The sequence below is a fragment of the Sphingopyxis sp. genome, assembly GCF_050725615.1.
Taxonomy (GTDB): Bacteria; Pseudomonadota; Alphaproteobacteria; order Sphingomonadales; family Sphingomonadaceae; genus Sphingopyxis.
In genome coordinates this window covers 1-49683 of the sequence record NZ_JBOHHU010000021.1, presented here as the reverse complement: position 1 = coordinate 49683, position 49683 = coordinate 1, and the positions used below count along the sequence as shown (strand labels likewise).

Sequence of the window (49683 nt, the reverse complement as noted above, 5' to 3'; positions counted from 1 at the left end):
CTTCAGCAAACTCAAACACTTCCGCGCCGTCGCCACGCGATACGATAAACGCGCCGACAATTTCCTAGCCTCAGTCCAACTCGCCTCAATCAGGATTTGGCTGCGACATAACGAGTCGATGACCTAGGCTGTAGGCACGCAGGAGGCTCCCGAACCGGGAACTGTATGCGCTGCTCGACGGCAGACCGTCGCATTCGTCGATGATGATGCCGGACAGCAGGCCCTTGCTGGCGTAGAGACCCCGAAGCGCTTCCAGCATTTCCTCGTCGGACAGGCGGAACGAGCGCGCCGTGATGATCGAATGGGCCGCCTCGAACAGGTCCCGTTCGACGATCCCCTCGAATGCGCCCTGTGACCGGATCCACATGTCCGGGGCATTGCGGACCCGCTTCTTCTTCAGCTTGAACGAGCGGCGGTTCCAGACATTGTCGCCGACATACTTCTCGTTGATCAGGAGCTGGTGGACGGTGCCGCGCGTCCATGGGCGTTCAAGATCGGTGAGAATGCCGCGGGCGTTGAGAGCCTCGGCGATCTCGCGCTCGGTCTGCCCATCATGGACGAAGGCTCGGTAGACCTCCTGCAAGACGGCAATTTCCTCGTCCGGCCCGGGTGTGAGGATCACGCGGTCGGTCTGCAGGCTCTTTTGCTCTCCGCGGCCGAGCACCGCCTTGGTCGCGCCGTGTTCATCGATCAGCGTCCGGCGCAGGCCGAAGCCAGCGGGGCCGCCCTGGCGGTAGCCTTTCTCGATGAGCCGCCCTTGGCCGGCAAAAACCTTGACCGAGAGCTCTCGGCTGTATTCGCCAGCCATGGCCCGCTTGAAGCCCTTGAACATGGTGCTCATCGGTGAGCCGTCGTTCTCGAACTGCTCGGCGCAATAGGCGATCTGGATCCCGGCCCGGCGGCAGATGTATTCGTAATAGGCGCTTTCGTCCGCGTCCTGGAAGCGGCCCCACCGGCTGACATCGTAGACCAGGATCATCTCGAAATCGGCAGCGCCGGATTCGACGTCGGCAATCAGGCGCTGCAGTGAAGCACGTCCGTCGATCGACAGGCCGCTTTTGCCGTCGTCAGCATAGGTGCTGACGATCTCGATGCCCCGCGAGGACGCATAATGGCGGATCGCATCGGCCTGGTTCTCGGTCGAGTATTTCTGGTGATCGGTGGACATGCGGACGTATTCGGCGGCCCGCACGACGCGGGCTGTCGGGTCATGGTGGGGTTGGTCCTTTTCGTTCTGCCAATCCTTCAAGCGTCGCCCTTTCCGGTTCAGCCGCTGCAGCAGTCCAGGGCATCCACCAACTGCAGCCCGAAGAGCACCTCTGCCTACCGTTCCGCTCGCACGTGAATGTAGCGGCGGAAGGAGCGGAGGATGTTGCCGAAAAAGGGCAGAATGTTGCACCCATGGAACGGGCTGGCGAAGTCGGCCAAGGACTATGCGGAACTGATCGCGGACGCTTTGCGCCGCGAGCATGATGAGACCCACCGAACGGTCAAGACCGTCATGCGCTGGACTGGCGCCAGCGAGCGGAGCGTGAAGAACTGGGTGGGCGGGGTTTCCGGTCCAAGCGGTTATTTTCTAATGAGACTTTGTATGAAGTCTCCCGCTGTTCGCGAGCTGGTTCGGCAGATCCTGGCCGATATGGATCCGTCAACGGCACCGGCAGAAGCACTTCCGAATGGCACTGCTGCGTCTTTCGCGCATGGACCGGCCGGGTCAGGATCGGGAGCGCAATTGGGCCTCTTCAACGGCGTTAATGGTGACACGAATGGTGACATTAATGGTGACATCCATGTCACCATTAATTTGCCGCTGAACGAGCGCCAGGAGTGGCTACTGGCGCGAGTCGCGCAGGGCGACCGATGTACGTTTGAAGACATTGTTGTGCACTGGCAGGTCAGCAGCCGTACCGCTAAGCGCGACATTGCCAGCCTGAAGGACAGAGGGCTGATACGATATCTAGGCCGCCATCGGCGCGGATTCTATGTGGCAAGCCGGCCAACTTAGACGTGCGCGACCGCCGGCAGGCTGGCGGAATCGGCCCTCTTGAAAAACACCACAGTGGTGTTATCAAGGGCAATGACCGAGAAGCGAAAGCCGACCTATGACATTGAAGCGGTCAAAGCCGTTTTCTCAACGGTCGAGAAGCTCAATGTCACAGGTTCCGCTCTGAGAGGAGCGGCTTCGCTTGGTTTTGGCCGAAACGAGATCGTTGCAACCATCCAGACGATCGAGCGACGCCATTTTTATAAGTCCATGACATCCTTTGCTGATCATCGGGTCTGGCAGGATGTCTACCACGTTCCCTCCGAGCAGGGAGCTTTGTACGTCAAATTCACGGCCGATGCCGTGACCGAGTTTTTGCTTCTGTCGTTCAAGGAGAAGGGCAATGACTAACCCCACCTGCCCGGAAACGGGCCAGCCGATGTTCCGCGACGTTCGGCCGATGACCATCACCTACAAGGGGCACGAAGCCACCTTCGACATGCCCGGCTGGTATTGTGATGCAAGCGACGAGAGCATTCACACCGGTGACGACATGAAGGTTTCGGATCGCGCTCTGAACCGGCTCAAGGCCCAGGTGGAGGGCTTGCTCGATCCCGAGGCGGTGCGCCGCATCAGGAAGCGCCTCCATCTCACCCAGAAGGATGCCGGCCGCCTGATCGGAGGTGGGCCCAACGCATTCCAGAAGTACGAGAGCGGCGACGTGGTAGTCAGCCATGCGGTGATGAGTGCCCTGCTACTACTCGACAGGGATCCGTCCGGGCTTTCGGTTCTGAAGCAGCGGGTGCACCGGAAGGAAGCGGCATAGGCCTCTTGCGATTGCCTTTCCGCAATTGCCGACCGCAACTTTTCGCAGGCTTACTGCCTGCTTAGATGACCTTCGACGAGAGAGTTCGTCCGCAAGCTCTCTCCCACCGCCATATCTTTCGGCACTCCCCGTCCATGCCAGCACAAAATCCCTGCGCGACACGCGGCCCTTGTCGCAAGCGCCTTGTTTTCCTTTAATTTTACACTAACCAATTTTGCCAGCGCGTCGGCGAGCCTTTCGCCGCGTCGACGGAGTGGCATAGCACAGGGTGGGATATCTCATGGATTATAAGGTGGATTCGGCAAGGCAGTTGCTCGGCACGGCGGGGCCGAAGGATGCGGTTCTCAGTCCCGACGGCAAGACGCTCTACATCGCCAAGGGCAACAAGATCGAAGTCTATTCGGTCGAAGAACGCACCTTGCTCACCACCTATACTGCCGGCAAGGTCCTCGGCGGCCTCTCGATTTCGGACGACGGCAAATATCTCGTCGCGGCCGACCTCGCGACCGTATCGACCTCCGGCTCGTCGCACCTTCTGACTGACGTCCACCGCTTCAACACCAAGACCGGCTCGGCCGAAACTTTCCGGTTCGACGCCACCAATGCGTTTCTTGACAGCGCGTTCTACGACACCGCCACGCTCGGCAATGGCATGATACTCCTCACCCAGCAATTCGCCGGTTCGGGCTGGATCACCATGAAATTGCTCGACCCGGCAACGGGCAGCTTCACCGCCGTACCGGGCTCTTACCGACAGGATAGCGTGTTATCGGTCGCCGGCGACGGCAAGACGGTACTGATTGCGGAATCGAATATTTCGAATGCGCCGCTGACGCTCCTGCGCATCGGCGACGACGGCGCGGTCACCAAAATTGCCGGATCGACCGCCTCGGGCTTCAACCGCGGCATCCAGGCGCTGAGCGACGATGGCGGCATGATCGCCAACTTTGTCGGCGGCTCCGGCCTCTACATCTACAACGGCAATCTGCAGCAGGTGAAATATATCGACGTCGCCTACCATTATATCACGGGCCTCGCCTTCGACGCCGATCGCAGCCATCTTTTCCTCCTCGACACATCGCAAAAGGCCGTCATCAAATTGTCGACAACGACCTGGCTCGAGGTCGATCGCATCGCGCTCGCTCCGGGCGCCGGCGACGACTGGTCGAACAGCGCCGGCCGGTTCGGCAATAATCTGCAGCTCTCGGAGGACGGCAGCTACCTCATCGTCATCCACTCCAACGGCGTCGAACGCCTCGACGCCTATGGCCGCGACGGGGATGCCAACGCCAATCTGCTCACGGGGAACAACAACAAGAACAATCTCTACGGCCTTGCCGGGAACGACACGTTGATCGGCCTCGGCGGCAACGACCTGCTCAACGGCGGCGTCGGCGCCGATCGGATGGAGGGCGGGACGGGCGACGATTATTACATCGTCGATAATGCGGGCGACGTCGTCGTCGAAACGGGCGATGCGGGGCACGACGCAGTGCGCACACGCATCAACAGCTACACCCTCACCGACCATGTCGAGGATCTGTTCTACGACGGCAACGACGGCGCGACGCTCAACGGCAACAGCGGCGTCAACCTGATCCAGGGTGGCGCGCGCAAGGACATCATCGACGGCCGCGGCGGCGCCGACACCCTGAACGGCGGGCGCGGCGACGACCGCATCATCGTCGGGACCGGCGCCGACGGCACCATCGTCGATGGCGGCGCCGAGGTCGATACGCTCGTCGTCACCGGGACGGTTCGTATCGGCAAGATCAGCAATATTGAGAAAGTCGAGTTGCAGGGCGGCGCCAATCTGATGCTGAGCGGCGCGCAATGGACGAGCAGCTTCGGATCTGGCGGCGCGACCTTTGCCGGTAACGGCGTGGTGACGATCTCGCTCGCTCCCGGCGAGACCTTTGCCGATACCGTGACCCCGATCCAGGTCGGCGCCGGCGTGTCGTTCCGTATCAACGGCACCGCAGGCGCCGACACGATCAACGGCGTGCTCAACGCCGCAAACAATATCCATGGCGGGGCCGGCGCCGACGTGATCCGCGGCGGCGATCTGGCCGACACGATCAACGGCGCCTCCGGGGACGACGCCATCCTTGGCGGCGGCGGGGACGACATCATTCTCGGCGGTCTTGGCGACGACAAGATCTACGCCGGAGCGGGCGCCGATATCCTGTCCGGCGGCGCGGGCGCGGATGTCTTCCGCTATATGGCGGCGACCGAAAGCGGCGTCGGCGCTCTTGCCGATCATATCACCGACTTTGCGGTCGGCGTCGACAAGTTCCAATTCAGATCCATCGACACCGATTCGGCAACCCCCGGCAAGCAGGGTTTCGATTTCATCGCCGACAATCTTTTTCACGCCACCGGGCGCGCCGAAATCCGCTATCAGTCGATCGGCGCGGACCTGCGCGTCGAGGTCGATCTCGATGGCGACGGCGCGGCCGACATGCACATCGTCCTCGACGGCCTCGGCGGTCAATCGCTCGGCGTTGGCGACTTCATCCTGTAGCGGGCGATCGGGTCAGGGGGTGGCCGCATCCCCGCCCAGCACGCGATAAAGCGTGATCCGGTTGCGGATCGCCGCCAGTTCGACCGCGATCTGCGCGCGGCGGGCGCTGTACAGGCTGCGCTGCGCGTCGAGGCTCGACAGGAAGCTGTCGACGCCGCCGCGATAGCGGGCGTCGGTCAGCCGCGCCGTATCGGCCGCCGCCTCGGTGTTGGCGCGCGCGGCGCGCTGCCGTTCGCCGAGCGTCCCCTGATCGGCGAGCGCGTCGGCGACTTCGCGAAAGGCGGTCTGGATCGCGCGTTCATAGCTCGCGAGCGCCGCATCGCGCTGCGCCTCGCTGACCGCAACCCCCGCGCGGCGTCCGCCCGCATCGAATATCGAAAGGCTGGCGTCGGCGCCCGCCGTCAGCCGGAAGGCGTCGCCGGTGAACAAGGAGCCGAGCGCATCGCTGGCGAAGCCGAGCAGACCGGTCAGCGAAATCGTCGGGAACAACCGCGCGCGCGCGACGCCGATATCGGCATTGGCGGCGCGGAGGAGATATTCGGCCTCGACCACGTCGGGGCGGCGGAGCAGGATGCCGGAACTGGTGCCGGCGGGCAGCGTCGCGATCGACGCACTGACTTCCGCCAGCCCGGCGGGCAGCAGCGCTTTGTCATAATCGGCGCCGACGAGCAGGCGGATCAGATTCTCGTCCTGCGCCACCGCCGCCGTCTGCAACGCGAGGTCGCCCTCGGCGGTCGCCAGCACCTGTTCGGCCTGGCGCAGGTCGGTGCGCGGCGCGACGCCGCCCTCCAACCGGGCGCGGGTCAGCGTGACGCTGCGCCGCGCGCTCTCGGCCGTGTCGCGCGCGATGGCGAGCAGCTCGCGATCAGCGGCATGATTGGCCCAGGCTTCGGCAAGGTCGGCGACCAGCGCGACGCGGACGGTGCGCGCGGTCGCCTCGGTCGCAAAAGCGCGGTCGCGGTCGGCGGCGGTCGCATTGGCGAGCCGCCCGAACAGGTCGAGCTCGAACGCCGATACGCCCGCCTGCAAGGCATAGCTCTCGCGCCCGCCGCTCGAAACGCCGCCCGACACGCCGCCGTCGGTATAATCGCCCGATCCGCCGATCCCGATCGCCGGGAATTGCGCCGAACGCGTCACCCGCACCTGCGCCCGCGCCGCAGCCACATTGGCGGCGGCGACGCGCAGGTCGCGGTTGTTGGCGAGCGCCTGCGCGATCAGCGACTGCAACCGGGGATCGCGGAACAGCTCGGCCAGCGTCACGCGCGGCAAAGCCGCCTCGCTCTGGACCAGATAGGCGTCGCCGACCGGCCAGGAGGTTGGCACCGGCGGCGCGGGTTGCACATATTTGGGCGCCAGCGAACAGGCGCCGAGCGCCAGCGTCGCCGCACCCAGGGCCAGAAGGCGCGTCATGCCGCCACCTCGACACCGTCGTCACGGCGTCCCAGCCGCTTGCGGATCGCCTGCAACCCGTCACGCACCCCGCGGCGGACGAGGACGAAGAAGAGCGGGATGAAGAAGATGGCGAGAAAGGCTGCCGTCAGCATGCCGCCGATCACCGCAGTGCCGATCGCGACGCGGCTGTTCGCCCCTGCCCCGGTCGCGATCGCCAGCGGCAGCACCCCGAAGATGAAGGCGAAGCTGGTCATCAGGATCGGGCGCAAGCGGATGCGCGCGGCTTCGACCGCCGCTTCGATGACGCGCTTCCCTTTGCGTTCTTCCTGTTCGGCAAATTCGATCATCAGGATCGCATTCTTCGCCGCCAGCCCCATCGTCGTCAGCAGGCCGATCTGCAGATAGACATCGTTCTGCAGCCCGCGCAGCGTCACCGCGAGCACGGCGCCGATCAGTCCCAGCGGAATGACGAGCAGCACCGCAAAGGGAATCGACCAGCTTTCATAGAGCGCCGCGAGGCAGAGAAAGACGACAAGGATCGAAATGCCATAGAGCAGCGGCGCCTGCCCCGATGACAAGCGTTCCTGATAGGAGGAGCCGGCCCAGGCGACGCTGGTTCCCGGGATTTCACCCGCCATCCGCTCCATTTCGTCCATCGCCTCGCCCGAACTCGTGCCGGGCGCTGGCTGGCCCGAAATCTCGAACGCCGGGACCCCCTGGAACCGCGAGGTGCTGCTCGGCGTCGTCGACCAGCCGATCCTGGAAAAGGCCGAAAAGGGCGACATTTCGCCGTCCGCCGATCGGACATACCATTGGCTCAGATCCTCGGGCCTGGCGCGATATGGCGCGTCGCCCTGGACATAGACGCGCTTGACGCGGCCCTTGTCGATGAAGTCGTTGACGTAACGTCCGCCCCATGCGGTGGCGAGCGAGCTGTTTACATCGCTGTTGTTGAGGCCATAGGCGGTCAGTCGCTGCGTATCGATATCGATCTTCAGCGTCGCCACATCGGGGAGGTCGGACAGCCGCACCGATGTCAGTTTCGGATTGGCATTGGCCATGGCCAGCAGGCGCTCGCGCGCGGCGACAAATTCTTCGCGGCTCATGCCGCTGCGGTTTTGCAATTCCATCGTGAAACCCGACGCATCGCCAAGGCCGCGCACCGCACCGGGAACGAGCGCGAACACCTGCGCATCGCGCAGCCCCGTCAACGCCTTGCGTGTCCGGTCGGCAATCGCCTCGGCGGTGTCATTCTCGCCGGGGCGCTGGTCCCAATGAACGAGGTTGACGAAACCCTGCGCGGTATTCTGACCCGACGCACCGCCACCCCCGCCGCCCGCGATGAGGAACAGCGCGCCGACATTGGCCTTTTCCTGGGTCAGCAGATATTTTTCGACCTGATCGCGCACTTCGAGCGTCCGGGCCTGGGTCGCGCCGGCGGGCAAACGGAACTGGATCTGGACGCGTCCCTGATCTTCGTTGGGCAGGAAGCCGCTCGGCAGGCGAAGAAACAGCAATGCGAGCGCCGCCAGGATCACGGCATAGATACCGAGAAACAGCCATTTGCGATCGACGACCGCCGTGACGGTGCCGACATAACGCTGGACGATGTTGTCGAAACGCGTGTTGAACCCGTCCTGCGCGCGCTTCAACATCGCCTCGGTGCGCGGGAAGCGGGGCGTCCGCTGCGTCTCGCCATGATCCTTGGGCTTGAGCAGGCTGGAGGTCAGCGCCGGGCTGAGGATCAGCGCGACCAGCACCGACAGCATCATCGCCGAAATGATCGTGACCGAAAACTGGCGATAGATGACGCCCGTCGAACCGCCGAAAAAGGCCATGGGCAGGAAGACCGCCGACAGCACCAGCGCGATCGCGATCAGCGCGACCTGCAACTCCTGCATCGACAGGATCGTCGCTTCGCGCGCCGACATTCCGGGATTTTCTTCGAGCAATCGCTCGACATTCTCGACCACGACGATCGCGTCGTCGACGAGCAGACCGATCGCCAGGGTCAGGCCGAACAGCGTCAACGTGTTGATGGTGAACCCGAAGATATAGAAAATCGCGAAGGTGCCGAGCAGCACGACGGGCACCGCGATCGCGGGGATCAGCACCGCACGCCAGCTTTGCAGAAAGACGAACATTACCAGAATGACGAGCAGGATCGCCTCGAACAGCGATTTCTGCACCTCGCTCACCGACAGCTTGATGAACGCGGTCGCGTCATTGGCATAGCTGTAGGTCAGGCCGTCGGGGAAATTGGCCGACAGTTCCTCCATCCGCGCCTTCACCCGGTCGGCGGTTTCGAGCGCATCGGACCCCGGCGACAACGAGATCGACATGCCCGCGCCTGGGTGGCCGTTGATGCGGACGATCGTGCTGTAATTCTCGGCCCCGACCTCGACCCGCGCGACATCCTTGATCCGCACCGTCGATCCGTCGGATTCGGTCTTCAGCACGATATTTTCGAACTGCTCGGCGGTTTGCAGCCGCGACTGCGCGGTGACCGTCGCGTTCAGCATCTGGCCTTGCGGCGCCGGCGTGCCGCCGACCTCGCCCGCTGCGACTTCGCTGTTCTGTGCGGTGATCGCCGAAACGACGTCGCCGGGCATCAGCGACACCGCCGCCAGCCGCTGCGGATTCAGCCAGATGCGCATCGCGTGCGGCGACCCGAAGACATTGACGTCGCCGACGCCTTCGACGCGCGACAGCGGGTCCTGGATGTTCGACGACAGATAGTCGGCCACATCGGGAAACGAACGCGTGTCGGTGGTGTCATAGACGCCCACCAGCAACAATGTGTCCGAATTGGCCTTGGTGACGCGAATGCCCTGGCTCTGCACCTGTGCCGGCAGGCGCGAGATCGCCGCCTGGATCTTGTTCTGAACCTGCACCTGCGCGATGTCGGGATCGGTGCCCTTGGCAAAGATGGCGGTGATGTTTGCCTGTCCGCGCGAACTCGACTGCGAACTGAAATAGAGCAGCCCGTCGACCCCGGTCAGCTGCTGCTCGAGCACCTGGGTGACGCTGTTTTCGATCGCCTCGGCGGAAGCGCCGGGATAGCTGGCGCGAATATTGACCTGCGCCGGCGCGATATCGGGATATTGCTCGATCGGCAGCGAAAACAGCGCGCCGATCCCGCCGAGCATGACGATGATCGCCAGCACCCAGGCAAAAATCGGCCGATCGATGAACAAACGCGACATAAGCGGTCAGTTGCCCTTTGTCGCTGATTTACCCGAACCGCCGTCCTTGGGCGCGCCCAGGCGTTGCGGACTGCTCGCGGCAACCGGACGGATCGGCTGGCCCGCGCGCAAATTGCCGAGTCCCTGGCTGATCACGCGGTCGCCCGCCTTCAATCCCTCGGTGACGATCCAGTCAGCCCCCAGCGTCCGCTCGGCGGTCACCTTCCGGCGCTCGGCCTTATTGTCCTTGCCGACCAGATAGACGAACGCCGAACCGTCGAAATCGCGCTGGATCGCGGCTTGCGGCACCCGGAACGCATTTTGCTCGATCGCCTGATCGAACACCGCCTTCACGAACATGCCGGGCAGCAAGCTTCCCTGGGCGTTGGGAAAACGCGCGCGCAACGTCACCGTGCCGGTCGCTTCGCTGACCAGCGCTTCGGAGAATTCGATCGTCCCGGTATAGCCATAGGTGCTGCCATCCTCGAGCAACAACCGCACGGTCGCGCTGCCCGGCGACACGCCGCCCGTCGCGATCGCCTGGCGCAGCGTGGTGAGCTCGGCGCTCGATTGCTGCATGTCGACATAGATCGGGTCGCTGCGCTGGATGACCGCGAGCGGGTCGGCCTGGTTCGCGTTGACGAGCGCGCCGACGGTGAACAGGCTGCGTCCGATCCGACCGCTGATCGGCGCGGTGATCGTCGTATAGCGCAGGTTGATCCGCGCGGTCTCCAGCGCGGCGCTATTCTGCGCGACGGCGGCGTTGGCGACGCGGGCCTGCGCCAGCGCGTCGGTGTAATCCTGCTTGGCGATGGCTTCCATCTCGGCGAGCGGGCGGAAACGGTCGGCTTTGACCTTGGCCGCCTCGGCGCTCGCACGTGCGCTCGCCAGATTGGCCGATGCCTGATCGACCGATGCCCGGTACAGGCTGGAATCGATCTGGAACAAAGGCTGACCGGCGCGGACATAGCCGCCCTGTTCGAACAGGCGTCGGCGGATCAGGCCATTGATCTGGGGGCGGACCTCGCTGGTTTCATACGCCACGGTGCGTCCGCCGAGCTGGATCGGCACCGGAACGCTGCCCGGCTGGACGACGACATAGCCGACTTGCGGCGCCTGCCGGTTGCCATCGCCCTTTTCGTCGCTGGCCGAGCAGCCGGCGATCAGCGCCATCGCGAGACAGATCGCGCCGAGCCGAAGCATCGGCCGCCCATTCACATGCATTCGAAGAACCTTTTCGGGCTGGGGAATAGCCGTAAGTCCTTATCGTTGAGCAAATTGGGCGGTCCGGCGCAATGCTTGTGGTTGCGATTGCGACAAGTTGCGACAATTTTCTTGCGCGCCCGAATTATTTCCAAGGCTGCGCCAGACCCTCTCCGTCTTGAATTTGTCGCGGGACCCTTCCCGCCCAGATTTCAAGAGGACCTTCATGCGCAAGACCCTACTCGCGTCCACCTGTCTCGTAACGATCATCAGCATTCCCGCTCATGCCGAAACCGTGATCAGCACCGCGCTGACCACCCCCGTCCGCACCTCGACGGTCAACGGCGGGACGACGCCCGACGACACGAAGATCGCGGCAGCCGGATCGGTCAAGCCGACCTCGGGCACGGCGGTCACGATCGACAGCAACCACAAGGTGACCAGCGAGGGCACGATCCAGATCACCAATGCCAACGGTTCGACCGGCATTCTCGCCAGCGCCGGGGTGACGAGCACGATCACCAACAGCGCGACGGGCAAGATCATCATCGACGAGACCTATGCACCGACCGACATCGACAATGACGGCGATATCGACGGCCCCTTTGCCGTCGGATCGAACCGGGTCGGCATCGCGACCGCCGGAGCCTTTACCGGCAATATCGTCAATTCGGGCGAAATCACGGTCGAAGGTAATGACTCGGCGGGCATCCGGCTCGGCGGCCCGCTGACCGGCAATTTCACCAGCGACGGCAAGATTTCGGTCCTCGGCGACCGCGCGCTCGGCGTCGGCTTGCAGAATGTGACCGGCAACGTCCGCCTCGCGGGCACGATCACCGCGACCGGCCTCGACGCCACTGCGGCACGGCTGTCGGGCAACATCACCGGCGCGCTCGTCGTGCAGGGCACGCTGACCTCGACCGGCTATCGTTACACGGCGTTGCCGACCGACCCGACGAAGCTCGACGCCGACGACCTGCTCACCGGCGGCCCGGCGCTGTCGATCGAGGGTGACGTCACGGGCGGCATCGTCCTCGCGGTCCCGCCGAAAGACACCAGCACCACCGACACCGACGAAGACAAGGACGGTATTCCCGACGCCACCGAAGGCTCGGCGATCGTCCGCTCCTTCGGCTCGGCTCCGGCGATGCGCATCGGCGCTGCAGGCCGCGACGTCACCATCGGCCCCGTCGCGGGCACCGGCACCGGCTTCGGGGTCATCATCGACGGCGCCGTCCTCGGCAACGGCCTCTATGCCGGCAAAACCGCGACCGGCATGCAGATCGGCGGCCTCGGCGGCAATGTGACCATCGCCGGCGGTCTCGCCATCGGCAGCAGCGGCAGCGTGACCGCGCTGTCCAATGGCGCGTCGGCAACCGCGCTCCAGATCGGCGCGGGCGCCACGCTCCCTGAAGTCCGCAACGCGGGCAAGATCGAGGCGTCGGGCGGCAATGCCGCCACCGCGATCACCACCGGCATCCTCGTCGAGGCCGGCAGCAATGTCGGCATGATCCGCAACAGCGGTTCGATCATCGCCAAGGCAGGCGGAGACAACGGCACCGCGCGCGGTATCGTCGACCTGTCGGGCAATGTCGACCTGGTCGAAAACAGCGGCACGATCACCGCCAGCGGTGCGCTCGCGACCTCGGATCGCAATGTCGCGATCGACCTGTCGGCCAATGCCGGCGGCGCGACGGTGCGGCAGACCGCCGTCGCGACGGGCGTCACCGCGCCCAAGATCGTCGGCGACGTCCGCTTCGGCGCTGGCGACGATATATTCGATATCGCCGACGGTTCGGTCGCGGGCAACAGCGTCTTTGGCGCCGGCAACAACAGCCTCGCGCTCTCGGGCGACGCGACCTACGACGGCACCGCGACCTTCGGCGGCGGCAACGACAGCATCACGCTGGCCGGCACCTCGAAGTTCGGCGGGCTCGCCGACTTCGGCGGCGGCAGCGACACGCTGACCATCGGCGGCACATCGATCTTCAGCGCTCGCCTCGCCAATGCGCAGGGCCTCGCCGTCGCGGTCAAGGGCGGCACCTTCGATGTCGTCGGCGCCGCCACGATTTCGTCGCTCGCGGTCACCGACAAGGGCATTCTTGGCGTCACCCTCGACGGCGGCGCCACCGGCACGGCGATCCAGGTCACCGGCAACGCCAGCTTCGGCGCCGAATCCAAACTCGCGCTTCGGCTGACCAGCCTCGACAATGCCGAGGGCCAGCATGTCGTGCTCACGGCGGGCACGCTGACCGGCGCCAGCAACCTGACGACCACCGCGACGCTGCTGCCCTTCCTCTACAAGGGCACGCTGACCTCGAACGCCACCCAGCTGATCGTCGATGTGGCGCGCAAGAGCACGACCGAACTCGGCCTCAACCGGTCGGAAGGCGGCGCCTTCAACGCCGTGATCGATGCCCTGGCGGCCGACGAGGACATCGAACAGGTCTTCCTCGACATCACCGACGGCGCCCGGTTCAAAAGCCAGCTCAGCCAGATGCTGCCCGAGCATGAAGGCGGCGTCTTCGAAACCGTCACCGGCGGGTCGCGCGCGCTCGGCCGCTACCTGATGGACCCCAACGCCCCGTTCCAGGACGAAGGCAAATGGGGTTACTGGATCAACCAGGCGGTGTGGGGCACGTCGAAGAGCATCGGCGACACCGCCGGCTATGACGTCTCCGGCTGGGGCGTGTCGCTTGGCGCCGAGTTCAAGACCGACATGGGTAATTTCGGCGGCTCGATCGCTTTTCTCAGCGGCAAGGACGGCAACGCCAGCAACGCCAATGAGGTCAGCTCGAGCCAGTTCGAGGGCGCACTGCACTGGCGCCTGCGTTCGGACGGCTGGATGGCCAATGCCCGCGTCTCGGGCGCACCGATCAGCTTCAAGGGCACGCGCCTGTTCCAGGCCGACACCGGCGCCGAGGACATCAACGAAACGATGCGCGGCAAATGGGACGGCACCCTGTGGTCGGCCTCGGGCTCGATCGCGCACGATAGCCGCCTCGGCGGGCTCTCGGTGCGGCCCATCGTCGCGGTCGATTATTACAAGCTGACCGAAAAGGGCTACACCGAAACCGGCGGCGGCGACGCGCTCGACCTCACCGTTCTCGGCCGCGACAGCGACGAACTCGCGGTATCGGGCACCGTCGCGGTCGGCCTCGATTTCGGCGGTACCGACGAATATGACGGCTGGACGCGCTTCGAGATCGAAGGCGGCCGGCGCCAGATCGTCGGCGGTTCGCTCGGCACGACGACGGCGTCGTTCAAGAACGGCACGCCCTTCACCCTCACCCCCGACGACCGCACGAGCGGCTGGGTCGGCCGCATCCGCGGCATGGCCGGCAACTCGGGCTTCCAGGTCGGCGGCGAACTGTCTGCGGAAGAACAGCAAAGCCACATCGGCTGGGCTTTCCGCGCGAGCCTCAAGGTCGGTCTATAGCCCCCAGACCGGCCTTGTCCGCAAGGGGGAAGCCCATACCTCACCCTCCGCTTCCCCCTTGCCTTGCCTTTGCCGAACGATCGAGGACCATGATTGCCGCCACCGCCCCTTCTTTCCCCCGGCTGGACCATCGCCCCGGTGCGGGCGGAGTCACGCTGCGGTTGCGCGCGCCGCAGGGGGCGCTATATGACGGCACCGCCAGGGGGATGTGGGGCGCCGGCCAAACAGGTGTCGTTCAACAACAGATGGCGTTGCAAAACAATCGATCCATGACCGAGGCGACCGACGCATCCAGCCCCGCGCAGGGCATCGAGGGCGTCTTGCTCGCCAACCGCGACCGCATCGTGCGTTTCCTGGAAATGCGCGGCGCGGGCGACGGCGCCGAAGACCTGTTCCAGGACCTGTGGATGCGCCTCACCGAACGGCGCAGCGGCCCGATCGCCGATCCCCTCTCCTATGTCATGCGCGCCGCCAACAATCTGATGCTCGACCGCTATCGCTCGGCGCGCCAGCGGATGCTGCGCGACCATGCCTGGGGCGAAACCGCGGCGGTCGAAAAACCGTCGGCCGAAACGACGCTGATCTCGCGCGAGCAGCTGGCCGAGGTCGAGGCCGCCGTTGCCGCGACCGGCGAGCGCCCCGCGCGCATCTTCCGCCGCTTCCGCGTCGATGGCATCGCTCAACGCGATATCGCCGCCGAACTGGGGGTCAGCCTCAGCACGGTCGAGGCCGATCTTCGCAAGGTCTATGCGGCGCTCGCCGCGGTCAGGAGGCACTTCGATGCATACTGACACCACGACCATCGAAGCGCGCGCCATCGACTGGGTCATTCGCCAGCGCGATCCTGCGTTCGCCGACTGGGACGGTTTCGCCGACTGGCTTGCCGAGGACGCCGCCCATGCCGACGCCTATGACGCGATCGCCAGCCTCGACGCCGATCTCGACGCCCTGCCCCGTACGACCCCGGCGTCGGTGGTCATCTACGACGAAGCGCCGCGTCGGCGCCCCTCGCGCCGCGCCTGGTTCGGCGGCGCGATCGCCGCCGCGCTGGTGGCCGCGATCACCCTGCCCAATCTTGGCCTGTTCGCCGACCCGAACCGCATCGAGACCGAAGCGGGCGAGCATCGCACGCTGACCCTCGCCGACGGGTCGAAGATCGAGGTCAACGGCGCTTCTGTCGTCACCCTCGACGAGGAACGGCCGCGCTTTGCCCGGCTCGAAAGCGGTGAGGCGATGTTCCATGTCGTGCACCGCGAAGGCGATCCTTTCGTCGTCGAGGCGGGCGGCAACCGGATCGTCGACCTCGGCACCGCCTTCAACGTCGTGCGCCGCAACCGCGCGACGTCGGTCGCGGTGTCCGAAGGCATCGTCGTCTACAACCCGCAGCAGGACAATGTCCGCATGGTTGCGGGTCAGGGCATCGAAGCCCGCGACGGCGACGCGACCGCGCCTAAGATACGCCCCGTCGATACCGCGTCGATCGGCGGCTGGCGCAGCGGCCTGCTCGTCTATGCCGACACCCCGCTGTCGGTGGTTGCCGAGGATCTGCAACGCACCGCCGGAATGTCGGTCACCGTCGCTCCCGAAGCGGCGCAACTGCCCTTTCGCGGGGCGTTGGTCATCAGCGATGACCGGAACCGTACGATCTCCGATCTCGCGGCTTTGTCCGGCACCCGCGCCGAAAAGCGTGGCGACGGCTGGGTGCTGACCCGCTGACATGAACCGCAGCCTGTCCCTCCTGATCGCGGTCGCGGCCATCGGTGTCCCAACCGTCGCATCGGCGGCGGAGGAACGGGTGTTCGACGTGCCGAGGGGCAGCCTCGCCAGTTCGCTGCCGCTGATCAGCCGCCAGGGTGGGGTCAGCATCAGCGTCGCCGATCCCAAATTGTGGAACGGCCGGGTCAAGTCCGTGCGAGGCCGGATGAGCGTCGACGAGGCGATCGCGCGCATGCTGGTCGGAACCGAAGCGCGCGCGATACGGGTCAGCGCGACGAGCTGGCGGATCGAACGTCGTCCGCCGCCTCCCCCCAAGGTCGCGCGCCGGGCAACCTCCCCGCCGCAGCCGCCACCCAAGGCAAGGGCGCCCGACAATCTGGTCGCGGGTCCCGGCGACGAGATCATCGTCACCGCCTCGAAAACCGACATCCCCCACGCAAATTTTGCGGGCGTCGCCACCGTTCTCGGTGGCGGCGATTTGGCGTTCGGCGGCGAGCGCGGCATGGAATCGATCCTGTCGCGGATGGCGACGGTTTCCTCGACCCACCTCGGGTCGGGGCGCAACAAGCTGTTCATTCGCGGCATCGCCGATTCCAGCTTCACCGGCCCGACCCAATCGACCGTCGGCCAATATCTCGGCGACATCCGGCTGAGCTACAATGCTCCTGATCCGGACCTGCGTCTCTATGATATCCAGAGCGTCGAGATTCTCGAAGGACCGCAGGGCACCCTTTATGGCGCGGGCTCGCTGGGCGGCATTATCCGCGTCGTGCCGCAGGCGCCCGACCCCGACGCGCAATATGTCCAGGCGAGCGCCGGCGCGTCGCTGACCCAGCATGGCGACCCCGGCGGCGACATCGGCGCCACGCTCAACCTTCCCGTCGCCGATGGCCGCCACGCGCTGCGCCTTGTCGGTTATATGGTCAGCGACGGCGGCTATATCGACAATCCGCTGCGCGGGCAGCGGGACACCAACCGCGTCAATGTGCGCGGCGGTCGCGGCGCCTTCCGCTTCGACGCCGGCGACGACTGGACCGTCGATCTTGGCGGCGTCTATCAATCGATCAAGTCCGACGACGCGCAATATACGGACCGCGATGCCCCGCCGCTGGTCCGCAATTCGATGGTCGAACAAAACGCCAGCGCCCGATACGCCATGGGCACGCTGGTGATTATGAAGGACTGGGACGGGCTGCATTTCCAGTCCTCGAATGCGGCGGTCAGGCACCGCGTTTTCGAGCGCTTCGACGCCAGCAAAGAGGGCGAAGCGCCGCGCATTCTCGACCAGCGCAATGTGACGCGCCTGTTCGTCAGCGAAACGCGCCTGTCGCGCCCCTATCGCGACGGGCTGGGCTGGGTGATCGGCGCGAGCATCCTCGACAACCGCACGCGCCAGAATCGCGAATTCGGCGACGTCTTCATGCAGGCGCCGCTGACCGGCGTCACCAACAGCATCACCGAATTCACCGGCTACGGCGAAGCCACCGTCGAAGTGATGCCGCATATCATCGCGGCGGGCGGCATCCGTTTCTCGCACGCCCGGCTCGACGGCAGCGGCGAGGATGTGCCCCTTGCCTTCGCCGCGGCGAACCGGGCCATTGCCATCTCTGCCCATCGGACCGAGAACGACCTGCTGCCGTCGGCATCGCTCCTCGCCTCGCCGCTCCACAATGTGACACTCTATGTCCGCTATCAGGAGGGTTTCCGTCCCGGCGGCCTCGCGGTGGACAGCAACTTCGTGCGCCGCTTCCGCAACGACCGGGTCCAGACGATCGAGGGCGGCGTCCGTTTCGGGGAAAAGGGCCGCACGCCGTTCGACGCCAATATTTCGCTCTCGCACAGCCGCTGGCGCGACATTCAGGCCGATTTCATCGACGCAAACGGTTTCCCGAGTACCGCCAATATCGGCGACGGCCGCATCACCAGCATCTCGGGCGCCTTTGCGGTGCGTCCGATGGCGGGACTGTCGTTCGATCTGGGGGCGGTATATAATCACAGCCGCGTCGACCGCCTGTTCGCCGAGGCGCTGCGCACCATCGTCGTCCAGAATTATGCGGGGGTTCCCGGGATGCCCGGCGCGCCGGTCAGCGCCGACGGATCGGTGGCGGATTCGGCGCTGCTCGCCCGGCTGGGCCAGATTCCCAACGTCGCGCGCTATGCCGTGCGCGGGGCGGTCAATTATGAAACGCCTGTGGGTGACGAGGATTTCCGCCTCAACGGCTGGGCCAATTATGTCGGCCCGTCACGGCTCGGCATCGGACCCGTGCTCGGCGAGGGCCAGGGCGATTATGTCGACACCGGCCTCGCGATGCGCCTCGGCAATCCGATGCGCGGCTTGTCTCTGACGCTGACCAATTTGTTCGACGCGCGCGGCAACCGCTTCTCGCTCGGCACGCCCTTCATCGAAGGCAGCGCGGGCTTCCTGACCCCGCTCCGGCCAAGGACGGTGCGGATCGCCATCGACGTCGCCTATTGAAGCGACGCCGACGGCCTATCCGGTCAATCGGCGAGCGCGACCTGCTCATACCGTTCCATGTGATAATCGGCGCTGCCGAACTGGCCCTCGATCATCGTCGAACGCTTGAAATAATGGCCGATCGCCAGTTCCTGCGTGATGCCGATGCCGCCATGCGTCTGGATCGCATTCTGCCCGACGAAGTTCGCGCCGCGCGCGACCTTGTTCTTCGCCGCCGACACCGCCGCCTTGCGTTCGTCGGCGGGCAGGTCGAGCTTCAGCGTGCCCATGATTGTCATCGATCGCGCCTGTTCGACCTCCATGAACATGTCGACCATGCGGTGCTGCAGCACCTGGAACTTGGCGATCGGAATGCCGAACTGCTTGCGCTGCTGGGTATATTCCAGCGTGCCTTCGTGCAGCTTCTGCATCACGCCGGTGGCTTCGGCGCAGACCGCGATCGTCGCTTCGTCGACGACCTGTTCGATCAGCGCCAGCCCCGCCCCTTCGCCGCCCAGCAGCGCGTCGGCGGGGATCGCGACATTCTCGAAATAAATCTCCGACGCGCGGCTGCCGTCGACGGTCGGATAGTCGCGGCGGACGATGCCCGGCTGGGTCGCGTCGATCAGGAACAGCGACACGCCGTCCTTATCGCGCTGGCCGCCCGACGTGCGCGCGGTGACGAGCAGATGCGTCGCCCAGGGCGCGGCATAGACCACGCCCTTGTGCCCGTTCAGCACATAGCCTTCGCCGTCCTTCTTGGCGGTGGTGCGCAGGTTCGCGAGGTCATAGCGGCCCTGCGGCTCGGCATAGGCGAAGGCGACGATGACATTGCCCGCGATGATCTCGGGAATATATTTGTCCGCCTGCGCCCCGCCGACGGCCTTGAGTGCGCCGCCCGCAATGACCACGGTCGGCAGATAAGGCTCGATGCCGAGCACCTTGCCCAATTCTTCCATGATGATCGCATTTTCTAGCGCGCCGCCGCCGAGGCCGCCATGCTCTTCGGCGAACGAAGCACCCAGCATGCCGAGCTCCTGCGCCAGCGCGGTCCAGATCGCGGGGTCGCGGCCTTCCTCGCTCGCGATGAACTTCTGGCGCGTCTCGAAATCATAGGTGTCGCTCAGGAAACGGGCGAGCGTATCGCGGATCATGTCCTGCGTTTCGGTGTAGGTGAAATCCATTGTCTGTCCTCTCATAAATAGGGACAGTCCCTATTTATCGAATATCGTCGTTGCGGCTGGCCCCGCGCCCGCGGATAAATAGGGACTGTCCCTATTTATGGGCGCCGGTGCGTCACAATCCCAAAACCATCTTCGCGATGATGTTGCGCTGGATCTCGTTCGACCCGCCATAGATCGTCGTCTTGCGGACGTTGAAATAGGTCGGCGCGGCGCGGTGCGCATAGTCGGGACCGATCGGATGCTCGTTGTCGCCCTCGCCGAAGCCCCGGAAATAAGGCGCGCCATAATGGCCCACCGCTTCCAGCGTCAGCTCGGTCAGCCGTTGCTGGATTTCCGACCCCTTGATCTTGAGCAGGCTCGATTCCGGCCCAGGTCCGCGACCGGCGTTCGGACCGGCAAGGCTGCGCAACTCGGTGAATTCGAGCGCGGTCAGGTCGATCTCGAGCTCGGCAATCTTGCGCTTGAAGAAGGCGTTCTGGAGCAAAGGCTTGTCGCCGTCGATTTCGGTGCGCGCAATCGCCTTGACCTTCTCGACCCCGCGCTTCGACGCTGCGACGCCCGCGATGCCGGTGCGTTCGTGCGCCAGCAGGAACTTGGCGCAGGTCCAGCCCTTATTCTCTTCATAGACGCGCTGCGACTGCGGCACGCGGACGTCCTCCAGCCACACCTCGTTGACCTCATGCTCGCCGCCGAGCGTGATGATCGGGCGCACGGTGATGCCGGGCGACTTCATGTCGATCAGCAGGAAGGAAATGCCTTCCTGCTGCTTGGCCTCCTTGTCGGTGCGGACGAGGAAAAAGCCCCAGTCGGCATGCTGCGCCATCGTCGTCCAGGTCTTTTGCCCGTTGACGATATAGTCGTCGCCATCGGGGACCGCCGCGGTGCGCAGGCTGGCAAGGTCGGACCCGGCGCCGGGTTCCGAATAGCCCTGGCACCACCAATCCTCGCCCGACAGGATGCGGGGCAGGAAATAGGCTTTCTGCTCGGGGGTGCCGAAGGTGTAGATCACCGGACCGACCATCGCGAGGCCGAAAGGCATCAGGCGGATGCAGTCGGCGCGCGCGGTTTCTTCGGAGAAGATGAAACGTTGCGTCGGTGTCCAGCCGGTGCCGCCATATTCGACCGGCCAGGCCGGCGCGACCCAGCCCTTGTTATAGAGGACCTTGTGCCAGGCGAGGAAATCTTCCTTGGCGAGTTCGTCGCCCTCATCCTGCTTGCCGCGCAGGTCGGCGGGGTAATTTTCGGCGATGAAGCTGCGCACTTCCTGTTGGAAAGCGAGGTCTTCGGGGCTGAACTCCATGTCCATTATGATTCTCCCAAGGGCTATGCCGGCCTTATATGACCGGTTCACGCTTACGTAAAGGTAAGTTGTCTTTCGCAACGCGATGCGCGGCAACTTCGCCAACTTCCGCGAACTTGTCCAGCGCCGACACGCCCGCTTCGAGCGGGCGGCGGCGCCTATCGCGGACGCGGCGTCGCCAGCACCACCGCGCCGTCGCTGAAATAGGCGTTCCGCCGCTCGGCGATCGACAGCGTCACCGGCATCATCGCCCCGTCCCGGACGACCAGATCGGATTCGATGCGCGCCGGTTTCCCGCTCCGCAGCACGCTTTCGAGCGCCTCGGCGAACGAACTGCGACGCGACACGGCGAGCAAGGCGGAAAATCTCACCCTCCGGATGGCGTCTGCGCTGACACCCAGCATCCCGGTCAGCGTGTCATTGGCATATTCGACCGCTTCGCGCAGCGAGATACACGCATGTCCGATGCTCCCGTCGGCATCGAGCGCGCGCAGCGCCGCCGTCCGCGCGTCGCTCGCTTCGAGCGCGGCGATCGCCTCGCTCACATCGCGCAGGATGATCGCGCCACCGACCGGCAACGGCACCAGGTCGGCGTGCAGCCATTGTCCGGGCCGCAACAGGGACGGAAGGTCGCCCGAAAAGCGCTCGCGATGGTCGATCATGCGCAGGATATGATGAAAAATCAGGCTGGTCTCGATAGCGGGCAGCGCCGCGGCCAGCGGCCGACCGATCAGCGATGCCGCCGGGACCTCCAGCATGTCGGTCGCCGCAGGATTGATCGCCACGATCCGGCGCTCGCGGTCGACAAGGATCAGGCTGTCGCGCACGGACTCGAGCAACAAAACCTGCGAGTCCTGCAACGGTGACGCCCCGTTCTTACCGCCCTCGGCGCCGCCCATCCGGCGATAGTCGTCGAGCGAGATCAGCACATGCGCATCCTTGCCATGGTGCGTGACCACCACCGGCCTCCGTTCCGAATGCAGACGCCAGCTGGCGAAACCGCGAATGAAGTCTGCCGCCGATACGCGATCATGGGCGTGGCTCGTTTCCATATCGTCCTCCGAAGCATTGCTGCTCCTTCCGTTAACGGCGGAGGCCGGCCGCTATCGCTCCGTTCCGGATCAACCCACGAGCTTCGCCTGGCCGCAGCGCAGCGCGTTGACGCGCGCGTCGGCCTGCCCGACATGGACGCCGAGCACCCCGGTCACCTGCTGCAACACGCCGTCGAGCAGCGGTGCGGCCGTGCCTACGGTCGTGGCGACGAGCGACTTCAGGGCGTTGAGATTCAGCCCAATTCCGAGGACCGACCCGCTCAGATCCATCCGGTCCGCAAGCGACTTTGCCGCGCCCGCCACCAGCCCCGTGCTCGATACCGTCTTCACCGTTCCCGCCGCGATATTGTCGCGGGAAAAGGCGACGGATTTTTCCGCCAGATCGGACATAACCAGCTCGGCCTCGGCGTCGACGCTGGCGAGCGGAAGTTTCAGCACGCGCGCCTTCCCGGGATCAAGCGGGCGATGCATGTCGCGAAACTGGCTGTCGGTGACCGTACCGATCGCCAGCGACGCGGGCGACGTGATGACCGCCAGCGTCACCGCCTTGCTCGAATTCCTGCTGCAATCGATGGCGGAAATCCGCGCCGAGGCCGATCCAAGCTCGGCGAGGATCGGCAGTTCGATCGCGGCCACCGGCGTGGTGAGCTTCGCATCGAGCCGCAGCCTGACCTGCGCGGTACGCACCACCACCTGATTGTCGTCGGTCACGGCGATTAGCGGCGAATGCGCGGGAGGTTCGCCGATGATCAGCGCGAGTTTCACTTGTGACCCACCCGGCAATGCGCCGGCAAGGTCGAGATCGACCTGACGATCCGCCGAGCCCAGGATCAACATCGTACGGAGCATATTGAGCAGATTGACGCGCACCGGATTGGCGGGATCGACCCGCACGCTCGACGAACGCGGGCCGAGGTCGATCGCCGACGCTGGCACCAGCTGGGTCGCACTGGCTCGCGCCGCCATATGCTCGACCAGCGGCGCAACCGAGGGATCGGCCGCTGCCGCCAGCGCCGACAGCACTTGCGGCATCGTCACCTGGCTGTCGAGCGTCTGGCCAAAGGTCAGCGCCTCGACGCCGATCTCGCTGCGCAGCGCGTCGGAAAATTTCAGCAGGTCGATATCGGCGCTGGCGAGTGCATTATAGTCCATCAGCGACAGGTTGAGCTCGCTCCCCGTCAAGGATGACAGGATCGCATTGGGAATGCCTCCGCTGACCGCCGCGACGCGCGACCCAAGCGAAAAGGCGGCATAGCCCCGCCGCGCGCCGGTCGCCGAGGCGCTGATCGTCTTGCTGTCGGCGTCGGTCAGGATGCGACCGAAGAACAAGGGATGGTCGCGCTTCAGCACGATACGCACCGCATTGGGCGACGCCCCGCCCGCCGTGAAGCGGCGCTCGGCGGCAACGCCGACATCAGCGACATAGCTGCCGCGTGTCAGCGAGGCGATGACGATGCTGCAATTGCAATTCGCCGCGATGATGCGCTCGGCCGCCGCCCGTTCTTCCCCGGGTTTGGCCGCCGCCGCCATCGCCGCAGCATCGGCGATCCCTTGCAGTTTGCGACGATCGAGATGAAGCGAGCCGACATCGACCGCCAGCGCCGCCGCACCGATCAGCATCACCAGGCCGAAAGCAGCGACGATGCTGATACCGGCGCGATTGTCGCCCGCGAGGCGGCGGAAAGGACAAAGCGCGCGCATCATTCGACCGGCAATTCGAAAGTTGCGCTGGCGCTGATGATATCGCCGGGAGCCGGTACCAGGGCCGAATGCAGCAGGCTGGTTTCCGGAACATGATAGGCGAGTTTGACGGTGACCGCATCGGTGGTTTCGGACACCAGCACGCTACGCAATTCGCCGCGGTACCCGCCGACGCCGCGCATGCTGCGGTCGATCGCGCGGATCGCAACGGCGCGCCGGTCGGCAGCATCGAGTCCGGTGATCGCGGCGCGCGCGCCGTCGTTCGCCGCCTGCTGGACGCTGTGCGCGAGCAGGAAATATTGGCCATAGATCAGGATGCCCAGCAACAGCGTCAGGAACAACGGCAGCAGCAGCGCCGTTTCGATCATCGCGGTACCGCGCGGGTCGTCGGCCAGTCGGGTCAGGAACTTTGTCATGGCACGCATTATGCGGCGCAGGCGTAAGCGGGCGCGCCAACGACGTGCGGCGGTCAATTGCCGAATTTACGCAATTTCACCAGGGCTGCAGCGGCGCGCGACTCCGGCGGATTCCCGCCGGGAAGCAGTCGATCGGCACGTCGGTCCTAACCAGTTCCTATCGTGGAACAGGCCGATGAAGTCGGCATTTGCGCATATTCCCGGGTTGCCGACCCACGGCACAGAAAAGGCCGCGTCTGTTCGGACGCGGCCTTTCAGCGAACTCGGTTCCGATCAGTTACGCGACGGAAAAATCCCCTCGACAGCGATGCACCAGTTCATCGTCAAATAGGGTGGCCGGTTCGAAATCGGCTGCGAACCGCCGGTCGGCGCGATCTGGATCATGGTGCGGTCCATCATGTTGCCCGTCGGATCTACGCCGGTGATGAAGCTGTTGTTCGACGAAATGCCGATCGCATTGCCGTTTGCCGTCGTGCTGTTGGCGACCGCATTGGCGGTCTGGATGCCGCCGCGATGGTCGTGGCGCGGGAGGTTGGTGGAGAGCAGCGTCGTTGTTTCACTGCCGCCGACCTGACCGAGCACATAGGGCGAGAGCCCCGGGCCATTGCCTTGGTTGACCGCCGTCCGACCGCGCAGGTCGGGTAGCGCGAACGTGGTCTGGCCGTTGCCGCCATAGGTCGTGCCGAGAATCGAAAAAAGCGCCGTATTCTGCGCGATGGAGAGCAGCTGGCCGTTGGTCGCAGCCCATCCGCGCGGACAGAAGTTGAAGCCGGTCTGCATCATCTGCCCGATCAAGGGTTCGATCTGCGCCGACGCCGGTACCGTCGTCGCAAGCGCCGAGGTGCCGAGCAGCGCCACCGCCGAAAATTTCCCGATTGCCCCCATGCGTGTCATATCCCGCCTCCCATAATATCCAACGTCATCCGCGCAACGATCAAAGCTCAGTTGCGTGACGGGAAAATCCCTTGCAATGCAATGCAGTAGCGATTGACGAGAAACGGCGACATGTTGGGGACCGGATCGGACCCGCCCGTCTTTTGCACCGTCAGCGTATTCGCGTGCAGCGCGCCGTCGAACTGGATCACATTCGAATATTGGAAATCGGATGTGACGGCGAAGGCGTTGCGGAATGCCGTCGCCGTGCCGGCATTCTGATTGACGGTCAGGAACACCGCTTCGTGCGTATGCGACGCCAGTTGGTTGATCGTCAGCGTCTGGCTTTCGACGCCCGCGACCTGGCCCATGGCAAAGGGTGGAAGCCCCGGCCCCTGCCCCTGATGGATCACCATTCGTCCGCGGACGTCGGGAAGCGCGAAAGTTGTCTGGCCATTGCCGCCATAGGTGGTGCCGAGCAGCGAGAAGAGCGCGGTATTCTGCGCAATCGACAATAGCTGGCCATTGGCGTCGGCCCAGCCGCGCGGGCAAAAATTGTAGCCCACCTCCATCATCTGGCCGAGATAATAATCCTGCGCCGCTGCGGGTGCCGCGATCGCCAGCGTGCCGAAACCGACCCCCGCCATCATCACTGCTTTCAAATGCCGCATGGTATAAACTCCCCTCAAAGTCCCATTTGCCGCTGCTGCGACGCCCGTGTCAGTTCTGCGACGGGAAGATCCCTGCGCTGAGGACGCAGTAGCGGATCGCCAGATAGGGCGGCAGATGAGTGAAGGCCGCATTATCGCCGGTCTTGCGGATGATCACCGTCTCGCGGTTCATCAACTGCGCGTTCGGCGCGGTGCCGGACGCATATTTGTTCGCCGGCGTCGTGGGGAAGATCGCGCGGAACGATTGCCCCGTATTGCCCGCGGCGCTGGTCGTGCGCACCAGCCCGGTATGTTCGTGGCGCGGCATCTGATTTTCGGTCAGCGTGGTCGTTTCGGTGCCGCCGGTCTGGCCCTGCACATAACTCGACAGGCCCGGCCCCTGCCCCTGATGCATCGAATAGCGCCCCGCCATGTTCGGAACCGCGAAGGTCGTCTGGCCATCGCCGCCATAGGTCGTGCCATATAGCGCAAAAAGGGCCGTATTCTGCGAAATCGACAACAACTGCCCATTGGCTTCCAACGAACCGCGAGGGCAGAAATTGCCCGCGAACTTCATGATCTCGCCAAGATAGGGGGTCTGCGCTTGCGCGCTGCCCGGCATGCCTAGTCCGCCGACAAATATCGCCGCTGCGCCCAGATAGAAATGCGATTTTCGTGCGATAGCCATCGCTCATCCCCCATCCCAATAACCCGGGACAAAGGCTAATCGAAAATTAACCGGAGTCAATGATGGCGAGCGCAACGGTTTGCTGGCGATATCGCCTCCCTTGCCCCGATCACCGTCGAATCAGTTACGCGCCGGGAAAATCCCTTGCGTCGCGATGCACCATTGCACCGTCAGATAGGGCGGGCGGATCGGGATCGGGATGCCGTTGCCGGTCGGCTGGAACTGGACCGAGCCCGCATCCATCAAATTGCCCACCGGATCGCCGCCGCCGCTGAGGAAGCTGTTGTTCGACGAAATGCCGAACGCATTGCCGCTCGATGTCGTCGAATTGGCGATGGCATTGGCGGTCTGGATCGCCGAGCGATGTGTGTGGCTGGGGATTTCGCTGGTCAACAGCGAATGCGTTTCCTGCCCGGTTACCTCGCCCAGGACATAGGGCGACAGTCCCGGCCCCTGCCCCTGCCCGACCGCCATTCGCCCGCGCAGGTCGGGAAGCGCGAAGGTCGTGGTCCCGTTACCGCCATAAGTGGTGCCGAGCAGCGAGAAGAGCGCCGTGTTCGACTGGATCGCCAGGATCTGCCCCGACGCGCTGGTCCAGCCCCGCGGGCAGAAATTGAAACCGACCTGCATGAACTGGCCAAGCAGCCCGTCGGACTGCGCCGATGCCGGCGCCGAATAGGCGAGCGAGCTGCCGGTCATCGCCAGCATCAGCGCGACTTTGCGAAAATTCCCTGTGCGTGTCATGTCCGCCTCCCCAAAATTCCCAATGCGCCGTCAGGCAAATCAGTTGCGCGACGGGAAAATCCCCGCTGTCGCGATGCAATAACGTGTGACCAGAAACGGCGACATCGTCGGCGCGAGGGACGTCGCGGCCCCGCCCGCCTTTTGCACCGTGATGGTTTCGCTTTGCATCGTCAGGTCGAGGTTGGTGCCGGTCGTATATTGATTGTCGGCGGTGACGGCAAAGGCGTTGCGGAACGATTTATTGTCGTTGCCTGCGGCGGTCGCCGTTTCGATGGAGCCAGAATGGATGTGCGGCGGCAGGTTGGCGATCCCGATCGTCGTCGATTCCGCGCCGCTGACCTGGCCAAGAGCGTAGTTCGACAGTCCCGGCCCCTGGCCGACGCTGATCGCCATTCGCCCGCGCAGGTCGGGCAAGGCAAAAGTCGTGGTGCCATTGCCGCCATAGGTGGTGCCGAGCAGCGAGAAAAGCGCGGTGTTCTGAGCGATCGACAGAATCTGCCCACTGGTTTCGGCGAAGGTGCGCGGGCAAAAGCCGTTGCCGACCTCGATCATCTGGCCAAGATAATATTGCTGCGCCGTCGCCGGTGCCGTCATCGCGAGCGCCAATGTCGCTGTCGCGCCGGTTGCGAAAATCCTTGTATGCCGCATTGTCATACTCCCCTGAAATTCTTCTGCTCGCGATACGCGCCCTGGCGCGCCGGACCGCCGGTCAGTTCTGCGACGGGAAAATGCCGAACAACTGCACGCAATAGCGGATCGTCAGCGACGGCGGGAGGATCGAATAGGGCTGGTTGCCGCCGGTATTGCCCACGACAATCGTCCCGCGCTCCATCAGCTGCGCCGCCGGAACCGTCCCGTTGATATATTTGTTCGCGGGCGTGACGCCGAACGCATGGCCAACCGGGCTGGTCGTGTTGCCGACCGAACTCGATCCCTTCATAAAGGCGAAATGTTCGTGCAGCGGCATGTTCGCCAAGGTCATCGTATTGCTCTCGGTGCCGCCGGTCTGGCCCAGGGTCCGCGTACTCAGGCCGCCACCCGTGCCAGCATGCATCGAATAGCGGCCGCGCATGTCGGGCAAGCCGAATGTCGTCACGCCGTCGCCGCCGAAGGTCGTGCCATAGAGGGCGTAGAGCGCCGAATTGTCAGCGATCGAGATCAATTGACCATTCGCCTCGGCGGTGTCGCGCGGGCAGAAGTTATAGGGGAATTTGTTGATCTCGCCGATATAGCGGTCTTGCGCGGAGGCGGGTGCGACTGCACTTGCCGCAACTGCCAGCGTGGCGCCCGCCACATACCAGCGCGATTTACGAACGAAAGCCATTGCTCCATCCCCCCAATGCCCGAAGTAATCGCGGCGGAAGCTATGCCTTTTTTTCGAATGTCAAACGGTGATCATTCTTTCGCTACCTGCCCCGAAAAAATAAAAGCCGCGCCCGGCGGGCGCGGCTTTCACATACTCGTCACATATCCCTTCGCCGCGACATACGTTGACTGGAAAATAATCAGTTGCGCGCCGGGTAAATCCCCGAGGTCGCGATGCACCAGCGCATCACCAGATAGGGCGGCTGGTTGGAAACCGGAATCGAACCGCCCGTCGGCAGCACCTGAAGCGTCCCACTGTCCATCAGATTGCCCGACGGATCGGGCGGCGGCGCAGCAAAGCTGTTGTTCGACGAAATGCCGATCGCATTGCCGTTTGCGGTCGTGCTGTTGGCGATTGCATTGGCGGTTTGCGCACCGGCGCGGTGATTGTGCGGCGCCATGTTGGCCGCAGTCAGTGTTGTCGTCTCGGTGCCGGTCTGCTGGCCCAGATCATAGGGTGACAGTCCCGGTCCCTGCCCCGTGTGCACCGCCGCCCGGCCGCGCAGGTCGGGCAAGGCGAAGGTCGTCTGGCCGTTGCCGCCATAGGTGGTGCCGAGCAGCGAGAAGAGCGCGGTGTTCGACTGGATCGCCAGGATCTGCCCTGCGGCCTGTGTATATCCGCGCGGACAGAAATTGGCCCCTGTTTGCATCAATTGGCCCAGCAAGGGCTGAACGCCGTCCGCCGATGCCGGCGCCGTATATCCCAAGGTGCTGCCACCTACCGCGAGGGCCAGGGTGAGTTTCCGAATATTACCAGTGCGTGTCATGTCCGCCTCCGATGTCTGAATTTCAAAATATCGTCGTCAGGCCGCGCGTCAGTTGCGCGACGGGAACACACCGAACTGCGCCATGCAATATCGGGTGACGATGAAGGGGGCCATGTTGGGCACCGTCACATTGTCGGTCCCGGCCTTTTGCACGGCGATCGTATCGGCCTGCAGGCTGCCATCGAGCGACCCCGCCGAAGGACCGGTATATTGATTGCCGGCGGTCACCGCGAAACTGTTGCGGAACGACCGCACCTCGCCGGCGTTGCCAGTCACGGTCTGGACGACGCCCGGATGGACATGTGCCGGCAAATTGTTGATGCTGTGCGCGACATTCTCCTGCCCGCCGACCTGACCCAGCGTATAGTTCGACAACCCCGGGCCCTGCCCGTCGCCGATGAGCATCCGCCCTTTCAGGTTCGGCAATTGGAAGGTCGTCACACCATTGCCGCCATAGGTCGTGCCGAGCAGCGAGAAGAGCGCCTGGTTGCTGTTGATCGCCAGGACCTGTCCATCCGCCGCCAGGAAGTTTCGCGGGCAATAGCTGCCCCCGGTTTCAATCAATTGGGCAATATAATAATCTTGCGCCGACGCGGGCATTGCGCCCGCGAAGGCCAGCGTGCTGGCAGCTGCCAGCAGATAGGAATTTTTGTACCGCATTGTCATAACCCCTTGAATGACTGCGCGCCGTTTTCCGGTGCGATGAAGCTCAATTCTGCGACGGAAAAATGCCCTCGGTCGCGATGCAGTAGCGAATGGTGAGCGTCGGCGGCAGATGTTCATAAGGTACGCCGCTGCCCGCGTTGCCGATCAGGAAGCTCTCGCGGTTCATCAACTGTGCGGCGGGCGCCGTGCCGCTGACATATTTGTTCGCGGGCGTGGTGCCGAGTTTCCCGCCGACCGGCGATGTCGTATTGGCCGCCGCACTCGTCGTTCGGACCAGTGCGAAATGCTCGTGCCGCGGCATCGTCGCCAGCGTCTGGGTGTTGGTTTCGGTCCCACCGACCTCACCCATCGTGCGCGTCGTCAGGCCACCACCGCTGCCGGTATGGATCGAAATGCGGCTCTGCATGTTCGGCAACGCAAAGGTTGTGGCGCCGTCACCGCCATAGGTGGTGCCATAGAGCGCGTAGAGCGCCGAATTGTCGGCGATCGCAAGCAATTGGCCATTGGCGGCCAGGGTGCTGATCGGGCAGAAATTATAGGGGAGCTTCAGGATTTCCCCGACATAATTATCCTGCGCCGATGCCGCCGAAGCGAGCCCCAGCGCCCCCGCGACGGCCGCCGCCGTCGCCAATAGATGTGATTTGCGCAACATCATCATTTCGCCTCCCTGTGAAAAGCCAGACATACCGGTTGCCCCCGAACGGATGGCAATCGGCCGACCCATGTTCGTCTTGTGGCCCTATGTGCGGGCCGAATGTTCATTAACCGTCGGCGCTTCCCGCTGTGCGGGGCGGCAACGACCTTCCTCCCCCGCGGGCCATGGTCCCACAAGGCCGATCGTCATCGTCGATCGCGATCCGAATCGCGCGCCGTCCAACATGGTGATGCCCCCACCCCGATGCCCTAAGATGGAAGAGCCTAACCCAATCTCTGCCGTTGTCAAAGCGTGCGCGGCAATTATTTCAGCAACTTGCCCGGCTATTCAGCTTTCGCCCCCCGGTTCCAGTTTGTCCTGGGTACGCAGATCGAAATCGCTGGCATCGTGCCGTTCGCGAAGCTGGCTCGCGGGGTCGCCCGTCACGCGGTTGACCATCCGCCCGCGTTTGACCGCTGGCCGCGTCGCGATCTGGTCCGTCCAGCGCTGGACGTTCTTGTAATCCTGCACCTGCAGGAACTCGCCGGCTTCATAGACCAGCCCTTTGACCAGCGCGCCATACCAGGGCCAGACCGCCATGTCGGCGATGCTGTAGTCGGCGCCGCCCAGATATTCGCTCTCGGCGAGCCGCCGGTCGAGCACGTCGAGCTGGCGCTTCACTTCCATCGCATAGCGGTTGATCGGATATTCCATCTTGGTGGGCGCATAGGCGTAGAAATGCCCGAAGCCGCCGCCAAGGAAGGGGGTGCTGCCCATTTGCCACATCAGCCATGACAAGGTTTCGGCGCGCGCTGCGGTTTCGGTGGGCAGGAAGGCGCCGAATTTCTCGGCAAGGTGAATCAGGATCGCGCCCGATTCAAAGATGCGGATCGGTGCCGCGCCGCTGCGATCGACCATCACCGGGATCTTGCTGTTGGGGTTGGCGGCGACATAACCGCTCGAAAATTGGTCGCCCTCGCCGATGTTGATCAGCCAGGCATCATATTCGGCACCGCTATGACCAGCCGCGAGCAGCTCTTCGAGCATGACCGTCACCTTCACGCCATTGGGCGTGCCGAGCGAATAGAGCTGGAGCGGGTGATTGCCGACCGGCAGTTCCTTGTCGTGGGTCGGCCCGGCGATCGGCCGGTTGATGTTCGCGAAACGCCCTCCGCTTTCCTTGTCCCACGTCCAGACCTTCGGCGGAACATAATCGGTGGCGTCGCTCATGGGAGGTGCTCCTGTGATAGATTGTGTACTGGTCGGTATCTAATCATCTGCTGCCGCGACGTCCAGCACGCACGGTTCAAATTATGCTTTGCTCGCGCAAAGCCGAGATGGCGTCGGCGTCATAACCGATCTCTGCGAGGATTGCGTCGCTATCCGCGCCAAGCTGCGGTGCCGCGACCGGCGCGGCCTTGGCGCTTGCCGACAGGGTGATCGGGGCGCGCACCACCGGAGCCGGACCGAACGCCCCCGGATAGTCCATCATATCGACCAATCGCGACGCGGCGACTTGCGGATGCGCGAGCGCCTCTGACGGTTTGAGGACCGCCCCTGCCGGCACTTTCGCTTCGCCGAGTTCGTCCAGCGCCTGTCCATTGGTCCGCGCCGCGCACCATTCCGCCATGACCGCGCTCAATTCCTCGCCATGATCGCCGCGCGAAATGTCGTTCGCAAAACGCGGATCGTCGACAAGCTCCGGACGCCCGACCAGTCGCGCCCAGCGCGCGAAGATCGGATTGCCGACGACCTGCGTCATAATCCACCCGTCCCGCGTCGAGAAGATGTCGGTCGGCGCCGAACTGAAGGCGCGGTTGCCCATCATGCCGCGGTCGATGCCGTTGAGCGCATGGTCGATCGTCAGCCCGTTGGTGATCGCCAGCGCGGTTCCGAGCAGCGATCCCGACACCCGCTGTCCCTTCCCTGTCGCCTCGCGTTCGCGCAATGCGAGCATGACGCCGAAGGCGCAATGCAGCGCGGTGGTGAAATCGACATAATTGACCTGCGCTCGCGCCGGCTCGCCGCCCTTGCCGGCGAGATAGACCGCGCCCGACATCGCCTGTCCCACCGCGTCGAAACCGACGTGCTGCGCCAGCGGCCCCCCGCTGCCGAACGCCGAGGCGGTGACCAGGATGATCGCGGGGTTCAGCGCCGACAGCGTCGGATAGTCGAGCCCGAGTTTGGCCAATGCGTCGTCGGGCATATTGGCGATCACGACATCGGCGGTCGCCACCAGCTTGCGGACGATCTCCCGCCCCGCGTCGCTTCCCGGTTTCAGCGTCAGGCATCGCTTGTTGCGGTTCATCTGCAGGAACATCCCGCCCGAACCGTCGTCGGCGACGGGCACGGAAAAGCGGTCCTCGTTGCCGGTCGGGCCTTCGATGCGGATGACGTCGGCGCCATAATCGGCGAGCAGCGCGCCGCAATAGGGGCCCGCAATGTAGCGCCCGAAATCCAGCACCCGGATGCCCCTGAGTGGCATGATCATTCCCTCCCGTCGCCCCGACTTGCTCCGGGCCTGTGCGTCTTGAAGGGAAAGGCGGCTGCTCGGTCAAGCGTTGAACGAGATACATGGCTCGCCCGACCACGACGGCGATGGGTCGATCTGGCGTTGGTCGACCATGCCAGTTCTTCGTCGAAACCTGTCGCTTGCAACTTGCCGCTTTGCCCATATGGTCGCAGCATAATTTCAACAGGGGAAACTAAAATGGCGCGCTTTGCAATCGCCCTGGCCATGTCGCTGGCCTGCTCGACCTCGGTCTTCGCTCAAACCGCCGCAGCACCTGCGGAGGAAAAGAAGGACGAAAAATGGGACGTCAACGCGCCCCCCGGCATGACGACACGCAAGGTGAATATTGCTGTCGATGAGGGCAGCTGGATGAACGTCGATGTCGCGCCCGACGGGCGGACGATCGCCTTCGACCTGCTCGGCGACATCTACACCATGCCGATCGAGGGCGGCGCGCCGATGCGCATCGCCGAGGGCCTCGCCTATGAACATCAACCGCGTTTCTCGCCCGACGGCAGTCGCATCGCCTTTGTTTCGGACCGCGGCGGCGGCGACAATATCTGGCTGATGAACCGCGACGGCAGTGGCAAGGTTCAGCTGTCGAAGGAGGATTTCCGCTTGCTCAACCAGCCGAGCTGGTCGCCCGACGGACAGTTCATCGTCGCGAAGAAGCATTTCACCACCGGCCGCTCGCTCGGCACCGGCGAGGTGTGGATGTACCATGTTTCGGGCGGTGCGGGCGTGCCGCTGGTCAAAAAGGCCAGCGAGCGGCTGCAGAAGGAACTGGGCGAACCCATTTTTGCGGCCGACGGCAAGAGCGTCTTCTATACCCGCAACGTCACGCCGGGACCGATCTTCGAATATGCGCAGGACAGCAACACCGACCTGTTCCACATTGAGCGCTACAGCCTCGAGGACGGCGAGGTCAGCACCGCCGCCTCGGGACCCGGCGGTGCGGTGCGCCCCACCCCTTCGCCCGATGGGAAGAAGCTCGCCTTCGTCCGCCGTGAAGGCACCCAATCGAAGCTCTATGTGAAGGATCTTGCCTCGGGCGCCGAACGGAAAATCTATGACGCGCTCGATCAGGATGTGCAGGAAACCTGGGCGGTCACCGGCGTTTATCCGAACATGGCCTGGACCCGCGACAGCAAGGACGTGATCTTCTGGGCCGGCGGCAAGCTGCGCCGCGTCGGCGGCACCGGCGGCGAAGCGCGGATCATCCCGTTCAGCGTCAACGATGATCGCGTGGTCATCGATGCGACGCACCCGACCGTCGAGCTCGCGCCGGACAGCTTCGAAACCAAGATGCCGCGCTGGGCCGAAGTGTCGCCCGACGGCCGTACCGTCGTGTTCGAAACGCTCGGCAAACTATGGACCAAGCCCGCAGCCGGCGGCACCGCGCGGCGCCTGACCGCGGCGAAGGACGATGCGATGGAGCTGTGGCCGAGCTGGTCGCGCGACAATAAGTCGATCGTCTTCGTGCGCTGGACCGACGGCGGCCTTGGTGAAATTCAGGTCATTCCGGCGGCGGGCGGCACCGCTCGCAAGGTTACGACCAATCCGGGACATTATGCCGAACCGCGCTTTTCGCCCGACGGCAAGACGATCGTTTTCGAACGCCGCAGCAGCGGCGGGCTGACCTCGACCCGCTGGAGCGAAGACCCCGGCATCTACCGCATCGCTGCCGCCGGCGGCGCGTCCGAGCGCATCACCTCCGACGGCGCGAAACCGCAGTTCGGCGCCGGCAATGATCGCGTGTTCATGGTCACCGCAGGCGACGGCAAAAGCCAGCTCGTCAGCACCGATCTTCATGGTCAGGACAAGCGCACCCATGCGAACGGCGAACTGGTCAGCGACTATGAAATCTCGCCCGACGGCCGCACCCTGGCGTTCCGGCAGAATTACGACGCCTATGTCACCCCGCTGATGCCCGGCGGGCAGGATGTGTCGCTCGGCACCAAGAGCGGCGCGCTGCCCGTCACGCGGGTCAGCGGCAGCGGCGCCGATTTCATGCATTGGTCGAACGGCGGCACCAAGCTCCACTGGAGCCGCGGCGCCACATTGTTCAGCGCGGATCTGGCCAGCCTGTTCACCAACGCCCCGGCCGACGACAAGGCGCCCAAATTCGCTCCGCCGACCGATGGTGTCTCGCTGTCGATGACGCAGGCGACGGCGAAACATAAGGGCGCGGTGGTCATCACCGGCGCGCGGATCGTCACCATGGCCGGCAAGGACGGCGGCATCATCGACAATGGCGCGATCCTGATCGAGGGCGACCGCATCGCCGCCGTCGGTCCGCTCGCGTCGATCAGCGTTCCTGCGGGCGCGGTCACCGTCGACGCCACCGGCAAGACCATCGTCCCCGGCTTCGTCGACGCCCATGCCCATGGCAGCCACGGCGACGACGAACTGGTGCCCCAACAGAACTGGTCCGAAATCGTCAATCTCGCGATGGGTACGACGACCAGCCACAACCCCTCGTCGCGGTCCTCGGAGATATTCCCCTCGTCCGAAATGCAGCGCGCCGGTATCATCCTCGCCCCGCGTATCTTCTCGACCGGCGAGATCATCTATGGCGCCAAGGCGGCCGGGGTCTATGCCGAGATCAATAGCTATGAGGACGCGTTGGCGCATGTCCGCCGCCTGAAGTCGCAGGGCGCCCACAGCGTCAAAAACTACAACCAGCCGCGCCGCGAACAGCGCCAGATGGTCGTGAAGGCCGCGCAGGCCGAGGGCATGGAGGTCGTGCCCGAGGGTGGCTCGCTCTACACCATGGACCTGACCTTGATCCAGGACGGCAATTCGACCGTCGAGCATAATATCCCGCTGCACACCTTCTATCAGGATCTGGTGCAGTTCTGGGGCCAGACCAAGACCGACTACACGCCGACGCTCGTCGTCACTTATGGCGGCCCGGCGGGCGATCCCTATTGGCGCGCCCACACCAATGTGTGGGAGCATCCGATCTTGACCAGGCATATCCCGCCTGCCGAACTCGCGGCGAACAACAAGCGCCGCGTCATCGCGCCCGAGGGCGACTATGTCGACGATGATTCGGCGCGCGAAGCCTGGAAGATCGCGCAGACCGGACGCATGGTATCGATCGGCGCGCACGGCCAGCAATCGGGCCTCGGCGCACATTGGGAGATCTGGTCGTTCGTCCGTGGCGGCTGGAGCAATATCGACGCGCTGCGCGCAGCGACGATTATGCCCGCAACGTCGCTTGGCTATGCCAAGGACGTCGGTTCGCTCGAACCCGGCAAGCTGGCCGACCTGCTGATCCTCGACGCCGATCCGACGCAGAATATCCGCAATACCGAACTTATTCACCGGGTCATGCTCGGCGGTCGCCTCTACGACCCGCTGACGATGGACGAGGTCGATACGGGCAACCGCAAACGTGCGCCCTATGGCTGGGAAACCGATTCGCCCTCGGCGCCGTGACGAATGGGGGCCGAGCCGGGATTCAACGCCCGGCTCGGCTCCCGTTATGAAACGACGAACTGTTGTGGTGAACGGCGCATCACCCTTGCGCCCCTAACCCCTTTGCCTATAGACATTTGCGCTTGGGGATGACTGAGGCCTGCGGGCCGGGGGGAAGATTTTGCGTAAACTAAGTGCCCGAATTGCGGCCGTTGCGGCGTCGGTGACGACCTTGTCCCATGCGTCGGCCGCCTATGCGCAAAGCACGCTCCCCGATCCCGAGGGTTCGGGCGCCATCGTCAACGCCGTGCGCTGGCTCCAGGGCACGCTGCTGGGCACCGTCGCCACCGTCGTTGCGATCATCGCGGTCGCCTCGGTCGGTTTCCTCATGCTGACGGGCCGGATCAACTGGCGTTATGGCGCCACCGTCATTCTCGGCTGCTTCATCCTGTTCGGCGCCGCCAGCATCGTCGCCGGCATCCAGTCGAGCTCCGGCGGGCTCTAATGAGCGACCTCGACCGCGATCCCCTGTTTGTGGCGCTCACCCGCCCGCAGATGTTCGCGGGCGTCACCTACAGCTTCTTCGTGATCAATGCGATTGCGGCGACCGAGCTGTTCCTGATCTTCCGATCGCTCTGGGCGCTGTTCGGCGCACTGGTGATCCACCTGATCGGCGCGCTGCTGTGCCTGCGCGAACCACGCTTCTTCGACATCTGGCTGACCAAGGTCAGCCGCTGTCCGCGCGTGAAGAATTTCAAGACCTGGCAGTGCAACTCCTATCGGCCCTGAAACCGCGCCCGGCGGCAAGCGACGGCGAGGCGCCGGCGGGCAAACATTTGCCCTATGGCCGCCATGTCGACGATCATACGATCGAGACACGCGACGGCCTGTTGATGCAGGTCATCCGCCTGCGCGGCATCCTGTTCGAAACCGCCGACAGCGACGAGCTCAACTACCGCAAGCTGCTGCGCGACGCGATGCTGCAGGCGATCGGCTCTTCGCGCTACGCGCTCTATCACCATGTCGTGCGACGTCAGGCGAGCATTGAGCTAGACGGCGATTTCGGCGACGATTTTTCCGCCGGGCTCGACGCGCGCTGGCAGGCGCGGCTCGCAACCAAGCAGCTCTATCGCAACGACCTCTATCTCACCCTCGTCCGCCGCCCGGCGCCGGGCCGTATGGGGCTGCTCGACCGCCTGTCGGGCTGGCTCGGCCAGACCGGGCAGGATTATCAGGCGACGGTGGCGCAGGAACTGCGTCTTCTCGACACGGCGCGTGAGGCGCTGATGGCGCAGCTCGGCAGCTATCAGCCCGAATTGCTCGGTCTCTACGACACCGACCAGGGGCTCTGCTCCGAACCGCTCGAATTTTTCGGCCAGCTCTTTTCGGGCGAACCGCGCCGCCTGCTCGCCCCGCATCAGGACGCCGGCGATTATCTGCCTGACCGGCGGATCAGCTTCGGCGCCGAGACGATCGAGCTTGCCCCTGTCGGCAACGCTGAGCGCCGTTTCGTCGGCATCGTCGCGATCAAGGATTATCCCGCGTCGACCGCGACCGGCATGTTCGACGAGCTGCTGCGCTTGCCGTTCGAAATGGTGATGGCGCAAAGCTTCGCCTTCGTCGACCGCCAGCCCGCGCTCGGCAAGATGAACCTGGCGCTGCGCCGGATGCGCTCGACCGAGGATGAAGCCCTGAGTTTGCGCGACCAGCTGGCGCGCGCCAAGGATGATGTCGCCGCGGGCCGCGCCGCCTTTGGCGAACATCATATGACGATCGCCGTCCACGGCGCGAGCGAAGCCGAGGTCAGCGCCAATATCGCCGACGTTCAGGCGTCGCTCGCCGAGCTCGGCATCATCTCGGTGCGTGAGGATATCGCGCTCGAACCGACTTTCTGGTCGCAGTTTCCCGGCAACTTTAAATATATCGTCCGCCGCGGCATGGTGTCCTCGGCCAATTTCGCGGGACTCGCCAGCGGGCACAATTTTGCGGCGGGCCGTGCCGATGGCAATATCTGGGGCAAGGCGGTCACCGTCTTCGAAACCACCGCCGCAGGGCCCTATTATTTCAACTTCCACCAAGGCGACCTCGGCAATTTCACGGTCATCGGTCCGTCGGGTTCGGGCAAGACCGTCGTCGTCAACTTCCTGCTCGCGCAGGCGCGCCGCTTTGACCCGCGGATCATCTTCTTCGACAAGGATCGCGGCGCCGAATTGTTCATTCGCGCGATCGGCGGTCGCTACGACCAACTCCGTCCAGGTGTTGCGAGCGGACTCAATCCGCTCCAGCTCGACGACACGCCGGTCAACCGCCAGTTCCTGATCGACTGGCTCGCGCAGCTCGTCGGCGGCGCCGGCATCGAGGAAATGGCGCAGATCAAGGATGCAGTCGACGCGAGCTATGCGCAGCCGCCCGCGCACCGCCGCCTGCGCCACGTCGCCGAACTCTTCCGCGGCGGCCACCGTCCGCGCGCCGACGATATGTGGTCGCGGCTACGGCCCTGGTGGGGCGACGGCGAGCGCGCCTGGCTGTTCGACAATGTCGAAGATCTGACCGACATGGACAGCCCCACCATAGGCTTCGACATGACCGTCATCCTCGACGATGCCGCCATGCGCACCCCGACGATGATGTACCTGTTCCACCGCGTCGAGGAACGGCTGACCGGCGAGGAAACGATCATCGTCGTCGACGAAGGCTGGAAGGCGCTCGACGACGACGTCTTCGTGCGCCGGATCAAGGATTGGGAAAAGACGATCCGCAAACGCAACGGCATCGTCGGCTTCGCGACCCAAAGCGCGCAGGACGCGCTCGAAAGCAAGATCGCGAGCGCGCTGATCGAACAGGTCGCGACGCAGATCTTCATGGCGAACCCGAAAGCGCGCGCCGCCGATTATATGGACGGTTTCGGGCTGACAGAGCATGAGTTTCAGCTGATCCGCACCCTGCCCGACGATGCGCATTGCTTCCTCGTCAAACATGGCAACGACAGCGTTGTCGTGCGGCTGAACCTGTCCGGCGAGCGCGACCTGCTGACCATCTTGTCGGGCCGCGAGCGCACCGTGCGGCTGCTCGACCAGATCCGCGAAACCGCGGGCGACGATCCCGGCGCGTGGATGTCGCGCCTGCTGGCGGTCGCATGACCTTCGCTCTCGCCACGACTTGCGCGCCCTCGGCGGCCGGCAGTTTCGTTGCGGGCACGCTCGCGTCGATCGAATGCCATGCGCAAACGATCGGCAACGCGGGCTATCTCGCCATGTCGGCGCCGGGATCGAGCATCTCGGCCTTTCTGACCGCGATGCTGACGATCCTCATCGCGCTGATCGGCTATCGCATGTTCGTCGGGCGCGGTCCCGATCTCGGTGGCGGACTGTTGATCTTTGCCAAGATCGGCATCGTGCTGGCGCTGGCGACCAGCTGGCCCGCCTTTCGCACCCTCGTCTATGATGTCGCGATCGACACACCGGCACAGCTCGGCGCGACCGTCGGCGGCGCGGCCTCGCTCACGGGGGGCGGCCAGGCTCTGACCGGCCGCCTGTCCGAAACCGACCGCGCGCTGCGGACGCTCAACGCCTGGGGCGTCGGCAGCGAGCAGAACCGCGCCGGCGTCAGCGACAATCAGAATGTCGAGCCTGACACCACCTATGAAACCAAGGCGCTCGGTGCGGCGCGGATGAGCTTCCTGACCGGCGCGATCGGCAGCATCGCGCTGACCCGGCTGACGGCGGGGGTCTTGCTCGCGCTCGGCCCCTTGTTCATCGCCTTTCTGCTCTTCGATGCGACGCGGGGGATCTTTGGCGGATGGCTGCGCGGCCTCATCGGACTGACGCTCGGCACGACCGCGAGTTCGCTGGTCCTCGCGGTCGAAACCGCAATCGTCCAGCCGCGCGTCGTGACGCTGATCAATCTGCGCGCCTCGGGCTATTCGATCGCCGGGTCGGCGACCGAATTGCTCGTCCTCGGCATCGTCTTCGCGATTGTCACCCTCGCGGTCCTGCTGGTCTCCTTCTATATCGCAGCGGGACTGCGATTGCCGAGCTGGCAATGGACACAGCAATATCTGCCCGCGTCGCTCGGCGGTTCGGGTGTCGCCGCCGGCCAGCGCGCCCTCGCCCAGCCCGCCGAGCGCGCCGATCCTCGTTCGCGCGCTGCCGTCGTCGTTGACGCCGTCGAGGCGATGCAGCGCCGCGAGGCGACCGCCGGCGCGAATAGCGGCGGCGGCAATGATCGCGCTCGCGCGGTCGCCGGCGCCGCCTCGACCACCACGGCATCGCGCAACAGCCAGCGCGCGCCCATCGATACCGGAGGCGACGCCCCGACACGCCGCCGCACCACGGGCCGCAGCTCGACGAGCGGGACGCGGCGGGACACACGCTGATGAAGCAGGATATGAAACAGAACCGCGAAGACTATCTGCAGGCCGCCGAAAGCTGGGGCGCCGACCGCCATGACGAGCTCACAAAATCGCGCCGCACCGCGTGGATCGTCGCCAGCGTCGCGGCGGCGATTGCGCTGTGCGAAGCGCTGGCGCTCGTTTTCCTGATGCCGCTCAAGACCGTCGAGCCCTATACCCTGCTCGTCGACCGCCACACCGGCTATGTTCAGGCGCTTAACCCGCTCGAACCCGCGCGGGTCAGCGGCGATACCGCGCTGACGCAAAGCTTCCTCGTCCAATATGTCATCGCCCGCGAAAATTATGACGTCGATTCGGTCCAGAACGACTATCGCAAGGTCGCTTTGTGGTCGGCAGACAAGGCGCGCTCCGATTATCTCGGGCTGATGCAATCGAACAATCCGGCGAGCCCGCTCGTCAAATATCCGCGCAACAGCGTGGTCGAAACACAGGTGAAGAGCGTTTCGCCGATCAGCGCCAATGTCGCGTTGATCCGCTTCGACACCCGTCGCCGCGATGCCGCGGGCGACTGGCAACCGGCGCAAAGCTGGGTGTCGACGATCAAATATCGCTATTCGGGTGAGCCGATGAAGCAGGAGGACCGGGTGTTCAATCCGCTCGGTTTCCAGGTCCTCAGCTATCGCCGCGACGCCGAAATGCTGCCCGCCGCTGTTCCCGCCGACACGCGCCCGGCGGCGACAAATGACGCCGCCGCCCCGATCGCCGTCGGCGATGAGGCGCTGCCGCAACCGCCAGCAGGGCCGCCGCGTAAGGGCGATGTCGTCAAAGTCCTGCCCAATGGCACTCAGGTCACGCTGTGAACCGACTGGCGCCCTTGCTTCTGGTCGCGTTGTTCGCGGCGCCGGCGACGGCGCAGATCGATCCACAGCCGGTCGACGTCGACGCCGCGATCCAGTCGGTCACCTATGCCGAGGGCAAGATCGTACGGCTGACCGCCGCCGTGGGGTATCAACTGACCGTAGAAATCTCGCCCGACGAAGTGATCGAGAATATCGCGGTCGGCGACAGCAGCGTCTGGCAGGTGTCGCCCAGCCGCCGCGGCGACCGGATTTTCATCAAGCCGCTGCAATATGGCATCACGACGAACATGACGGTCGTGACCGGCACGCGCACCTATTTGTTCGAACTCGCCCCGTCCAACTATGGCGGCGCGGGATCGGCACAGATCATACGCTTCGCCTACCCCGAAGCGAAGCCGGTGATCACGCCGCCCGACGACCAGCGCGTCGACCAGGGCCTCTACAAGCTCACCGGTACGCGCGAACTGTTTCCCGCCGCGATCAGCGAAGACGGCGCGCGCACCTATATGCAATGGAATGACGATGGCTTGCTGCCGGCGGTCTATGTCGTCGACAAATTGGGGCAGGAAGTGCTGGTCGACGCGATGATGCGCGATGGAATATTGACCATCGACGAAGTCGTACCCAGCCTCGTCTTCCGCCTCGACGGGAAGCTCGCCCGGGCGGTCCGCCGCAGCCAGGCGCGTGCAAAATGACCGACGCCACCGCCACCCCCGAACCCGTGCCGGTCAACGCGCCGGTCGTTCGCCGCCCGCGTCAGGGCTTGCCAACGCCTTTGCTGGTGGGCCTTGCGTTGCTCACGGCGATCATCCTGTTCGTGGCGCTCGAGGCGCGGCGCCAGAATGCGGAGGCGCCGGCTGTCAGCGGCGTCCAAAGCGCGATGATCGCGGCCCCGCCGCCGCTCGCCATTCCCGACGCCTATCCCCAGCCGCCACAGCTTCTGCCCGCGCCGATCGGGCCGTCGCTCGAAGCGCCCGCGCGCAACGCGCCGCCGCCCCCGCCGCAGATCGTCTATATGCCCTCGCCGCCCCAAGGTCCGCCGCAGGGTTATGATCCGCCCCAACCGCCCCCGCGTGCCGGCGGGGCCGGTCCGGTGCTCGTCTATGATGGCGGCGCTTCGGGGGCTGCCGCGAACGGATCGCAGGACGACGGCAGCGGATCGCAACGCGCGGCCACAACGCCCGAGGCTGGCCGTGTCCGCGCCGGCGTGCTGGCCAATCGGTCAACCACCGTCGTGCAGGGCTCGCTCATCGCGGCGGTACTCGAAACCCCGCTCGACAGTTCGCGCCCCGGCTTCTCGCGCGCCGTCGTCTCGCGCGACGTGCGCAGCTTCGATGGCAGTCGCGTGCTCATCCCGCGCGGCAGCCGCCTGATCGGCGAATATCGCTCCGAAGCGACCCAAGGGCAGAAGCGCGCCTTCATCACCTGGACGCGGTTGATCCGTCCGGACGGCGCTACGATCGCGCTGAACTCGCCCTCGGGCGACCCGCTCGGTCGCGGCGGGGTGAAGGCGAAGGTCAACAGCCATTTCTTCTCGCGCTTTGGCGAAGCCATTCTCCAGTCGGTGCTCGACATCGGCGTCAACGCCGCCGCGAGCGCAACCAATTCGCCCGTCGTCATCCTGCCCGGCGGCACCGGCGCGCAGCGGCCGCAGCCCACCACCATCGCGCCGACGCTGAAGGTCGCCCAGGGCACCAGCATCTCGGTGTTCGTCGCGCGCGACCTCGATTTTTCGGGCGTGGAGCGGCGCTGAGATGGGCAACGTCGCGGCCCTGCCGGACGACCGCGTCTATTTCCGCAGCTATCTCGCGCCGCTTGCCGCCCTGCTCGAACGCGACGATGTCACCGACATCTATGTCAACCGTCCCGGCGAGGCCTGGGCCGAATCGTTGACGGGCAAGATCGAGACGCACGAAATTCCGGCGCTGACCGAACAGATGCTCGAACGGCTGGCGCGACAGATCGCGGCGCTGTCGCATCAGGGCATCAACCGCGAGCATCCGTTGCTGTCGGCGACGATGCCCGACGGCGCGCGTGTCCAGATCGTCGCGCCGCCGGCCACGCGTGGAACGATGGCGCTTGCGATCCGCAAGCATGTCTCGCCCGACCTGCGGCTTGAGGATTATGCGGACAGCGGTGCCTTCGCCGCCACCAAAGCGGGAAAGATCGGCGACACGAACGCACTCGATAAGCAGCTCCACGACCTGCTCGGCGCCGGCGATATCCCGGCGCTGCTGCGTACCGCCGTACAAAGCCGCAAAAATATCCTGATCTCGGGCGGCACCTCGTCGGGCAAGACGACGTTCCTCAATGCGCTGCTGCGCGAAGTGCCCGAACGCGAGCGACTGATCCTGATCGAGGATACGCCCGAAATCACCATCCGCCATCCCAATGCCGTCGGCCTGCTCGCAGCGCGCAGCGCGCTCGGCGAAACGCACACGACCGCCGAGGATCTGCTGAGCGCTTCGCTGCGCCTTCGCCCCGATCGCATCATCCTGGGCGAGCTACGCGGGGTTGAAGCTTTTTCCTTCCTGCGCGCGGTCAACAGCGGCCATCCGGGATCGATGACGACGATCCACGCCGACAGCCCCGAACGCGCGATCGAACAACTAACCCTGCTCGTCTTGCAATCGGGCAGCCGCCTCGACCGCACCGACGTGCATCATTATGTGCGCTCGACGGTCGACGTCTTTGTCCAACTCGGCCGCAGCGGCGGCAAGCGCCATATCGCCGAGGTCAAATTGCGCGAGGCCGGCGCCTGATCAAAAGCCGGCTGGCAGCACCCGCCGCTCTATCCAAGCAAAGTCCGGCGATCGATTCCCGTAATGCTCATCGAAGCGACTACTTCATCGCTTGGCGGATGTGCCCGTAAAACTGCCATTGGTGATATTGTCGGCCAGGATATTGCCACCATTGCTGATCACCGCGCCTCCGCCTTGCGTCGAAACGCCCAGTTTGTTGTGCGCGATGAGGCTATCGCTGACCAGAATCCTCGCTCCCGCGCCGCGCGCGTCGATAGCCCCGACCTTGTGGCCGGAAAGAACAGTGTTTTCGATCGCCAGTTCGACCCGTCCACCCGAGGTCTCGGCATAGATCCCGTGGTTGGCAAAACCCCAGCTGTCGTAGAGCGTGTTAGCAATCACGCTATTCGACACCACACCCTTCACTGACCCCGTCGGCGAAACCGAACCGACAAGTATTCCCGCTCTCAAACTGTTGGTGATACGGACATTAGTGGCCGAAAAATTCACCGATCCCGTCGTCGGCGCGCCGATATTGTAGCCAAAACTCAACCCGCAAAAAGCGTAGGTGGAGGTTATGTTATCGACATGCACGTCGCCCGAACCCACGATGGAGATTGCGCAGTCGCCCAGAAAGCTCAAATTCGTGTTCCGGACGTGAAGTTCGCCGCCCGTATTGAACAATATTCCACCTTGGCCGGCGACATACTCGCCTTGGATATCGAGACCACTGAGGAGTATTATATCGCTCGGCCCCGCATTTACGATGATCGCGGTCGGACGATACCCCTCATCGGTCTCTACAGCCTGTATACCACCCGCCGCGCGGTCACAGATGATCGAGATCGACTTGGTGATCGTGAGCATCCCGAATGTTCCGGGATCGAGGCAGTTTATTTCGCCGCCCGCAGCGGTCTTGGCAATCGCGCCTTGGAACGTCTTGCACGGGGCGGTCCGACTGCACGGATTGGCATCGTCACCGACTCCCGAAACCCAGGTCCGGGTCGCCTGCGCCGACGCGGGCGCGGAAAAGCCGAACGCGCCGGCAAACAACGCGGTTGCGCTCAACAGAGCGCTTGTTTTGAGCGACATGATTTTGTCCGCAATGGCGGGAGATATGGGAAGCGAGAGCCGACGCAAATCGCGCCGGCTCCGCAAACCCGGCTTACTGCTTGGTCGCAGTCGCCGTGAACGTCCCGTTGGAATTGTTGCCCGCCAGCACATTGTCACCAAAGGTGACGAGGTTGCCGCCGGTCAACGAGCGCACGCCATTGCCGTTCTGGGTGATCGTGGTCCCGCTGACATTCACCGTCGCCAGCGCGTCTTCGGACATGACGCCGGTGCTGCTGTTGCCGGTCACGACCGAATCGACCAGCGTGACATTGACCGTGCCACCGCCGGCGGCCGAACGGGCGTAGACCCCGATCTGGCTGTCGGTAATCTGTGTGTGAGAGATCGTCCCCTTGACGCTCGAACCCGCTGCCGATGCATCGATGCGGATACCGCCACGATTATTGTCGGAAATCCGGCTGTTGTTGATCAGGATATTGGCCGCGACATTGGTCGCCGGCTGCACCAGAATAGCACCGGTGACGCCCGATGCCGCGCCATTGTCGACAAGCACGACATTGTCGACCGTCAGCGTCGCGCCGGTTGTCGAGGTGGGCGCGAAGTTGATCGCATAGCCGCCCGCGCCGCGGAAACCGCGGACGGTCGAATTTTTGATGTACAACCCGGCGCCGCTGGTGAAACGAACGGCATTGGTCCCGTTGCCGAAGCCCTGCAGATCGAAACCGCTGAGCAGCACGACGTCGTTCACGCCGGCCACGATATTGATCCCGTTGCCGCTCGACACCAGCACGCCGTCCAGCACGCCCTCACAGATCAGCGAGATCGCCTTGGTGATCGTGACCGCGCCAAAGCCGCCCGGATCAAGGCAGTTGATTTCGCCGCCCGCCGCCGTTTTGGAGATCGCGCCGGCAAAGGTCTTGCACGGTGCGGTGCGGCTGCACGGATTGGCGTCGTCGCCGACGCCCGAAATCCAGGTGCGCGTCGCCTGCGCCGAGGCGGGCGTGGCGAGCGGAATGGCGAGCATCGCCACAAAAGCGGCGATCAGGCCGCGCAACAGATATTTGGTCATCGATATTCCCCCAATATGGCCCCAATCGCCTTTCGGCCCAGCGCCGAACGATCAGAGTGTTTCCCATTCTGCCCGATGTCGGAGATTCGCGGCACGCCGCTCAGGCGGCCCCCCAATTTCCGTCCGGCAGGGAGATTCGCCGGCTCCCCACGACGCCGCCTTCTCCTGCGGCCCTGCATGACAGGATTGGCCATGGCTAGCAAGCGCTTAACCATGACATGATGCCCACCGAAAGGCTCGCTATCCTATTCTTTTCTCGCCGCATTTCGACAATTTGCCATTTTCGGACGCGTCCGGGGGTTGCCAGATGGACCGAGCGCGGCTAGGGGCCTCTGCCTCAGCGAGGAGAGTTGGCTGAGTGGTCGAAAGCGTCGCACTCGAAATGCGAAGTGCCGGCAACGGTACCGAGGGTTCGAATCCCTCACTCTCCTCCAGCCTGCCCCATCTTTAACCAGCGATGGACTGTGCGCCGCCCCGGACATCCGGGGCGGCAGGGGCGGTTATAGTCGAACGCCGACCGCCGGCGCGGTCAGCGAGGCCATGATCACGCCGATCACAATGAAAAGCACGATCGCAACGATGACGACGACGACGGTGTATCCGATCGCCTTGTCCTGCGGGACCTTCATCAGGATCGGCAGCCCGAGATAGAGGAGGTACAGGCTGTAGAGGCCGACGATCGCCAAAATGGCAAGCGCCGGGACCAGTCCGAAAATCCCGGCGAGCCATGCCGCCGTCGAGGAATAAGCGGCGACCTTCAGCGCCTGGATCTGGTTTTTCTGGCCCCCGAAGTTCGGCGCCAGGCCGTCGATGACCAGCGCCAGAAGGAAGACGCTCGCAAGCCCCAGTCCATAAGACACGACCGCCGAAACCAGCGAGCCCACGAGCGGCGGGTGGAACGACACGCCCAAAAAGCTGTAGCCGAAAACCTGCCCGCCAATGAATTGCGCTGCTGGGCCGATGGCGGCCAGGATCATCACATAGGGCACATAGATCGATTGAGTGGTTGCCGGTTCGGTGTCGATCGCAGCCCAGGTTTCGGTTGGCTTGAGGATGATGTCCTTGGCGCGCTGGATGATCCCCGATGCGGGCGTGCCGGGAAGGATGGGGTCGCCAAAAGGTGTCTCGTTCATGAAAATGCCTTTCCCTTGCTGCCAATCCGGACGGCCGAAATCCAACGAGAAACGAGCGGAGGCCGCCCCGGCAGACTAACCCAAACGGCGAAGCCGTCTATAACCTTCATCACAGCGCGATGCGGTCAGTCGAGTGTAACGGGCTTGAAACAAGCGGGAATGGCCATAAATTAGCGCGATGACGTCCGAATCGCCGCTCGAATTTGCCGGGAACGACCGCAAAGCGGTCACCGCACCGTTGATCGACCGCGCGCGTTTTGCGCCGGGCGACATCGTGCGCCACCGCATGTTCGATTTCCGCGGCGTCGTGTTCGACATCGACCCGGTCTTCGCGAACAGCGACGAATGGTATGAAGCGATCCCCGAAGGCATCCGCCCGGCGAAGGAGCAGCCCTTCTATCACCTGCTCGCCGAAAATGAGGATTCGTCGTACATCGCCTATGTCAGCCAGCAAAATCTGGTCGCCGACGGCGAGCGCGGCCCGGTCGACCATCCGCAGATCGACGCGATGTTCGAATGGCTCGACCAGGGGGGCTATCGCCTGCGCGCGATCCACCGCCACTAAGCGGGTTTGATCAGGCCTTGAGCTTCCAGCCCGAGGCGAGCAGGCGATAGGTCACGACGCCGAGCGCCACATTCACCCCGACCAGCACCAGGATTGCGGTCAGGATCGGGTTGGCGATCGTCGAATCGACGGTGCCGATGAACCCGTAGCGGAAGCCCATGATCGCATAATAGACGGGGTTCGCATGGGCCACGCCCTGGAACGCCGGCGCCAGACGATCGATCGCATAGAAGGTGCCCGACAGCAGCGCGAGCGGCGTCACGACGAAATTGGTCACGGCGGCGGCATGGTCGAACTTCTCGGCCCACACCGAGGTGATGAGCCCGAGGAACCCCATCATCGCCGCACCGAGCACACCGAACACCACGACCGCCCACAGATGATCGGGCAGGATATGAACGCCGGGCCACAGCAGCATCGCCAGCCACAACGCGCATCCGACGAGGATCGCGCGCGTGACCGCGGCGCCGATCAGCGCGATGATCAGTTCGCCCACGGCCAGCGGCGGCATCAGATAGTCGACGATCGTCCCCTGGATCTTGCCGACCAGCAGCGAAAATGAGGCGTTGGCGAAACTGTTCTGCAGCATCGCCATCATAATCAGTCCGGGCGCGACGAAATCGGCAAAGGGAACCCCGATGACAGTCCGCCCCGCCCCGCCCAGCGCGACGGTGAAAATGACCAAAAAAAGAAGCGTCGTGATCGCCGGCGCCCAGATAGTTTGCAGCTGGACCTTGAAAAAGCGCCGCACCTCTTTGACATATAGGGCCTGCATGCCCGGCACGTTCAGCGTCCGGATATGCGGAACGCCCGGCTCCGCAAACGGCGGGGTCGCGGCGAACTCACCCGGCATGGTGCCCGAGTCGGGGCGCGAAATTTGGGGCTGGTCGTTCATGGCGTTCTCGCCTATCGCCTCCCCGACTTTCCCGCAAGCTGGGCAACGACGGCCGCGTTCCGCAGGGGACCGCCGGACCGCCCGCACGGCGGAATGATAAGGATTTGAAGAATGTCTTGGACCGACGAGCGCATCGAGAGCCTGCGCAACATGTGGGAAAAGGGGCTGACCGCCAGCCAGATCGCCGACGAACTCGGCGGCGTCAGCCGTAACGCAGTGATCGGCAAGGCGCATCGCCTCGGCCTGAAATCGCGCCCCTCGCCGGTGAAGGCGACCGAGAAGGTCAAGCCCGCCAAAGT

At 64.5% G+C, this 49683-nt stretch carries 43 protein-coding genes, 1 tRNA gene and 1 pseudogene; 21 read left to right on the top strand and 24 right to left on the bottom strand.

The window, feature by feature from the left end; all coding sequences use genetic code 11:
• Positions 1–127, top strand: a pseudogene (locus ACREB7_RS07025) (IS5/IS1182 family transposase); the annotation flags it as partial.
• Here ACREB7_RS07025 and ACREB7_RS07020 read toward each other — a convergent pair.
• On the bottom strand, positions 86–1249 hold the full coding sequence (locus ACREB7_RS07020; protein WP_431591578.1) for a recombinase family protein: 1164 nt from the start codon (positions 1247–1249) through the stop codon (positions 86–88). The pseudogene ACREB7_RS07025 and the gene ACREB7_RS07020 sit on opposite strands and share 42 nt — an antisense overlap.
• Positions 1250–1369: 120 nt before the next feature.
• Here ACREB7_RS07020 and ACREB7_RS07015 point away from each other — a divergent pair, with 120 nt between their 5' ends.
• The 4 genes from ACREB7_RS07015 (at position 1370) to ACREB7_RS07000 (ending at position 5334) form a co-directional block, all read left to right on the top strand.
• A complete protein-coding gene (locus tag ACREB7_RS07015) occupies positions 1370–2005 on the top strand; it encodes a DeoR family transcriptional regulator (protein WP_431591577.1) in 636 nt (211 codons plus the stop codon).
• A 39-nt stretch (positions 2006–2044) separates the two neighbouring features.
• Entirely contained in the window at positions 2045–2395 is a 351-nt protein-coding gene (locus ACREB7_RS07010; protein WP_431591576.1) for a type II toxin-antitoxin system MqsR family toxin, read from the top strand.
• Positions 2388–2810, top strand: a complete 423-nt coding sequence (locus ACREB7_RS07005) for a type II toxin-antitoxin system MqsA family antitoxin (RefSeq protein WP_431591575.1) — start codon at positions 2388–2390, stop codon at positions 2808–2810. Before ACREB7_RS07010 ends, ACREB7_RS07005 begins: the two co-directional genes overlap by 8 nt.
• A gap of 280 nt (positions 2811–3090) precedes the next feature.
• Positions 3091–5334, top strand: coding sequence for a hypothetical protein (locus ACREB7_RS07000; RefSeq protein WP_431591574.1), 2244 nt, complete (start codon positions 3091–3093; stop codon positions 5332–5334).
• Positions 5335–5346: 12 nt separating this feature from the next.
• Here the strand turns inward: ACREB7_RS07000 and ACREB7_RS06995 are convergent, their stop codons facing one another.
• Genes ACREB7_RS06995 through ACREB7_RS06985 form a run of 3 tightly spaced genes read right to left on the bottom strand, consistent with a single transcriptional unit; the run spans position 5347 to position 11114 of the window.
• Positions 5347–6744, bottom strand: coding sequence for an efflux transporter outer membrane subunit (locus ACREB7_RS06995; protein ID WP_431591573.1), 1398 nt, complete (start codon positions 6742–6744; stop codon positions 5347–5349).
• Positions 6741–9932 carry an efflux RND transporter permease subunit gene (locus tag ACREB7_RS06990; protein ID WP_431591572.1) on the bottom strand — a complete coding sequence of 1064 codons (3192 nt, stop codon included), beginning with the start codon at positions 9930–9932 and terminating at the stop codon, positions 6741–6743. Before ACREB7_RS06990 ends, ACREB7_RS06995 begins: the two co-directional genes overlap by 4 nt.
• A gap of 6 nt (positions 9933–9938) precedes the next feature.
• Complete coding sequence (locus tag ACREB7_RS06985; protein ID WP_431591571.1) at positions 9939–11114, bottom strand: efflux RND transporter periplasmic adaptor subunit; 1176 nt, start codon at positions 11112–11114, stop codon at positions 9939–9941.
• A gap of 226 nt (positions 11115–11340) precedes the next feature.
• On the opposite strand from ACREB7_RS06985, the gene ACREB7_RS06980 reads away from it, so the two are divergent.
• From ACREB7_RS06980 to ACREB7_RS06965, 4 genes are all read left to right on the top strand, one after another.
• Positions 11341–14553, top strand: a complete 3213-nt coding sequence (locus tag ACREB7_RS06980) for an autotransporter domain-containing protein (protein ID WP_431591570.1) — start codon at positions 11341–11343, stop codon at positions 14551–14553.
• 269 nt (positions 14554–14822) lie between these two features.
• Positions 14823–15344: a sigma-70 family RNA polymerase sigma factor gene (locus ACREB7_RS06975; protein ID WP_431591569.1), complete on the top strand. Its 522-nt coding sequence runs from the start codon at positions 14823–14825 to the stop codon at positions 15342–15344.
• On the top strand, positions 15334–16269 hold the full coding sequence (locus tag ACREB7_RS06970; protein WP_431591568.1) for a FecR family protein: 936 nt from the start codon (positions 15334–15336) through the stop codon (positions 16267–16269). The genes ACREB7_RS06975 and ACREB7_RS06970 overlap by 11 nt, the downstream gene beginning before the upstream one ends.
• Before the next feature lies 1 nt (position 16270).
• Positions 16271–18745: a TonB-dependent receptor gene (locus ACREB7_RS06965; protein ID WP_431591567.1), complete on the top strand. Its 2475-nt coding sequence runs from the start codon at positions 16271–16273 to the stop codon at positions 18743–18745.
• Between the two features lie 23 nt (positions 18746–18768).
• Here ACREB7_RS06965 and ACREB7_RS06960 read toward each other — a convergent pair whose 3' ends face one another.
• The 16 genes from ACREB7_RS06960 to ACREB7_RS06885 form a co-directional block, all read right to left on the bottom strand.
• The gene (locus ACREB7_RS06960) at positions 18769–19908 is read right to left on the bottom strand and encodes an acyl-CoA dehydrogenase family protein (RefSeq protein WP_431591566.1); all 1140 of its coding nucleotides are present in this window, start codon (positions 19906–19908) and stop codon (positions 18769–18771) included.
• A 112-nt stretch (positions 19909–20020) separates the two neighbouring features.
• Positions 20021–21214, bottom strand: coding sequence for an acyl-CoA dehydrogenase family protein (locus ACREB7_RS06955; RefSeq protein WP_431591565.1), 1194 nt, complete (start codon positions 21212–21214; stop codon positions 20021–20023).
• 152 nt (positions 21215–21366) lie between these two features.
• Positions 21367–22260 carry a PAS domain-containing protein gene (locus ACREB7_RS06950; RefSeq protein WP_431591564.1) on the bottom strand — a complete coding sequence of 298 codons (894 nt, stop codon included), beginning with the start codon at positions 22258–22260 and terminating at the stop codon, positions 21367–21369.
• Positions 22261–22329: 69 nt separating this feature from the next.
• Positions 22330–23964, bottom strand: coding sequence for a TadG family pilus assembly protein (locus ACREB7_RS06945; protein WP_431591563.1), 1635 nt, complete (start codon positions 23962–23964; stop codon positions 22330–22332).
• Complete coding sequence (locus ACREB7_RS06940; protein ID WP_431591562.1) at positions 23961–24377, bottom strand: TadE/TadG family type IV pilus assembly protein; 417 nt, start codon at positions 24375–24377, stop codon at positions 23961–23963. Before ACREB7_RS06940 ends, ACREB7_RS06945 begins: the two co-directional genes overlap by 4 nt.
• A gap of 273 nt (positions 24378–24650) precedes the next feature.
• The gene (locus tag ACREB7_RS06935; protein WP_431591561.1) at positions 24651–25271 is read right to left on the bottom strand and encodes a phage tail protein; all 621 of its coding nucleotides are present in this window, start codon (positions 25269–25271) and stop codon (positions 24651–24653) included.
• 47 nt (positions 25272–25318) lie between these two features.
• On the bottom strand, positions 25319–25921 hold the full coding sequence (locus ACREB7_RS06930; RefSeq protein WP_431591560.1) for a phage tail protein: 603 nt from the start codon (positions 25919–25921) through the stop codon (positions 25319–25321).
• A gap of 49 nt (positions 25922–25970) precedes the next feature.
• Positions 25971–26588 (bottom strand): phage tail protein, encoded by a 618-nt coding sequence (locus ACREB7_RS06925; RefSeq protein WP_431591559.1) that lies wholly within the window; start codon positions 26586–26588, stop codon positions 25971–25973.
• Positions 26589–26708: 120 nt separating this feature from the next.
• Positions 26709–27332: a phage tail protein gene (locus ACREB7_RS06920; RefSeq protein WP_431591558.1), complete on the bottom strand. Its 624-nt coding sequence runs from the start codon at positions 27330–27332 to the stop codon at positions 26709–26711.
• Between the two features lie 39 nt (positions 27333–27371).
• Entirely contained in the window at positions 27372–27926 is a 555-nt protein-coding gene (locus ACREB7_RS06915; protein WP_431591557.1) for a phage tail protein, read from the bottom strand.
• Between the two features lie 115 nt (positions 27927–28041).
• The gene (locus ACREB7_RS06910; protein ID WP_431591556.1) at positions 28042–28656 is read right to left on the bottom strand and encodes a phage tail protein; all 615 of its coding nucleotides are present in this window, start codon (positions 28654–28656) and stop codon (positions 28042–28044) included.
• A gap of 181 nt (positions 28657–28837) precedes the next feature.
• Positions 28838–29464 carry a phage tail protein gene (locus ACREB7_RS06905; RefSeq protein ID WP_431591555.1) on the bottom strand — a complete coding sequence of 209 codons (627 nt, stop codon included), beginning with the start codon at positions 29462–29464 and terminating at the stop codon, positions 28838–28840.
• 48 nt (positions 29465–29512) lie between these two features.
• Positions 29513–30124 (bottom strand): phage tail protein, encoded by a 612-nt coding sequence (locus ACREB7_RS06900; RefSeq protein WP_431591554.1) that lies wholly within the window; start codon positions 30122–30124, stop codon positions 29513–29515.
• A 49-nt stretch (positions 30125–30173) separates the two neighbouring features.
• Positions 30174–30785, bottom strand: coding sequence for a phage tail protein (locus tag ACREB7_RS06895; protein ID WP_431591553.1), 612 nt, complete (start codon positions 30783–30785; stop codon positions 30174–30176).
• A 327-nt stretch (positions 30786–31112) separates the two neighbouring features.
• The gene (gene yghU, locus ACREB7_RS06890; protein WP_431591552.1) at positions 31113–31994 is read right to left on the bottom strand and encodes a glutathione-dependent disulfide-bond oxidoreductase; all 882 of its coding nucleotides are present in this window, start codon (positions 31992–31994) and stop codon (positions 31113–31115) included.
• A gap of 76 nt (positions 31995–32070) precedes the next feature.
• Positions 32071–33249 carry a CaiB/BaiF CoA transferase family protein gene (locus tag ACREB7_RS06885; protein ID WP_431591551.1) on the bottom strand — a complete coding sequence of 393 codons (1179 nt, stop codon included), beginning with the start codon at positions 33247–33249 and terminating at the stop codon, positions 32071–32073.
• A gap of 225 nt (positions 33250–33474) precedes the next feature.
• Here ACREB7_RS06885 and ACREB7_RS06880 point away from each other — a divergent pair, with 225 nt between their 5' ends.
• The 9 genes from ACREB7_RS06880 (at position 33475) to virB11 (ending at position 44672) form a co-directional block, all read left to right on the top strand.
• Positions 33475–36720 carry an amidohydrolase family protein gene (locus ACREB7_RS06880; protein ID WP_431591550.1) on the top strand — a complete coding sequence of 1082 codons (3246 nt, stop codon included), beginning with the start codon at positions 33475–33477 and terminating at the stop codon, positions 36718–36720.
• A 160-nt stretch (positions 36721–36880) separates the two neighbouring features.
• Positions 36881–37204 (top strand): TrbC/VirB2 family protein, encoded by a 324-nt coding sequence (locus ACREB7_RS06875; protein WP_431591549.1) that lies wholly within the window; start codon positions 36881–36883, stop codon positions 37202–37204.
• Complete coding sequence (locus ACREB7_RS06870) at positions 37204–37488, top strand: type IV secretion system protein VirB3 (protein ID WP_077147092.1); 285 nt, start codon at positions 37204–37206, stop codon at positions 37486–37488. The genes ACREB7_RS06875 and ACREB7_RS06870 overlap by 1 nt, the downstream gene beginning before the upstream one ends.
• Entirely contained in the window at positions 37461–39839 is a 2379-nt protein-coding gene (locus ACREB7_RS06865; protein WP_431591579.1) for a VirB4 family type IV secretion/conjugal transfer ATPase, read from the top strand. Before ACREB7_RS06870 ends, ACREB7_RS06865 begins: the two co-directional genes overlap by 28 nt.
• The gene (locus tag ACREB7_RS06860) at positions 39836–41074 is read left to right on the top strand and encodes a type IV secretion system protein (protein WP_431591548.1); all 1239 of its coding nucleotides are present in this window, start codon (positions 39836–39838) and stop codon (positions 41072–41074) included. Before ACREB7_RS06865 ends, ACREB7_RS06860 begins: the two co-directional genes overlap by 4 nt.
• Positions 41075–41085: 11 nt before the next feature.
• Positions 41086–41910 carry a VirB8/TrbF family protein gene (locus ACREB7_RS06855; protein ID WP_431591547.1) on the top strand — a complete coding sequence of 275 codons (825 nt, stop codon included), beginning with the start codon at positions 41086–41088 and terminating at the stop codon, positions 41908–41910.
• The gene (locus tag ACREB7_RS06850) at positions 41907–42605 is read left to right on the top strand and encodes a TrbG/VirB9 family P-type conjugative transfer protein (protein WP_431591546.1); all 699 of its coding nucleotides are present in this window, start codon (positions 41907–41909) and stop codon (positions 42603–42605) included. The genes ACREB7_RS06855 and ACREB7_RS06850 overlap by 4 nt, the downstream gene beginning before the upstream one ends.
• Positions 42602–43663 (top strand): TrbI/VirB10 family protein, encoded by a 1062-nt coding sequence (locus ACREB7_RS06845; protein WP_431591545.1) that lies wholly within the window; start codon positions 42602–42604, stop codon positions 43661–43663. The genes ACREB7_RS06850 and ACREB7_RS06845 overlap by 4 nt, the downstream gene beginning before the upstream one ends.
• Before the next feature lies 1 nt (position 43664).
• A complete protein-coding gene (gene virB11, locus ACREB7_RS06840) occupies positions 43665–44672 on the top strand; it encodes a P-type DNA transfer ATPase VirB11 (protein ID WP_431591544.1) in 1008 nt (335 codons plus the stop codon).
• An 84-nt stretch (positions 44673–44756) separates the two neighbouring features.
• Here the strand turns inward: virB11 and ACREB7_RS06835 are convergent, their stop codons facing one another.
• Together ACREB7_RS06835 and ACREB7_RS06830 are read right to left on the bottom strand one after the other, a co-directional pair.
• Positions 44757–45743 (bottom strand): hypothetical protein, encoded by a 987-nt coding sequence (locus ACREB7_RS06835; protein WP_431591543.1) that lies wholly within the window; start codon positions 45741–45743, stop codon positions 44757–44759.
• Between the two features lie 73 nt (positions 45744–45816).
• A complete protein-coding gene (locus tag ACREB7_RS06830; protein ID WP_431591542.1) occupies positions 45817–46791 on the bottom strand; it encodes a right-handed parallel beta-helix repeat-containing protein in 975 nt (324 codons plus the stop codon).
• A gap of 344 nt (positions 46792–47135) precedes the next feature.
• On the opposite strand from ACREB7_RS06830, the gene ACREB7_RS06825 reads away from it, so the two are divergent.
• Positions 47136–47225, top strand: a tRNA-Ser gene (locus ACREB7_RS06825).
• Positions 47226–47291: 66 nt separating this feature from the next.
• Here ACREB7_RS06825 and ACREB7_RS06820 read toward each other — a convergent pair.
• Complete coding sequence (locus tag ACREB7_RS06820; protein ID WP_431591541.1) at positions 47292–47969, bottom strand: Yip1 family protein; 678 nt, start codon at positions 47967–47969, stop codon at positions 47292–47294.
• A gap of 133 nt (positions 47970–48102) precedes the next feature.
• Here ACREB7_RS06820 and hspQ point away from each other — a divergent pair, with 133 nt between their 5' ends.
• The gene (hspQ, locus tag ACREB7_RS06815; protein WP_431591540.1) at positions 48103–48489 is read left to right on the top strand and encodes a heat shock protein HspQ; all 387 of its coding nucleotides are present in this window, start codon (positions 48103–48105) and stop codon (positions 48487–48489) included.
• Positions 48490–48499: 10 nt separating this feature from the next.
• On the opposite strand, the gene ACREB7_RS06810 is transcribed toward hspQ, so the two are convergent.
• The gene (locus ACREB7_RS06810) at positions 48500–49384 is read right to left on the bottom strand and encodes an ABC transporter permease (protein WP_431591539.1); all 885 of its coding nucleotides are present in this window, start codon (positions 49382–49384) and stop codon (positions 48500–48502) included.
• Positions 49385–49495: 111 nt separating this feature from the next.
• Between ACREB7_RS06810 and ACREB7_RS06805 the strand changes: the two genes are divergently transcribed.
• Positions 49496–49683 (top strand): GcrA family cell cycle regulator (locus tag ACREB7_RS06805; protein ID WP_431591538.1); only part of this gene is annotated, 188 nt, incomplete at its 3' end.

What these genes read in the sequence shown, in the direction of transcription:
- ACREB7_RS06985 (WP_431591571.1), bottom strand. Translation starts at nt 11,114, where the DNA reads ATGCTTCGGCTCGGCGCGATCTGTCTCGCGATGGCGCTGATCGCCGGC.
- ACREB7_RS07015 (WP_431591577.1), top strand. Translation starts at nt 1,370, where the DNA reads ATGTTGCCGAAAAAGGGCAGAATGTTGCACCCATGGAACGGGCTGGCG.
- virB11 (WP_431591544.1), top strand. Translation starts at nt 43,665, where the DNA reads ATGGGCAACGTCGCGGCCCTGCCGGACGACCGCGTCTATTTCCGCAGC.
- ACREB7_RS06925 (WP_431591559.1), bottom strand. Translation starts at nt 26,588, where the DNA reads ATGGCTATCGCACGAAAATCGCATTTCTATCTGGGCGCAGCGGCGATA.
- ACREB7_RS06950 (WP_431591564.1), bottom strand. Translation starts at nt 22,260, where the DNA reads ATGGAAACGAGCCACGCCCATGATCGCGTATCGGCGGCAGACTTCATT.
- ACREB7_RS06995 (WP_431591573.1), bottom strand. Translation starts at nt 6,744, where the DNA reads ATGACGCGCCTTCTGGCCCTGGGTGCGGCGACGCTGGCGCTCGGCGCC.
- ACREB7_RS06895 (WP_431591553.1), bottom strand. Translation starts at nt 30,785, where the DNA reads ATGATGTTGCGCAAATCACATCTATTGGCGACGGCGGCGGCCGTCGCG.
- ACREB7_RS06955 (WP_431591565.1), bottom strand. Translation starts at nt 21,214, where the DNA reads ATGGACATGGAGTTCAGCCCCGAAGACCTCGCTTTCCAACAGGAAGTG.
- ACREB7_RS06960 (WP_431591566.1), bottom strand. Translation starts at nt 19,908, where the DNA reads ATGGATTTCACCTACACCGAAACGCAGGACATGATCCGCGATACGCTC.
- ACREB7_RS06990 (WP_431591572.1), bottom strand. Translation starts at nt 9,932, where the DNA reads ATGTCGCGTTTGTTCATCGATCGGCCGATTTTTGCCTGGGTGCTGGCG.
- ACREB7_RS06980 (WP_431591570.1), top strand. Translation starts at nt 11,341, where the DNA reads ATGCGCAAGACCCTACTCGCGTCCACCTGTCTCGTAACGATCATCAGC.
- yghU (WP_431591552.1), bottom strand. Translation starts at nt 31,994, where the DNA reads ATGAGCGACGCCACCGATTATGTTCCGCCGAAGGTCTGGACGTGGGAC.
- ACREB7_RS06830 (WP_431591542.1), bottom strand. Translation starts at nt 46,791, where the DNA reads ATGACCAAATATCTGTTGCGCGGCCTGATCGCCGCTTTTGTGGCGATG.
- ACREB7_RS06870 (WP_077147092.1), top strand. Translation starts at nt 37,204, where the DNA reads ATGAGCGACCTCGACCGCGATCCCCTGTTTGTGGCGCTCACCCGCCCG.
- ACREB7_RS06920 (WP_431591558.1), bottom strand. Translation starts at nt 27,332, where the DNA reads ATGACACGCACAGGGAATTTTCGCAAAGTCGCGCTGATGCTGGCGATG.
- ACREB7_RS06940 (WP_431591562.1), bottom strand. Translation starts at nt 24,377, where the DNA reads ATGACAAAGTTCCTGACCCGACTGGCCGACGACCCGCGCGGTACCGCG.
- ACREB7_RS06915 (WP_431591557.1), bottom strand. Translation starts at nt 27,926, where the DNA reads ATGACGGCACCGGCGACGGCGCAGCAATATTATCTTGGCCAGATGATC.
- ACREB7_RS06855 (WP_431591547.1), top strand. Translation starts at nt 41,086, where the DNA reads ATGAAACAGAACCGCGAAGACTATCTGCAGGCCGCCGAAAGCTGGGGC.
- ACREB7_RS06905 (WP_431591555.1), bottom strand. Translation starts at nt 29,464, where the DNA reads ATGACACGCACTGGTAATATTCGGAAACTCACCCTGGCCCTCGCGGTA.
- hspQ (WP_431591540.1), top strand. Translation starts at nt 48,103, where the DNA reads ATGACGTCCGAATCGCCGCTCGAATTTGCCGGGAACGACCGCAAAGCG.
- ACREB7_RS06975 (WP_431591569.1), top strand. Translation starts at nt 14,823, where the DNA reads ATGACCGAGGCGACCGACGCATCCAGCCCCGCGCAGGGCATCGAGGGC.
- ACREB7_RS06900 (WP_431591554.1), bottom strand. Translation starts at nt 30,124, where the DNA reads ATGCGGTACAAAAATTCCTATCTGCTGGCAGCTGCCAGCACGCTGGCC.
- ACREB7_RS06860 (WP_431591548.1), top strand. Translation starts at nt 39,836, where the DNA reads ATGACCTTCGCTCTCGCCACGACTTGCGCGCCCTCGGCGGCCGGCAGT.
- ACREB7_RS06835 (WP_431591543.1), bottom strand. Translation starts at nt 45,743, where the DNA reads ATGTCGCTCAAAACAAGCGCTCTGTTGAGCGCAACCGCGTTGTTTGCC.
- ACREB7_RS06930 (WP_431591560.1), bottom strand. Translation starts at nt 25,921, where the DNA reads ATGCGGCATTTGAAAGCAGTGATGATGGCGGGGGTCGGTTTCGGCACG.
- ACREB7_RS06910 (WP_431591556.1), bottom strand. Translation starts at nt 28,656, where the DNA reads ATGGCTTTCGTTCGTAAATCGCGCTGGTATGTGGCGGGCGCCACGCTG.
- ACREB7_RS06945 (WP_431591563.1), bottom strand. Translation starts at nt 23,964, where the DNA reads ATGATGCGCGCGCTTTGTCCTTTCCGCCGCCTCGCGGGCGACAATCGC.
- ACREB7_RS06970 (WP_431591568.1), top strand. Translation starts at nt 15,334, where the DNA reads ATGCATACTGACACCACGACCATCGAAGCGCGCGCCATCGACTGGGTC.
- ACREB7_RS06810 (WP_431591539.1), bottom strand. Translation starts at nt 49,384, where the DNA reads ATGAACGACCAGCCCCAAATTTCGCGCCCCGACTCGGGCACCATGCCG.
- ACREB7_RS06965 (WP_431591567.1), top strand. Translation starts at nt 16,271, where the DNA reads ATGAACCGCAGCCTGTCCCTCCTGATCGCGGTCGCGGCCATCGGTGTC.
- ACREB7_RS06880 (WP_431591550.1), top strand. Translation starts at nt 33,475, where the DNA reads ATGGCGCGCTTTGCAATCGCCCTGGCCATGTCGCTGGCCTGCTCGACC.
- ACREB7_RS06935 (WP_431591561.1), bottom strand. Translation starts at nt 25,271, where the DNA reads ATGACACGCATGGGGGCAATCGGGAAATTTTCGGCGGTGGCGCTGCTC.
- ACREB7_RS06845 (WP_431591545.1), top strand. Translation starts at nt 42,602, where the DNA reads ATGACCGACGCCACCGCCACCCCCGAACCCGTGCCGGTCAACGCGCCG.
- ACREB7_RS06885 (WP_431591551.1), bottom strand. Translation starts at nt 33,249, where the DNA reads ATGCCACTCAGGGGCATCCGGGTGCTGGATTTCGGGCGCTACATTGCG.
- ACREB7_RS07000 (WP_431591574.1), top strand. Translation starts at nt 3,091, where the DNA reads ATGGATTATAAGGTGGATTCGGCAAGGCAGTTGCTCGGCACGGCGGGG.
- ACREB7_RS07005 (WP_431591575.1), top strand. Translation starts at nt 2,388, where the DNA reads ATGACTAACCCCACCTGCCCGGAAACGGGCCAGCCGATGTTCCGCGAC.